General features: G+C 65.4%; 58 protein-coding genes (2 of these 58 running past the window's edge). 45 read left to right on the top strand and 13 right to left on the bottom strand.

Translation table 11 applies throughout. The features are described 5' to 3' along the window. Both NV348_RS14465 and NV348_RS14460 read right to left on the bottom strand, forming a co-directional pair. A protein-coding gene (locus NV348_RS14465) for an isochorismate synthase (protein WP_447147416.1) crosses the window boundary here: on the bottom strand, positions 1–692 show its 5' portion. 436 nt of this gene lie to the left of the window's left edge; 692 of the gene's 1,128 nt are visible here — the first part of the coding sequence; the start codon lies at positions 690–692; its stop codon lies off the left edge, out of view. Positions 693–749: 57 nt separating this feature from the next. Further along, a complete protein-coding gene (locus tag NV348_RS14460; RefSeq protein ID WP_447147415.1) occupies positions 750–1,217 on the bottom strand; it encodes a universal stress protein in 468 nt (155 codons plus the stop codon). A 112-nt stretch (positions 1,218–1,329) separates the two neighbouring features. Between NV348_RS14460 and NV348_RS14455 the strand changes: the two genes are divergently transcribed. From NV348_RS14455 to NV348_RS14445, 3 genes are all read left to right on the top strand, one after another. Next, complete coding sequence (locus tag NV348_RS14455; RefSeq protein ID WP_447147414.1) at positions 1,330–2,508, top strand: glycoside hydrolase family 3 N-terminal domain-containing protein; 1,179 nt, start codon at positions 1,330–1,332, stop codon at positions 2,506–2,508. An 85-nt stretch (positions 2,509–2,593) separates the two neighbouring features. Then, complete coding sequence (locus tag NV348_RS14450) at positions 2,594–3,193, top strand: TetR/AcrR family transcriptional regulator (RefSeq protein WP_218716025.1); 600 nt, start codon at positions 2,594–2,596, stop codon at positions 3,191–3,193. A gap of 115 nt (positions 3,194–3,308) precedes the next feature. After that, positions 3,309–4,286 carry a DUF5685 family protein gene (locus NV348_RS14445; RefSeq protein WP_447147413.1) on the top strand — a complete coding sequence of 326 codons (978 nt, stop codon included), beginning with the start codon at positions 3,309–3,311 and terminating at the stop codon, positions 4,284–4,286. A gap of 213 nt (positions 4,287–4,499) precedes the next feature. On the opposite strand, the gene NV348_RS14440 is transcribed toward NV348_RS14445, so the two are convergent. Beyond that, entirely contained in the window at positions 4,500–6,368 is a 1,869-nt protein-coding gene (locus tag NV348_RS14440; protein WP_447147412.1) for a VanW family protein, read from the bottom strand. A 336-nt stretch (positions 6,369–6,704) separates the two neighbouring features. On the opposite strand from NV348_RS14440, the gene gnd reads away from it, so the two are divergent. From gnd to NV348_RS14420, 4 genes are all read left to right on the top strand, one after another. Beyond that, positions 6,705–7,736: a phosphogluconate dehydrogenase (NAD(+)-dependent, decarboxylating) gene (gene gnd, locus NV348_RS14435; protein WP_447147411.1), complete on the top strand. Its 1,032-nt coding sequence runs from the start codon at positions 6,705–6,707 to the stop codon at positions 7,734–7,736. A gap of 282 nt (positions 7,737–8,018) precedes the next feature. Continuing rightward, positions 8,019–8,720 carry a hypothetical protein gene (locus NV348_RS14430; RefSeq protein ID WP_447147410.1) on the top strand — a complete coding sequence of 234 codons (702 nt, stop codon included), beginning with the start codon at positions 8,019–8,021 and terminating at the stop codon, positions 8,718–8,720. Between the two features lie 88 nt (positions 8,721–8,808). Then, on the top strand, positions 8,809–9,807 hold the full coding sequence (locus tag NV348_RS14425; protein WP_447147409.1) for an alpha/beta hydrolase: 999 nt from the start codon (positions 8,809–8,811) through the stop codon (positions 9,805–9,807). 117 nt (positions 9,808–9,924) lie between these two features. Next, a complete protein-coding gene (locus NV348_RS14420; RefSeq protein WP_447147408.1) occupies positions 9,925–10,152 on the top strand; it encodes a hypothetical protein in 228 nt (75 codons plus the stop codon). Between the two features lie 66 nt (positions 10,153–10,218). Here the strand turns inward: NV348_RS14420 and NV348_RS14415 are convergent, their stop codons facing one another. Beyond that, positions 10,219–11,550 carry an acetyl-CoA C-acetyltransferase gene (locus NV348_RS14415; RefSeq protein WP_447147407.1) on the bottom strand — a complete coding sequence of 444 codons (1,332 nt, stop codon included), beginning with the start codon at positions 11,548–11,550 and terminating at the stop codon, positions 10,219–10,221. A gap of 170 nt (positions 11,551–11,720) precedes the next feature. Between NV348_RS14415 and NV348_RS14410 the strand changes: the two genes are divergently transcribed. Then, entirely contained in the window at positions 11,721–13,076 is a 1,356-nt protein-coding gene (locus NV348_RS14410) for a 3-oxoacyl-ACP reductase (protein WP_447147406.1), read from the top strand. Then, complete coding sequence (locus NV348_RS14405; RefSeq protein WP_447147405.1) at positions 13,076–13,945, top strand: MaoC family dehydratase; 870 nt, start codon at positions 13,076–13,078, stop codon at positions 13,943–13,945. The genes NV348_RS14410 and NV348_RS14405 overlap by 1 nt, the downstream gene beginning before the upstream one ends. 60 nt (positions 13,946–14,005) lie before the next feature. Here the strand turns inward: NV348_RS14405 and NV348_RS14400 are convergent, their stop codons facing one another. Further along, entirely contained in the window at positions 14,006–14,350 is a 345-nt protein-coding gene (locus tag NV348_RS14400; protein WP_447147404.1) for a hypothetical protein, read from the bottom strand. Between the two features lie 743 nt (positions 14,351–15,093). Further along, complete coding sequence (locus tag NV348_RS14395) at positions 15,094–15,483, bottom strand: helix-turn-helix domain-containing protein (RefSeq protein WP_447147403.1); 390 nt, start codon at positions 15,481–15,483, stop codon at positions 15,094–15,096. Positions 15,484–15,809: 326 nt separating this feature from the next. On the opposite strand from NV348_RS14395, the gene NV348_RS14390 reads away from it, so the two are divergent. The 28 genes from NV348_RS14390 to NV348_RS14255 all read left to right on the top strand — a co-directional run bounded on the left by NV348_RS14390 (position 15,810) and on the right by NV348_RS14255 (position 45,252). Then, positions 15,810–16,559 (top strand): hypothetical protein, encoded by a 750-nt coding sequence (locus NV348_RS14390; RefSeq protein WP_447147402.1) that lies wholly within the window; start codon positions 15,810–15,812, stop codon positions 16,557–16,559. A 746-nt stretch (positions 16,560–17,305) separates the two neighbouring features. Further along, a complete protein-coding gene (locus NV348_RS14385) occupies positions 17,306–17,875 on the top strand; it encodes an ImmA/IrrE family metallo-endopeptidase (RefSeq protein WP_447147401.1) in 570 nt (189 codons plus the stop codon). Positions 17,876–18,040: 165 nt separating this feature from the next. Further along, positions 18,041–18,826 carry an alpha/beta fold hydrolase gene (locus NV348_RS14380; protein WP_447147400.1) on the top strand — a complete coding sequence of 262 codons (786 nt, stop codon included), beginning with the start codon at positions 18,041–18,043 and terminating at the stop codon, positions 18,824–18,826. Between the two features lie 30 nt (positions 18,827–18,856). Beyond that, positions 18,857–19,087 carry a hypothetical protein gene (locus NV348_RS14375; protein ID WP_447147399.1) on the top strand — a complete coding sequence of 77 codons (231 nt, stop codon included), beginning with the start codon at positions 18,857–18,859 and terminating at the stop codon, positions 19,085–19,087. Then, the gene (locus tag NV348_RS14370; RefSeq protein WP_447147398.1) at positions 19,065–19,361 is read left to right on the top strand and encodes a hypothetical protein; all 297 of its coding nucleotides are present in this window, start codon (positions 19,065–19,067) and stop codon (positions 19,359–19,361) included. Before NV348_RS14375 ends, NV348_RS14370 begins: the two co-directional genes overlap by 23 nt. Positions 19,362–19,596: 235 nt before the next feature. Next, positions 19,597–20,364 (top strand): peptidoglycan recognition protein family protein, encoded by a 768-nt coding sequence (locus tag NV348_RS14365; protein WP_447147397.1) that lies wholly within the window; start codon positions 19,597–19,599, stop codon positions 20,362–20,364. 203 nt (positions 20,365–20,567) lie between these two features. Next, entirely contained in the window at positions 20,568–21,182 is a 615-nt protein-coding gene (locus NV348_RS14360; RefSeq protein WP_447147396.1) for a hypothetical protein, read from the top strand. Next, positions 21,179–24,145 carry a hypothetical protein gene (locus NV348_RS14355; RefSeq protein ID WP_447147395.1) on the top strand — a complete coding sequence of 989 codons (2,967 nt, stop codon included), beginning with the start codon at positions 21,179–21,181 and terminating at the stop codon, positions 24,143–24,145. The genes NV348_RS14360 and NV348_RS14355 overlap by 4 nt, the downstream gene beginning before the upstream one ends. Then, complete coding sequence (locus NV348_RS14350; protein WP_447147394.1) at positions 24,142–24,513, top strand: hypothetical protein; 372 nt, start codon at positions 24,142–24,144, stop codon at positions 24,511–24,513. Before NV348_RS14355 ends, NV348_RS14350 begins: the two co-directional genes overlap by 4 nt. Next, positions 24,510–25,202, top strand: coding sequence for a hypothetical protein (locus NV348_RS14345; protein ID WP_447147393.1), 693 nt, complete (start codon positions 24,510–24,512; stop codon positions 25,200–25,202). The genes NV348_RS14350 and NV348_RS14345 overlap by 4 nt, the downstream gene beginning before the upstream one ends. A 294-nt stretch (positions 25,203–25,496) precedes the next feature. After that, on the top strand, positions 25,497–26,099 hold the full coding sequence (locus tag NV348_RS14340) for an IS5 family transposase (RefSeq protein ID WP_447151036.1): 603 nt from the start codon (positions 25,497–25,499) through the stop codon (positions 26,097–26,099). A gap of 1,418 nt (positions 26,100–27,517) precedes the next feature. Continuing rightward, on the top strand, positions 27,518–27,877 hold the full coding sequence (locus NV348_RS14335; protein WP_447147392.1) for an SMI1/KNR4 family protein: 360 nt from the start codon (positions 27,518–27,520) through the stop codon (positions 27,875–27,877). A 193-nt stretch (positions 27,878–28,070) separates the two neighbouring features. Beyond that, positions 28,071–28,508 carry a hypothetical protein gene (locus NV348_RS14330; protein WP_447147391.1) on the top strand — a complete coding sequence of 146 codons (438 nt, stop codon included), beginning with the start codon at positions 28,071–28,073 and terminating at the stop codon, positions 28,506–28,508. A 72-nt stretch (positions 28,509–28,580) separates the two neighbouring features. Further along, positions 28,581–29,168 carry a phage tail tube protein gene (locus NV348_RS14325; protein ID WP_447147390.1) on the top strand — a complete coding sequence of 196 codons (588 nt, stop codon included), beginning with the start codon at positions 28,581–28,583 and terminating at the stop codon, positions 29,166–29,168. 115 nt (positions 29,169–29,283) lie between these two features. Then, a complete protein-coding gene (locus tag NV348_RS14320) occupies positions 29,284–29,574 on the top strand; it encodes a hypothetical protein (RefSeq protein ID WP_447147389.1) in 291 nt (96 codons plus the stop codon). Then, positions 29,535–29,951: a DUF5361 domain-containing protein gene (locus NV348_RS14315; protein WP_447147388.1), complete on the top strand. Its 417-nt coding sequence runs from the start codon at positions 29,535–29,537 to the stop codon at positions 29,949–29,951. Before NV348_RS14320 ends, NV348_RS14315 begins: the two co-directional genes overlap by 40 nt. 335 nt (positions 29,952–30,286) lie before the next feature. Further along, complete coding sequence (locus tag NV348_RS14310) at positions 30,287–32,191, top strand: hypothetical protein (protein WP_447147387.1); 1,905 nt, start codon at positions 30,287–30,289, stop codon at positions 32,189–32,191. Next, positions 32,188–33,087, top strand: coding sequence for a phage tail protein (locus NV348_RS14305; RefSeq protein WP_447147386.1), 900 nt, complete (start codon positions 32,188–32,190; stop codon positions 33,085–33,087). Before NV348_RS14310 ends, NV348_RS14305 begins: the two co-directional genes overlap by 4 nt. Positions 33,088–33,744: 657 nt before the next feature. Next, entirely contained in the window at positions 33,745–36,051 is a 2,307-nt protein-coding gene (locus tag NV348_RS14300; RefSeq protein WP_447147385.1) for a hypothetical protein, read from the top strand. 58 nt (positions 36,052–36,109) lie between these two features. Beyond that, positions 36,110–36,535 carry a hypothetical protein gene (locus tag NV348_RS14295; protein WP_447147384.1) on the top strand — a complete coding sequence of 142 codons (426 nt, stop codon included), beginning with the start codon at positions 36,110–36,112 and terminating at the stop codon, positions 36,533–36,535. A gap of 147 nt (positions 36,536–36,682) precedes the next feature. Continuing rightward, the gene (locus NV348_RS14290; protein WP_447147383.1) at positions 36,683–37,198 is read left to right on the top strand and encodes a hypothetical protein; all 516 of its coding nucleotides are present in this window, start codon (positions 36,683–36,685) and stop codon (positions 37,196–37,198) included. 77 nt (positions 37,199–37,275) lie between these two features. Further along, positions 37,276–38,829: a Gp37-like protein gene (locus NV348_RS14285; protein ID WP_447147382.1), complete on the top strand. Its 1,554-nt coding sequence runs from the start codon at positions 37,276–37,278 to the stop codon at positions 38,827–38,829. Positions 38,830–38,857: 28 nt separating this feature from the next. Next, complete coding sequence (locus NV348_RS14280; RefSeq protein ID WP_447147381.1) at positions 38,858–39,913, top strand: hypothetical protein; 1,056 nt, start codon at positions 38,858–38,860, stop codon at positions 39,911–39,913. A 7-nt stretch (positions 39,914–39,920) separates the two neighbouring features. After that, on the top strand, positions 39,921–40,997 hold the full coding sequence (locus NV348_RS14275) for a hypothetical protein (protein WP_447147380.1): 1,077 nt from the start codon (positions 39,921–39,923) through the stop codon (positions 40,995–40,997). Positions 40,998–41,008: 11 nt separating this feature from the next. Continuing rightward, positions 41,009–42,034 (top strand): hypothetical protein, encoded by a 1,026-nt coding sequence (locus NV348_RS14270; protein WP_447147379.1) that lies wholly within the window; start codon positions 41,009–41,011, stop codon positions 42,032–42,034. Positions 42,035–42,071: 37 nt separating this feature from the next. Then, on the top strand, positions 42,072–43,355 hold the full coding sequence (locus NV348_RS14265) for a hypothetical protein (protein WP_447147378.1): 1,284 nt from the start codon (positions 42,072–42,074) through the stop codon (positions 43,353–43,355). A 236-nt stretch (positions 43,356–43,591) separates the two neighbouring features. Further along, the gene (locus tag NV348_RS14260) at positions 43,592–44,026 is read left to right on the top strand and encodes a hypothetical protein (protein WP_447147377.1); all 435 of its coding nucleotides are present in this window, start codon (positions 43,592–43,594) and stop codon (positions 44,024–44,026) included. 137 nt (positions 44,027–44,163) lie between these two features. Beyond that, entirely contained in the window at positions 44,164–45,252 is a 1,089-nt protein-coding gene (locus tag NV348_RS14255) for an IS630 family transposase (RefSeq protein WP_447147376.1), read from the top strand. A 20-nt stretch (positions 45,253–45,272) separates the two neighbouring features. On the opposite strand, the gene NV348_RS14250 is transcribed toward NV348_RS14255, so the two are convergent. Next, positions 45,273–45,686, bottom strand: coding sequence for a hypothetical protein (locus NV348_RS14250; RefSeq protein ID WP_447147375.1), 414 nt, complete (start codon positions 45,684–45,686; stop codon positions 45,273–45,275). 203 nt (positions 45,687–45,889) lie between these two features. Between NV348_RS14250 and NV348_RS14245 the strand changes: the two genes are divergently transcribed. The 4 genes from NV348_RS14245 (at position 45,890) to NV348_RS14230 (ending at position 48,353) form a co-directional block, all read left to right on the top strand. After that, entirely contained in the window at positions 45,890–46,081 is a 192-nt protein-coding gene (locus tag NV348_RS14245) for a hypothetical protein (protein WP_447147374.1), read from the top strand. After that, positions 45,997–46,518, top strand: coding sequence for a hypothetical protein (locus NV348_RS14240; RefSeq protein ID WP_447147373.1), 522 nt, complete (start codon positions 45,997–45,999; stop codon positions 46,516–46,518). Before NV348_RS14245 ends, NV348_RS14240 begins: the two co-directional genes overlap by 85 nt. 262 nt (positions 46,519–46,780) lie before the next feature. Beyond that, positions 46,781–47,518, top strand: coding sequence for a hypothetical protein (locus NV348_RS14235; protein WP_447147372.1), 738 nt, complete (start codon positions 46,781–46,783; stop codon positions 47,516–47,518). A 22-nt stretch (positions 47,519–47,540) separates the two neighbouring features. After that, positions 47,541–48,353 carry a hypothetical protein gene (locus NV348_RS14230; protein WP_447147371.1) on the top strand — a complete coding sequence of 271 codons (813 nt, stop codon included), beginning with the start codon at positions 47,541–47,543 and terminating at the stop codon, positions 48,351–48,353. A gap of 491 nt (positions 48,354–48,844) precedes the next feature. Here NV348_RS14230 and NV348_RS14225 read toward each other — a convergent pair whose 3' ends face one another. Continuing rightward, positions 48,845–49,258 (bottom strand): hypothetical protein, encoded by a 414-nt coding sequence (locus tag NV348_RS14225; RefSeq protein ID WP_447147370.1) that lies wholly within the window; start codon positions 49,256–49,258, stop codon positions 48,845–48,847. A 55-nt stretch (positions 49,259–49,313) separates the two neighbouring features. On the opposite strand from NV348_RS14225, the gene NV348_RS14220 reads away from it, so the two are divergent. Further along, complete coding sequence (locus tag NV348_RS14220) at positions 49,314–49,856, top strand: hypothetical protein (protein ID WP_447147369.1); 543 nt, start codon at positions 49,314–49,316, stop codon at positions 49,854–49,856. Between the two features lie 399 nt (positions 49,857–50,255). On the opposite strand, the gene NV348_RS14215 is transcribed toward NV348_RS14220, so the two are convergent. From NV348_RS14215 to NV348_RS14205, 3 genes are all read right to left on the bottom strand, one after another. Beyond that, complete coding sequence (locus NV348_RS14215; protein WP_447147368.1) at positions 50,256–50,969, bottom strand: helix-turn-helix domain-containing protein; 714 nt, start codon at positions 50,967–50,969, stop codon at positions 50,256–50,258. Between the two features lie 133 nt (positions 50,970–51,102). Continuing rightward, positions 51,103–52,446 carry an FAD-binding oxidoreductase gene (locus NV348_RS14210; protein ID WP_447147367.1) on the bottom strand — a complete coding sequence of 448 codons (1,344 nt, stop codon included), beginning with the start codon at positions 52,444–52,446 and terminating at the stop codon, positions 51,103–51,105. Beyond that, positions 52,443–52,775 carry a Rid family hydrolase gene (locus tag NV348_RS14205; protein ID WP_447147366.1) on the bottom strand — a complete coding sequence of 111 codons (333 nt, stop codon included), beginning with the start codon at positions 52,773–52,775 and terminating at the stop codon, positions 52,443–52,445. The genes NV348_RS14210 and NV348_RS14205 overlap by 4 nt, the downstream gene beginning before the upstream one ends. 113 nt (positions 52,776–52,888) lie before the next feature. On the opposite strand from NV348_RS14205, the gene NV348_RS14200 reads away from it, so the two are divergent. After that, entirely contained in the window at positions 52,889–54,022 is a 1,134-nt protein-coding gene (locus NV348_RS14200; protein ID WP_447147365.1) for a response regulator transcription factor, read from the top strand. Between the two features lie 174 nt (positions 54,023–54,196). On the opposite strand, the gene NV348_RS14195 is transcribed toward NV348_RS14200, so the two are convergent. Beyond that, positions 54,197–56,032 (bottom strand): acyl-CoA dehydrogenase, encoded by a 1,836-nt coding sequence (locus NV348_RS14195; RefSeq protein WP_447151035.1) that lies wholly within the window; start codon positions 56,030–56,032, stop codon positions 54,197–54,199. Between the two features lie 232 nt (positions 56,033–56,264). On the opposite strand from NV348_RS14195, the gene NV348_RS14190 reads away from it, so the two are divergent. Further along, positions 56,265–56,858 (top strand): alpha/beta hydrolase family protein, encoded by a 594-nt coding sequence (locus NV348_RS14190; RefSeq protein ID WP_447147364.1) that lies wholly within the window; start codon positions 56,265–56,267, stop codon positions 56,856–56,858. A gap of 41 nt (positions 56,859–56,899) precedes the next feature. Continuing rightward, complete coding sequence (locus NV348_RS14185; protein WP_447147363.1) at positions 56,900–57,364, top strand: flavodoxin family protein; 465 nt, start codon at positions 56,900–56,902, stop codon at positions 57,362–57,364. Here the strand turns inward: NV348_RS14185 and NV348_RS14180 are convergent. Further along, a protein-coding gene (locus NV348_RS14180) for a class I SAM-dependent methyltransferase (RefSeq protein WP_447147362.1) crosses the window boundary here: on the bottom strand, positions 57,344–57,671 show its 3' portion. 362 nt of this gene lie beyond the right edge of the window; 328 of the gene's 690 nt are visible here — the last part of the coding sequence; its start codon lies off the right edge, out of view — the gene reads right to left on this strand; it ends in the stop codon at positions 57,344–57,346. The two genes, NV348_RS14185 and NV348_RS14180, sit on opposite strands and share 21 nt — an antisense overlap.

Raw genomic sequence — 57,671 nt, 5'->3', positions numbered from 1 at the left:
CAGACCGGGGTCAGCCGCTGCCGGATCCACTCGATCACGTAGCCGTGCTCGTCGCGGTTCTTCGTGCTCGACAGCAGCTCTCGGGCCTGTGCCGCGTCGGCGGCCGGATCGGCGAGGCGGGGCAGGGTGCCCGCGAGCGGATGCAGGCTGACGCGGGTGCCGTGCCGCGCGACGAGCACCTCCGGCGTCGCGCCGAGCAGCGTCTCGCCCGGTCGCCCGGCGGCCGTCAGATCCACCGCGTACACGGTGGCGTTCGGATGCCGGATCAGCAGCTGACCGGCGACGACCTCCGGTTCCAGCGGCGCGTCGGCCTCGATCAGCAGCGTCCGCGCGGCGACCACCTTGCGCAGCTCGTTGCCCGGATCCCCGAGCAGTTCGACCAGTTTGGTCACCCGCGCCACGTGCTCTGCCGCGGTGGGCAGCTCGGCGACGACCCGGACCGCGGGCAGTTCCGGCAGCGCGGCGGGCCGCCACGGCCCGGCCGTGTGCAGTGCCGTCTCGGGCTGCCACAGCGCCGCGGGCTCGTCCGGATCGAACGGCAGCGCGCCGACGATCAGTCGCGGTCCGGTACCGCTGCCGGGCGCCGTCCACCGGCGCAGCGCGTCGACCGCCTGCCGCGGGTCGGGGTAGCTCGCGCGTACCCCCGCCGCGCGCAGCACCCCGTCCGGGCGGGCCAGCAGGAATCGGTTCATGGTGTCTCGACCATAGCTTCGCCGAGCGGGCCCGGGAACGGGGGAGCGATCGAACTCTCAGTGCTCCGGCGGCACCAGCAACACCGGCCGGTGCCCGTGCTTGAGCACCGCCTCGGCCACGCTGCTGTGCAGCAGCGCGCGCAGTCCGGTGGCGCCGCGGGTGCCCGCGACGATGATGTCGACGTCGAGCTCGTCGGCACAGTCCACGATCGCGTTCCAGATCGTGGTCGTGCACTCCGCGGTGCGCGGTTCGGCGTGGATGCCCGCGAGTTCGGCCAGGTGCACGCCCTCGGCGTTGATCTTGCGGGCATCGGTGTAGGCGATGTCCTCGATCTCCTCGTCGGGCACCCACTCCGGTTGCATCACCCCGGCCAGCCCGGAGATGCGGGCGGCCTGGCGCACCATCGGCTCCCATGCGGTGAGCAGGATCGCGCGCTCGGCGGTGAGGAAGCGGCCCGCGTACTCGATGGCCCGCTTGGCGTGTTCGGAACCGTCGTAGGCGATGAGCATCCGATCGCAAGCCATGACGACCTCCTGCGCTGGTACAGCGTCTGTGCTGAAAGATTACCCCCGGTGGGAGGGTTCAATCGGCAACCGGTTCCACGGGTCGTGGCGGGACGGGGCTACCGTGGAGCGCATGCGGAAATCGCCTGTGGTCGTGTTCGCAGTTTTGGCCGCCGTCGCCACCGCCTGTTCGGGAGGATCGTCGACCGAGACGACACCCGCGGCGAGCAGCACCGGCGTCCCCACCTCGGCGCAAAGTGGTGACGCGTCGTCGCCCGTGACGGGCACGCCCGCGCAATCCGCTTGCGGCGCCGACTATCTCGCGAAATTGACCCAGCGGGAGAAGCTCGCGCAGCTGCTGACCGTCGGCATCACCGGCTCGGCCGATGCCTCGAACGTGGTGAGTACCGAGCAGGTCGGCGGCATCTTCATCGGCAGCTGGACCGATCCCGGCCTGCTGAACAACACTCAGCTCGACGCGGTGAAGGCGCTGGCCAAGGCACCGCTGATGGTGACCATCGACGAGGAGGGCGGGCGGGTCTCGCGCGCCAAGAACCTCATCGGCGTGGCGCCCTCGGCCAGGGAGGTTGCGCAGAGCCAGACGTCCGAGCAGTACTACCAGAACACGCTGACCAGGTCGAAGGCATTGAAGGACCTCGGCGTCACCGTCGACTTCGCCCCCGATGTCGATGTGAGCAGCCAGCCCGCCGACAGCGTCATCGGTGACCGCTCCTACAGCGACGACCCGCAGGTCGTGACCGAGTACGCGGACGCCTACATCCGCGCCTCCACCGAGGTCGGCCTCGGCTCGGTCATCAAGCACTTCCCCGGCCACGGCTCCGGCTCGGGTGATTCGCACACCGGCGCGGTCCGCACGCCGCCGCTGTCGGAACTGCAGAACAAGGACCTGGTCCCGTTCCGCAACCTGGTGACCTCCGGCGCGGCCGTCATGGTGGGCCACCTCGACGTGCCCGGCCTGACCGAGCCCGACGTCCCGGCCAGCATCAGCCCGGCCGTGATGTCGCTGCTGCGCGAGGGCACCGGCTACGGCGCGCCGCCGTTCGACGGCCCGATCTTCACCGACGATCTCGGCGGCATGGCGGCCATCACCGCGCGCATGTCGATCGCCGACGCGGTGGAGGCGGCATTGGTCGCCGGCGCCGACAATGCCCTGTGGATCAGTACCGACGCGGTGCCGCAGGTGCTCGACCGTTTGGAACAGTCGGTCGCGAGTGGCAAACTGCCCGCCGACCGGGTCGACGCCTCCGTGCTGCGGATGGCGCGCTACAAGGGCGCACAGCTGGGCTGCTGAGGCAGCTCGGCGACTGTGCGGCAAATGGGCACGGGTGAACTTACCTTGGAGTAATATAGGGGTTCACCCTGCGGTAGGAGAGTGGATGGCGGGCGGAACGAAGCGACTTCCCAGAGCGGTTCGTGAGCAGCAGATGCTCGACGCCGCCGTCGAGGTATTCGCGCGCAAGGGCTTCCACGACACGTCGATGGACGCCATCGCCGCCGAGGCGAAAATCTCCAAGCCCATGCTCTACCTGTATTACGGCTCCAAGGACGAGTTGTTCCGGGCGTGCATCCAGCGCGAGGGCCTGCGCTTCATCGAGGCCGTCGCGCCCGCGGGCAACCCGCAACTCACCCCGCACGAGCAGGTGCGCACGGCGCTCGAGGGCTTCCTCGATTTCGTCGACCGCAACCGGCAGTCGTGGCAGGTGCTCTATCGGCAGGCAATCGGTCAGCAAGCTTTCGCGTCGGAGATCGACAATGCGCGCGAGCGGGTCATCGAGCTCACCGCCAAACTGCTCGAGTCCAGTGCCAAGCACGCCGATCCCGGGACCAATTTCGAGGTCGTCGCGGCCGCGGTGATCGGGGCCGGCGAGGCCATCGCCGACCGGGTCGCCGGTGGCCGGATCGAGGTGGCCGAGGCCGTCGACCTGCTCGACGATCTGGCCTGGCGTGGTCTGGCCGGTCGCAAGAAGGCGGAATAGCCGGCCAGCGGTTGCTCGCGCCCGCCCGACCTGCCATCGTGCTCGACAGCGGGCGCTGAGGGCGCGGCCATCGCCGGACCGGGGCGGGGCCGCGGCGCGGGCGCTCGGGAGTTCCATGACAGACGGGGTGGCAGTGTTCGGTGTATTGAAGCCGTGTGCGCACGGCGCGGCGAAGTACGGCATCGATCCGGGGCAGTGGCAGGCGCATATGTGCGGGCTGTGTCTCGGCTTGCGCGACGGGCAAGGTCAGCTGGCCCGCGCCGCCACCAATACCGACGCGATCGTGCTGAGTGTGCTCACCGAGGCCCAGTCCGGTGCCGCCGGCGCCCGGACCACCGCCGGGCCGTGCCCGCTGCGGGGGATGCGCCGCGCCTCGGTGGTCGTGGCGAACGCGCCCGGTGTCCAGCTGGCCGCCACGGCCGCACTGCTGTTGGGGGCGGCCAAGATTCGCGACCACGTCGACGACGGTGACGCCGGACGGCTCGCTCGCCGCCCGATGCGGCGGGTCGCCGGGAGCTGGTCGGCGGCCGCCCAGACGCAGGCCGACCGGATCGGCCTGGACGTCGGCCCGTTGCTCACGGCTATCGACAGTCAGTCGGCACTGGAGGCGCTGGCCGCGCCGATCACCCTCGACCAGCTGACCGGCCCGACGCAACTCTGCGCAGCCACCCTGTTCGGGCACACCGCCACCCTCGCCGGTCGCCCGGAAAACGTTGCGGCCCTCTCGGAGATCGGCCGCCACCTCGGCCGCATCGCCCACCTCGCCGACGCCATCGAGGACCTCGAACGCGATCGCCTGCGCGGCCGCTTCAACCCGCCGAGGCCACCGGCACCGATCTGCCGCGCGCCTATGATCTGCTGCGCGAGAGCGAATCCCGCATCCGCGAGGCCGCCGCCGAGGCGCGGATCGACCAACTGCCCACCGTCCGCTGGGCACTGCTCGATCCGCTGGCCGCGCTACTGCGCAGGCTGGGTCAGGGCCTCGGCCTGGCCGTCGGGCATGCCTGTCGCACTTCGCCTGTCGCGCAACAGCAGACGCCGTACCAGTTCCCGTCCCCGCCCGGGCGCCGCCCGAACCGGCCCGGCCCGCTGAAGGCGGGTGGGCTGATCCTGGGCGTCTACTGCACCGGCGTGGCCTGCTGTGTCGACCACACCAGCCCCTGCACCGGCGAGCAGAAGGACGCCTGGGCCAAACACTGCGACTGCGGCGACTGCTGCGATTGCGGTGACTGCTGTAGCAACTGCTGCGGCGAGGACTGCGGGTGCGGCGACTGCTGTAGCTGCGACTGCAACTGCTAGGAAATCCTCACTCGCACTTCACGATCGGGATCGGGTCGTACTTCACGGTCCGGGTGTGCCGCGATACCTGGGCGCCGGTCTTGCGATCGGTGATCACCCGGGTGTCGGAGATGGTGAACCCGGGCGCGCCCTCGGAGGCGATGCAGTCCTTGCCCTTGGGCAGGGTGATCTCCTGCGGCTCGGTCGGTTTCGACTTCTCGCCGGTGATCGACTCCACGTCGACGGTCTTGGTGCCCCACAGGCGCACGGTGATGTCCGAGCCCGTCGCGACCGCCTGGATGTAGATGCCGGTCGTGGTGTTGTTGCGGAACGCCAGGTCGATCGCGCCGTCGAACACGGTGGCTTCGCGCGCCGCCGGGTACCGCGAGATGTAGTAGCTGTGCTCGGTGTGGCCCGCGTCCTCCATGCCGGCGAAGTAGGCCGCGTTGTACAGCGTGGTGGCGAACTGGCTGATGCCGCCGCCGACCGCGGTGCTCGGCCTGCCCTTGTCGATGATGCCGGACTCGACGTACCCCTCCGCGGCGGTGCGCGGACCGGTGAACTCGTTGAGCGAGAAGGTATCTCCCGGCTTCACCACCGCGCCGTCGACCTTGGCGGCAACGGTGCGGATGTTCACGCCGGACGGGCCGCTGAAGCCGCCGGTGGTGAACTGGCCGACCATCTCGGTGATGCCGAGCGCGTTGGCGGCGTCGGTGGTGAGCTTCGGCTCGATCCGCTGGTACACCGCCTCGGCGGTGCGGTCGCCTGCCACGGTGAGCAGGGCGGGCAGCTTCTCCAGCGTCTTGGGCCAGTCGACCTTGTTGCCCACCACGGCGGGCACCACGGTCGGCTTGCCCGCGCCGACGGTGAAGGTTGCGTCCTTGGGCTCCACCTCCGAGGTCGCCAATTGTGGTGCGAGCAGGGCGATCGCGGCGTCGTTGTCGATCCTGGGCGCCAGGCCGCCGTTCCCGTCGGGCACGAAGGTGAGCACCCGGGCGATCTCCGCCGGCGTGAGGTCGGCGCGAATGTCCTTGCCGCTCACCGTGATCGGGGCGGAGATCGCCGGGGTGGCGATATCGCGCAGCGCGGCCTGCACGGCCTCGGTGCGCACCGCGACGGGTGCGGCCACCACCGGCAGGTCCAGTTCGCTGCTCGACGCCCAGCGCTCGGTGATCGTGGTGCGCGCGGCGGCGGTGTCGAGCACCCGGCCGGGCACCGGCGCGACCGCGACCGGCTTGCCGTTGTCGAACCGCACCGTGCCCTCGACGGTCGGGTTGTCGTGGGCCTGGAACCCGGCCACCTGCTGATCCAGCGCCGCCGCGTCGACGGTGCTGACCACCTGGACGTCGCGGGTACCGAACAGCGAGATCAGCCGGCGCACCGGATTGAGCGGTTGGTCGCCGACGGCGGCCCAGGTGCCGTCCCAGTCCACCTGCAGACCGGCCGTGGCCGGCACCATGCTGGCCTGCACGTCGCCGATCCGGACCGGCAGCGGGCGCTCGGCCTTGGGGCCGAGCTCGTCGTGGAGTAAGGCGTTCGCCTCGGCCTTGTCCATGCCGCCGATGTCGACCCCGGCGACGACGGTGCCGCGCGGCACCTCGCCGTTGCTCAGGGCCAGGTCGGCCAGGTAGGCGGCGGCGCCGACGGCGAACACGGCGCCGACGGCGATACCGATCCGCTTGGCCAGCTGCGGGGCGCCGGAGCCGGTCGGCGGCTGCGGGGCCGCCGGGGCGGGCGCGGGCGACCAGCGGTCACGTGACACGGTGGCTAGGGGCTGAGTGGGCAGGGCGGCGGTGACGTCGGCATCGAAAGTGCGATTTGCTTCGAGCAGCTTGCGTAGTCCGACCTCGCCCCTTGGTCGGTCGGCCGGTCCGCCGACATTCGACTCGCTGGGCACGGAGGTCCTTCCGTTGGGTGTTATGGCGTCGTCCTGGATCAGGTGCGCCCGGCCCCAGGTGTTTGGGGGGCCTCGGCCAAGGGTAATGGTGTTCGTCGCCCTCGGCACCCTGGCAACAATGGATGGACAGCAGGAAGGCTCCGCGTAGTTGCCGGGTCGGGGGTCTGGCAACTACACGGAGCCGATCTGTTTATCGCGGCCCGTTCCGGGGCGTTACAGCCGTTTTTCCGAGCAGTTTCGGCGGCCGCCGTGGCGCCGCTCAGCGGCTCAGCGGGTCCGCGCGAGACAATCGCACGTGAGACTCGACACCAGGTAGCGCACAACGAGGGAGAACTGATGCAGCTGGGAATGATCGGCCTCGGCCGGATGGGTGCCAACATCGTGCGCCGCATCGTGCGGGACGGGAACACCGCTGTCGGTCACGAACGCCATCAGGGTCACATCGACGAGCTGAAGGCCGAGCTCGGCGACAGCTTCGACGGCAGCACCGACCTGAAGGAATTCGTCGCCATGCTCGACGCCCCGCGCGTCGTGTGGGTGATGATCCCGGCGGGCGCGACCGGTGCCGCCATCGAGCAGCTGGCCGAGCTGCTCGAACCGGGCGACATCGTCATCGACGGCGGCAACAGTCGCTACCACGAGGACATCAAGCGCGCGAAGGCGTTGGCGCCCAAGGGCATCCACTACCTCGACATCGGCACCTCGGGCGGCGTGTTCGGCCTGAAGCGTGGCTTCTGCCTGATGATCGGCGGCGAGGCCGAGCAGGTGAAGTACCTCGAGCCGCTGTTCGAGTCGATCGCTCCCGGCGTCGAGGCCGCGCCGCGCACGCCCGGCCGCACCGGCGAGCCGACTCCGGCCGAGCAGGGCTGGCTGCATTGCGGCCCGGCCGGCGCGGGCCACTTCGTGAAGATGGTCCACAACGGCATCGAGTACGGCGCGATGGCCGCCTACGCCGAGGGCCTGAACATCCTCCAGCACGCGAACGTGGGCGCCGCGCAGGGCGACGGCGAGCACTCGGCCGAAGAGACCCCGCTGGAGCACCCCGAGTACTACCAGTACGACCTGGACATCCCGGACATCACCGAGGTGTGGCGCCGCGGCTCGGTCGTCGCCTCCTGGCTGCTCGATCTCACCGCGAGCGCCCTCTACGCCGACCCGAACCTGGACGGGTTCAGCGGTCGCGTCTCGGACTCCGGCGAGGGCCGCTGGACGGTCGACGCCGCCATCGACACCGCCGTGCCGGTCCCGGTGCTGTCCGCGGCCCTGTTCCAGCGCTTCTCCTCGCGCGGTGAGGCGCTCTACGCCGACAAGATGCTCTCGGCCATGCGCAAGGCGTTCGGCGGCCACAACGAGCTGCCCGAGCAGTAGCACGTCCAGGGGTATTGACACCCGCGCACCGGCCTTCCGTCGCCCCCGCGGGCGGCCGGTTTGCGCTTTTCGGGGTGATTCGGCGAAGCCGAAAAATCTCGGATGCTACCCCCGGCGACCCCTCCTCGAGAGTGAAACGATAATCTTCCACAAATATGAGAACACGTTCCTGTTTTCCAGGACAACCGTCCAGTCCAGCCGATATCTTCTGGCCAGAGGGGGGATAGACCACTCGATGAGGAATTCGTCCCGGCCGACTTCGCCGGGGCTTGGAGGAAAATCATGATCCGGACTTCGCGTATCGCCGCGGGCGTCGCCACCACCGCTCTGGTCGTCGCCGGTGCCGGTGTCGCTCTCGGTTCCGGCGTCGCCACCGCGGCGGGCTCCTGCTCGATCAGCAGCCACGCCGAGAAGCAGGACGCCAGCACCTGGGGCGTCACGCACGTCTACGACAAGACCGCCAGCGCCGAGCAGATCGGTGTCGGCACCTCGGTGACCTACAAGGTGGTCGTCGGCACCACCGGGATCGGCAATCCCTACGTCAACACCATCACCGACTTCCCGCCGGTCGGCTTCGGTGCCCCGACCAAGACCACCATCACCGCCTACCACGCGGTCGGCGGCCAGGTGACCGAGGACGTCACCCCCGAGCCGAACGCGGGCGGCTGGAAGGTCACCAGCACCGGCTGGTTCGTCAACTCCGGCAATCCGGTCACCCTGACCATCACCTACCCGGTGCCGGACAGCGTGACGGCCGGTCAGCAGGTCACCAGCGGTGGCGTCGGCGTCGCGGGCACCGTGGGTGTCGGCAACGAGATGCCGGGCCTCACCGCCTGCTTCACCGCGCGCGGCGCGAACGCGGGCGAGACCGTGATCGGCAGCCTCGGCGACAACGGCCTCGGCTCCTCCGACGGTCAGCTGAGCTCCACCGGCTCGCTCAGCGACATCATCTCCGACGTGCTGCGCAATCTGATCGGTAGCTGATCGCGTAGCACCTGGTCGCCGGGACGGTCTCGCGCTGCCGTCCCGGCGCTCTGGGTCTTCGCCACCGCCCCATCTGTAGTGAGGATTCATGTTCGTGTTCACCCGTTCCCGCGCGGTCGCGGTGTCGGCCATGGCACTGGTGCTGCTCTCGGTCGCCTCGATCGGCACCGCGGGCGCCGACGGCTCCCGGCTCGACCACATCGAGCGGCCGGGGCAGCGGCAGCAGACGCTGCACGTGTACTCGGCGGCCATGGACCGGGTGATCCCGCTGCAGGTCATCACCGCGAACGACACCAGCGTCCCGCGGCCCACGCTGTACCTGCTCAACGGCGCCGGCGGCGGTGAGGACCGGGCGAACTGGTACAACCAGACCGATATCGTGCAGTTCTTCGCCGACAAGAATGTCAATGTGGTCACGCCCGCCGCGGGCAAGTTCTCGTACTACACCGACTGGCAGCGCGACGATCCCAAGCTCGGCCGCAACAAGTGGCAGACCTTCCTGACCGAGGAACTGCCGCCGATCATCGACGACACACTCCACGCCAGCGGCGTCAATGCCATTGCCGGACTGTCGATGTCGGCCACCGCCGTGCTCAACCTGGCCATCGCGGCCCCCGACCGCTACCGCGCCGTCGGCGCCTACAGCGGCTGCGCCCAGGTCGCCGACCCGATCGGCCGCGCCTACGTCGACGTGGTCTTCGCCCGCGCCGGCGCCGACCCCGCCAATATGTGGGGCGCCCCCGGCGACCCCGCCTGGCAGGCCAACGACCCCTACCTCAACGCCGAACGCCTGCGCGGCAAGGCCATCTACCTCTCCAGCGCCACCGGCCTGCCCGGCGTCGCCGAGACTCTCCCGGCCGGCGCGAACCCCGGCAAGGTCATCGGCATGACCGATCAGATCCTGCTCGGCGGCGCCATCGAGGCCGCGGCCAACCTCTGCACCCAGCGCCTGGCCGCCCGCCTCCAGGAGCTGAACATCCCCGCCCAGACCGAATTCCGGGCCGCGGGCACCCACACCTGGAAGTACTGGGAACAGGACCTCCACAACTCCTGGCCGATGATCGCCGAGGCCATCGGAGCGTCCTGAACGCTTATAGCGCAACGTAATTCGCGCGGTCAAGCCCCGGAAAGTAGTGCATAACGAGCTGGTCGAGCGGCCCGATGAGTTTGTTAGTTCCGCTCAGTTCTTCTCGAAAGGCTCGTCATGCAACGTCGTATGGTCCGCATCCTGGTCGCCACCGCAGCTATCGCCGGCATCGCCGCAGGCGCATCCCCGGCCCTCGCCGCCCCCGCGACCCCGGCGGTGATCGCCGAATCCGGTTCCGCGGGTACCGGTTCCGCCGCCATCGACTTCCCCCTCGGCATCATCAAGCTCCTCATCTGCGGCCCCTGGGGCTCCACCCAGCCCCACCCCAACCCGATGTGCCGCTGACAATAAGCAACGGCGGGTGGCTTCCGATTGCGGAAACCACCCGCCGTCGTCGTTCTCAGCGCGTGACTAGCGCTCGATGATCGCCACGACGCCCTGGCCGCCCGCGGCGCAGATGGAGATCAGGGCGCGGCCGGAGCCCTTCTCCGCCAGCATCTTCGCGGTGGAGGCGACGACGCGGCCGCCGGTGGCGGCGAACGGGTGGCCCGCGGCGAGCGAGGAGCCGTTCACGTTGAGCTTGCTGCGGTCGATCGAGCCCAGCGCGCCGTCCAGGCCGAGGCGCTCCTTGCAGTAGGCGTCGGACTCCCACGCGGCCAGCGTGGCGAGGACCACGGAGGCGAAGGCCTCGTGGATCTCGTAGTAGTCGAAGTCCTGCAGGGTCAGGCCGTTGCGGGCGAGCAGGCGCGGCACCGCGTAGGTGGGCGCCATCAGCAGGCCGTCGGGGCCGTGGATGTAGTCCACCGCGGCGACCTCGGAGTCCACCAGGTGCGCGAGCACCGGCAGGTTGCGCTGCGCGGCCCACTCCTCGCTCGACAGCAACACCGCCGACGCGCCGTCGGTGAGCGGGGTCGAGTTGCCCGCGGTCATGGTGGCGTCGCCCAGCTTGGTGCCGAACACCGGCTTCAGGGTGGCCAGCTTCTCCACGGTCGAGCCGGGACGCAGGTTGTCGTCGCGGGTCAGGCCGAGGAACGGGGTGATCAGGTCGTCGAAGAAGCCGCGGTCGTAGGCGGCGGCCATGTTCTTGTGCGAGAGGTAGGCCAGCTCGTCCTGCGCCTCGCGGGCGATGCCGAACTCCTTGGCGGTGATGGCGGCGTGCTCACCCATCGACAGCCCGGTGCGCGGCTCGGCGTTGCGCGGGATCTCGATGCCGAGCATCGAGGGGCGCAGCTGGCCGACCAGCTTGACCCGGTCCTTGTTGGACTTGGCGCGGTTGGCGGTGAGCATCCACTCGCGCATGTCCTCGCTGACGCCGATCGGTGCGTCGGAGGTGGTGTCGGCGCCGCCGCCGATGCCGGACTCGATCCGGCCGAGGGCGATCGCGTCACCCACGGTGACGATCGACTGCAGGCCGGTGCCACAGGCGAGCTGCAGGTCGTGGGCGGGGGTGTAGGGCGAGAGCTTGGAGCCGAGCACGCTCTCGCGGATCAGGCTGTGCTCGCCGACCTTCTTGAGCACAGCGCCGCCGACGACCATGCCGAGGCGCTCGCCCTGCAGGCCGAAGCGGCTGACCAGCCCGTCGAGGGTGGCGGTGAACATGTCCTGGTTCGACGCCTTCGCGTAGGCCTTGTCGGAGCGAGCGAACGGGATTCGGTTACCGCCAACGATCGCGACCGGGCGCTGGGTCTTCGCGGACTTGGCGGTGTTGGCCTTGGCTGTCGCCGAGCGGGCTTTGCTTGTCACTCGAGTTCTCCATGGTCTCGTCGGTTCCGGGTACGCCGGGCGTATCGGTTTACATTAAACTTACTCTGGAGTAAGTTCGTTGTCGACACCGTACCCGCAATGTGATTCACACGGGGGACACTGGGCGAGCACGGTCACACAACACGTCGAGCACAGAGAAGGTAGGAACAGTGGCAGCCAAGAGCAAGGGTGCACCCAACCTCTACGGATCCTTCATCCACTCCGCCCCCGGCGCGTTCCTGGCGAGCAAGCTGGGTCTGCCCCAGCCGGCGCAGCTGCGCCGCTACAAAGCGGGCGAGCCCGCACTTCCCGGCCCGGTCCTGCTGGGCGGCAAGGGCCGACTCGCCGAGCCGATCCGCGCGCTGCTCTCGGACTACACCGTCGCGGACTCGCTCGACTCGGGCACCAAGTACGGCGCCCTGGTGTTCGACGCCACCGGCATCGACTCCATCGACAAGCTCTCGCAGCTGTTCGAATTCTTCCAGCCCGCGATGCGCAACCTCGCACCTTCGGGGCGTGTCGTGGTCATCGGCACCACGCCGGAACTGGTCGGCTCGGTCGACGAGCAGATCGCCCAGCGCGCGCTCGAGGGCTTCACCCGCTCGGTCGCCAAGGAACTGCTGCGCGGCGCCACCGGCCAACTCGTCTACGTGCACCCCGAGGCGGGCGCCGCCGCGACCGGCCTCGAGTCCACCCTGCGCTTCCTGCTCTCGGGCAAGTCGGCCTTCGTCGACGGCCAGGTCATCCGGGTCGGCAAGGCCGATTCCGTCGCCCCGGCCAGCTGGGACAAGCCGCTCGCCGGCAAGGTCGCCGTCGTCACCGGTGCCGCCCGCGGCATCGGCGCCACCATCGCCGAGGTCTTCGCGCGCGACGGCGCCACCGTCATCGTCGCCGACATCCCTGCCGCCGGCGAGGCCCTGTCCGAGACCGCCAACAAGGTCGGCGGCACCGCCCTGGCCCTGGACGTCACCGCTCCCGACGCCGCCGAGCGTCTCGCCGAGTTCGCCACCGAGCGTTTCGGCGGCATCGACATCGTCGTGCACAACGCCGGCATCACCCGCGACAAGCTGCTCGCCAACATGGACGAGGGCCGCTGGAACTCGGTCATCAACGTCAATCTCGCTGCCCCGCACCGCATCACCTCCGGCCTCGTCGCCAAGGGTGTGCTCAAGGAGGGCGGCCGCGTGATCGACGTGTCCTCCATCGCCGGCATCGCGGGCAACCGCGGCCAGACCAACTACGGCGCCTCCAAGGCCGGCGTCATCGGCATGGTCGACGCCGAGGCCCCGCTGCTGTCGGAGAAGGGCATCACCATCAACGCGGTGGCCCCCGGCTTCATCGAGACCGCGATGACCGCCGCCATCCCGGTCGGCACCCGTGAGGCCGGTCGCCTGATGAGCTCGCTGCTGCAGGGTGGCCAGACCGTCGACGTCGCCGAGACCATCGCCTACTTCGCCAGCCCGGCGTCGAACGCGGTGAGCGGCAACGTGGTTCGCGTCTGCGGGCAGAGCCTGATCGGCGCCTGATGACCCAGACCATCACCCTCTCCGAGGTTCCGAAGAACGGCGGCCTGTACGCGAAGGCGGCGCTGGGCGCCGTCCCGCTGCCCGCTCCGCTGTCGGGTCGCCAGCCGACCCTGCCCGACCGCCGCGTCGTCCTGGACGGTTTCCAGGTCGACCCGGATCACCTGGCGGCGTACTGCCACGCGACGGGCCTGCGCTTCAGCGACACCCTGCCGCTGACGTACCCGTTCATCCTGGCGTTCCCGCTGGCGATGCAGCTCGTCGTCGCGCGGGACTTCCCGTTCAGCGCGGTCGGCGCGGTGCATTTCGAGAACGTCATCGAGCGCACCAGGGAGATCTCGGTAGCCGAGCCGCTCGATTTCACGGCGCACATCGAGAACCTGCGGGAGCACCCGAAGGGCCTGCTGGTCGACGCGATCACCGAGATCCGCGTCGGCCGGGAGCTGGTCTGGCGCCAGGTCACCACCTTCCTGCACCAGCAGCGCACCTCCCTGTCGGGCGGCCCGAAGTCGGCGCCCCCCGCCGACGAGGTCCCCCCGCCGCCGCTGCGGGTGCAGCGCGTCGATCAGAAGATGATCAACCGCTACGCCGCCGCGTCGGGCGACCACAACCCGATCCACGTCTCCGGCCTCGGCGCCAAGGCCATGGGCTTCCCCAAGACCATCGCCCACGGCATGTGGTCGGCCGCGAACATCCTCGGCACCATCGAGGGCCGCATCCCCGAAAAGGCCACCTACACGGTCAAATTCGGCAAGCCGGTCTTCCTGCCGTCGTCGGTGAACATCTACGCCGAGCAGGTCGGTTCCGGCTGGGACCTCTCCATGCTCAACCCCAAGAAGGGCTACCCCCACCTCACCGCGACCCTGCGCTGAGCTCCGGGACCGACGGGCCGCACATCCACACCGGATGTGCGGCCCGTCTGGGTATCCAGCTCATCCGCGTTCGTCGAGCCCCGGGGATTCGAACCCGAGGACCAACAGTTCTGTCAGCAGCGCGGGAGTCAGCTCGGCACGTAGTGCTGGGTGCTCCCACAAGCACGTCAGCGCTTCACACAGTTCCACTGATCCGACGCCCCATGGGTCGACGGGTATCAGCCGAGGCTCGTTCGGTTCTCCGGCGCGTCGCCGGCGTGAGCCGAGGAAGCCTGCCTTCCGGTCCCGCCGCACGCTCGTGCTGTCGCACGCAATGGTGATGGCATCGCCGGTCGATGTCTCCGTGATCCCGATCTCGGTGATGCTGTCCCAGGCGAACTCCCACTCCTTGCCGGGCAAGCGCATGCCGAGCGAGGTAGGGGAGAGCGAGAGTGTCGTGGGCGGCGGTCTTCGTCGGCTTTTCTTTCGTAGCGATCGGTCTGGTGATCGGCGAACCGACGCTCCCGTGAGCACGTCGCGGTAGGCGCCTCGATCGAGCATTCTTGGAGGACACCGGCTTTCGTACGCTCGTGCTCGTCGGAATCGGGAGCAGGTCGATTCCGATCCTACCGAGAACAGCCGAAGTACCAGCGCCACAACACATCCCGACGCACTTCGACCACGGAAATCCCGGCTGCCCTTCGTCCGCCCAGTGCATTTCACCTGATGATCGTTTGGCTCGAAGTGGTGTGGCGGAGGCGTTGTGAGGACAGCGATGGCAATCGCGATGGCGACCTGGTCGCTGACGGTGGCGGTAGCAGGTCGGGCGGTTCGTAAATCGTCACTGTGACAGAGGAGTACAGAGGTCTCGTGGTGCTGTGCTTTGCACAGCGTTCCGTCCGATTCGACCCGGCTACATTGCAGACATCAAACAGGCAATCATCAGCGTGCTCTCGCGCAGCCTTCGGCCGTGAAGTGCGTCCCCAGCTGCCGATATCGTATTGCAGTGGTGCTCAATCGGATTAGAACCCCGCCGAGACCACCCGACCCGACCCGGGCACCGGCGGCGGCGTCGACCCCGGCACGGGCGCCGGCGCGTAGTCGCGACCACTGGAAAAGGCTACGAACCCAGCGAGTGCGTAGCCTTTCTGCTTGTCTGCCAACGCCTCTCAGCTGCGCCGGGCGGCCCGGAGTCCATTGACGTAGGCGGCGACGATCCGAAGATCACCTTCCGACAGTCCGGACAGGTCGACGATTCCCTCGGTGGACTGCGGTCGTTCCTGCTCGATCTCGACCGGCTCCAAGCCCGCTTGTGCCAGCAGTGGCTCGGCATCGATTCCGACGGCTGCCGCCATCGCCTGCAGCGTCTCGGCCGTAGTGCTCGCCTGAACCTTCTGGCCGCGCTTGTACTGCGTGCCGTTCTCGACCTGCGTCCACAGGCTAGTGCTGATTCGTGCTGCCTTCGCGGCGCGGTCCATCGACATCTCGCGCTCCTTGCGAGCAAGCCGCAGGGTGGCGCTGACCTCGGGCGGGACCACCGCGCTCCGTTGTCTCACCATGTAGTCATGGTAGCAGATTGTTTGCACTGATGCATGAAGTGTATGTAGCGAAGTGCAGCTCGAACGAGCTTCGCAACATGGCCAGCTGGCGGCCGATCCTAACACTACACAGCCATAGGCCTTGTATTGCAACCTAATTGGAGAGCAACGGATTTGGCCTCCGCTTGACATAGTCGTGATAACAACGTTGCATACAACGAGTGTTGAATTGTGGGTCTCGGCAAGGGGGGTCCACTCGACGCCGCCCCGGGCGAAACCTTCCCGGCTGAGTAGTGCCGCCGAAGCGCCCGGGGTGCAGACCCGCTAGCGACTGAAGGAGTAATTACATGGGTACGAGCGATGCCGTGACGGCGTCGAACCGCGCGCGTGAGGATTCGTGCGGTGTGACCCCGCTGGACAGGTGGTTCGACGATGACCACCTCTACCTCGATCGAGATGCCGCGCGCGAGCTCGCGCGGATGCTGGGGGACATTCCCGATCTGGCCGAAGATCTGGCGGATGCGCGGACGCGGCAGACCCGGTTCGGTGCGGTGGACTATCGGACGCGCAATGGAGCCAGGGAGCAGCGCCTGCCATTCAATCCGGCGGCCGCGAGGGTCGAAGACGAACTCGGGGCGGTACTGGTCTCTTGGGTTCGGCTGGTCTGCGAACAGCGCGATCACACCTATGACGGCGCGGCGAGCATTTCCGGAATGGCGGAGTGGCTGCAACGCAACATCATTGCCTTCGCTATGACGGAAGGTGTGGAGGGTGCGCCCGCGGAGATCGGTGCGGCGATCGAGGCGGCCGAAGCGATCGTCTGCCCGCCCGCCGATGTGTCGAACGCGGACGCGGAGCTCGTCGTCCGCGCCAGGGCTGTGCGGCTCAATGCCGCTGGAATCGGCAAGCTCGCACAGCAATTGGGTGATGGCTACCGGAACCTGAACGCGCGGCGGGTGCGCACGCTCCGTGCGGCGGGCCTGGTTCAGCCGGTGCCCGGTCCGTGGGCTCCCGACTGGCCGGAGCTGTATGTGGTCGGCGAGGTGCTCGACGCGCACCGGGCGCTCCCGGTGCGCCACCGTGTGAAAGATGCTTAGTGAATGCAGTACCCGAGCGGGCCGTCGGCCGACTGTGGCCGGCGCCCCGCCGCCGTTTCGAGGGTGGAAGGTGGTGTGGATCAGTGTCGGAACCATCCCGAATCGCTTATGCCGCGCCATATTTCGCCTCGAACGTCCCGTCGGTGGATTGGAAAACATGGCCCTGAGCAGTGATTTCGCATGGATCGGAACAGTGGGTTGACAGACGACGTCCGGTGTTGCAAGATAGTCGCAGCGGGATTTTGCATGTCCAAAACCATTAATTCCCAGCTGATTTCACGTCAAGTGATCATCGCCACCCGAGATCCTCACCGAAGCCAACGTTTGGCTCGACGGTAGAGTGGGTAGGTGCTCTCGACCGAGGGTCTGTACATTTCGGCTGCTGGGTGAGGTTCCTGTGTCAGGTGCATTCGATGCGTTCACTCCCGACGACTCGGGCAATCCGGCCGACGCACAGCAGCGCAACGAGAGCAGTCGATCCGCACGGAACATCGACAACTCGGTACCGGCTGGCAGGAACCGGGCCGGGCATGTCGACCTCGCGGACATCTGCGTAGAAGACCTCCACGCAGTGGCCGGCGCGGTCGATCGATGGCGGTCGCTACGAGCGCCGTTCATTGTGACACAACACATCTCGCGGTGAGTTGACATCGTGCGTCCGAGCCGGTCCGGACGCGGCAGATCGGTGTCATCGGCAAGTGTGAGAGTTGTGTTCCATGGGTGGTGAAGGTGAGTCGGACGCGATAATGCCTGACCGACAAGATATCGCGGTGCAGCGCAACGGCTTCAACGCTCAGGAAGTTGCGTTCAGCCAGGGGATTCGGGTCGATTCGGTCGTCGTGTTCGACTTCGTCTCGTACTGGTCCGTCGTCGATCGCGCGGTCCTGATCCAAGCCGATCTGTCGGGTCACGTCCGGAACGAGGTGATCGCGCACTCCGTCGCTCACATCGAGATGGCGGAATCACTGGAACTGGCAGCGGCTCTCGACGGCGAACTGTGGCGGGGGCGGATCGAGATGAAGGTCCACCACGTCGTCGCCCGGCGCCTGATCCCACTCGGTGACCTTCGTGATGCGTTGGAGATCGGCAACAACCTGTCCGACGTCGCGGCCGTGCTCGGCGTGACAGAATTCCTGCTCGGGTGGCGTCTGCAGCACCTGACGGACGACGAGTTCGCGATGATCCCGGTGCACCTGCTGAACCGCCTGGGGTGGCTACCGGGCATGCCCTCGGACTATCCCTATCTCTGTCTGTGGCCGACATCCAGTTCGGGTGAAATGCTGCGCCAGTTGGCCCCCGGCCGACACCACAAATAGCCACAACCAAGACTGCCGAGCCCTCGGTCCGTGAAAACGGAGCGAGGGCTTCGTCGTTGGCGGGTGCCCCTGCGGCTGCCGGTTCAGATCCTGCCGCCTGCCCGCCCTGACGCGCCCGTCTTCCGCAGCTCGCCGTCCACATCGTTTCCGAAAGAGGTACCTCCCATGTCGTTGTGGTCTCCGAAGGGATCGCCGCGTCCCAGCCGTGACCCCCGCATCATCGATGTGCTGGTGGTCGGCGGCACCTGGAACCCCGGTGGCGACGGGGTCACCGCAGCCTTCACCGAAGCACTGAACAAGTCGATGTTCCGCCCGCGTATGGTGCCGTACCCCGCCGATTACGGCACGCACGTCAGCTACGCCGACAGCGTCGCCGAGGGCAGGCGCGCGCTGCTCGCCGCGATCGACCACACACCGAATCCGGTGGTGCTGGCGGGATATTCACAGGGCGCCGCGGTGGCGGGCGATCTCGCGGCGGAGATCGGACGCGGTGAGCATCCGGGCCGAGAGGTGATCGCGTGCGCGCTGATCGCCGATCCACGCAGGCCCGCAGGCCGCTACCTCGGTGACATCGATCCCGGCGGCCACGGCGTGGTCGGAGAACGCCCGATCGACGGCATCCCCGCCTACTGGGCCGCGGCGCCCGGCGATCCGATCACCGCCTTGCCCGCAGGCAATCCCCTGCGGACCATCGCGGACCTGAGCGCGTTCTTCAGCTTCGCCAGTGCGAGCGCCGCGGTGCGCTGGGCGCAGCGAATGCTGGACACCGCGACCCGGAACCAGTTGCAGCGCTGGTGGTCGCCGGCGAACTGGCGGCACTGGGCAGGTGCTGTCGCCTACGCCCGCGGATACCTGTTCGACGGCAGACACACCGACGACTACGTCCGCCACGGCCACGCTCGCGCGCTGGCCCAGGCCCTGAACCGCGATGTCGCCGAAGGGCGAATCTGACATCCGCGATCCGTGGAAAGGAACCTCCAAATGCGAATCGGCAACGTGCCGGAGCCCGCGCTGATCCGGTCGGTACTCGTGGCCGTGACCGGCGTGGTGGCGTATCTCATCGGCCGCGAGGTCGATGCGGCCTGGGTCGAGACCCTGCTCACGCTCTACGGATTGGCGACGCCGCTGATCGCCGGGGCGGTGATCAGACCCGCGGTCACGCCGGTGTCGGGATCGGCGGGTGAATCGCGTGGCATCGTGGTTGAGCCCTGAATTCGTCCAGGCGACCGGCGTCGCGGTAGCCACGGTCATCGGTGCGGTAACCGCCTGGCAGACGAGGGAAGTCGCCAAGTTGCGTGAGCGCGTGGTCGCCCTGGAACAACAGGTCGCCGACGACAAGTTGCGATTCCGCGACGCGATCCGCCTGATCCGCGCACTGCAACGCCACATCGACGAACTTCTCAGCTTCCTGCGCCTGCACGTCCCCGGCCAGGAACCCCCGGTGGCCCAATACAAGATCCCGGCCACCCTCCAAGAAGAGATCTGACGGCACCACCACGGTGCCGTTCCTGAACCGCATGCGGCAAGCCCCCGGAGAACACTCGATACGGTGCGGGATTCGAGCCCGCCGCATGCCGCGCCCCTGATGCGCCCGTCTCCCGCAGGTGGTCTGCGGTCGAGACGCCGTCGCTGCGTCAGAGGCGCACGTCCCGCCCTCGGCAACTTCCCCTCATCCCCCCGAGGGCGGGACCACAAACCTCCACCAAGCAAGGAGTGAGTCCATGAGTTGGACAGGAGACCCAGTGTGGCTCGCCGACGTGCTGCGCGATGCCGGACTGGACGTCATCGAACACGAAGGCTGGCGCGACCGAGGCCACGGTGACTTCCGCGACCTGCGCGGAGTCCTGTGCCACCACACCGCGGGCGGCGGCAGGAACGACTGGCGCATCGTCCAGGACGGCCGCGCCGACCTCCCCGGCCCGCTGGCCCAGCTGGTCCTCGAACGCGACGGCACCTACCGCGTCGTCGCCGCGGGCGTCTGCTGGCACGCGGGCCGCGGCTCCTGGCCCGGCTGGCCCACCGACAACGCCAACTACCACGTGATCGGTATCGAGGCGGTCTCGCGTGGCGACGGAACCGACTGGACCCCAGCGCAACTCGACGCCTACAAGCGTGGCTGCGCGGCCATCCTGGCCCGCATCGGCCGCTCCGCCGAGGACTGCGTAGCCCACCGCGAGTACTCGCACGAAGGAAAAATCGACCCCGCCGGTATCGACATGGACGCATTCCGCCGTGACGTACAGGCATTCATCGACGGAGAGGACGCCCCGATGAGCGCATCCGAAGTTGCCCAGATCCAGGACTTCATCACCGCCTTCTGCGGCCCGATCGGCACCGATGTCAAAGACATTCGCGAGCAGCTGTGCGGTAGCCAGCAGCGCGACGCCGGCATGTTCGCCGGCTGGGAACAGCTCGATGGCATGACCGTCGTCGACGCCCTGGCCGATGTGCTGGACCGCCTGAAGGCCCTCGAAGCTCCCCGCACCTGACGCGCCCTGCCCGTCCCCTCGCACGACGGAAGGAGGTGAATTCCATGCTTCCTGTCCTTCTCGAACTGCTCGAGCTGGCCGTGGTCCTTGCCCCGGTGATCCTGCCGCTGCTCGGCCTGTCCTGACTCCACACCCGCAACCACACGAAGCCCGGCCAGTAGGCACGGGCTCTTTTCATGCCCAAGCTCGGGAGGCTCCACCACATGTCCGGCAAGGAAATCATCGGCTCGGTCGACTTCAGCGCCAACGAAGCATCGACACCGGAATACGTTCAGACCGAATCCGGACAGCTGGTCACTCCCGAGTTTCTGGCACTCCTCCAGCAGACCCTGTCCGGCAAGCTCGCCGAGCCGGACCACGACGACGAACTCGATCCGCAGGTTCGCGCACTCGCAGAGGAACTTTCGGTCATCCACCTCCCCGAGTGGACCAGCCCCGTCGGCCGCAAGCTCGCGGAGCCGACGGTCACCTCGATCAAGCAGGCAACCCGGGTAGCCGAATACCTGATCAAACGCGGCGTGCGCGTGCACCCCGAACTCGAAGAAATCAGGTGGGTCCCGACCCCAGCGGGCGCCCCTGGCGCGTTCGACACCGGCGCCCACATCACCCCCGACGCCGAAGGCAACTGGCCGACCCCCGACGCCGAGCAGTTTTACGACTTCGACGAGATCTCGGTGAAGCAGGTCGAGGGGAGCGCGTGGTACGCGACCCATCCCCGCGGGATCGCGTGTGAGGGGAAGACGAAGTCGGAGGCGTACGCGGCGATGGTCGCCGAGCTGCGCCGCCGGATCGATGATGCGTCGGATGGCCCGAAATGAGCGTCGCATCGGATTGGGTGACTGCCGGTGCGGCCTGGCGCGCTTCGCTGACACCACTGGGTGCCGAATCGGCGGGTGATCAGGAACGTCAGTCACGGGTGTTCAACCACTCCGGGATGACCCCGGCTGCTGCCGCGCGAGCATACAACCGGGTGCTCTCGCAGCGTGAGCTGACAGCCCAAGCGGTCCATGCCGAGAGTTCAGTCGCGAAATTCGTCAACGATCAGGGACCGTCCAGCGACTTCCCGGGTTCGACAGTCCAGGTTGCGGATCCGATCGCCGAGGAGCCCAGAATCGACTACGGGGGACATAACTACGCCGGTGGTATGCCGCCGGAAAAGAAGCCGGATCCTCCGAAACAAGACAATCAAGTTCCTGCCCCGCCGCCGACGTCCGCGCCTCCGCCTCCGGCCAATGGCGGTGCGGCTCCAGCTGCCGTCCCCCCTGCCGCAGCTACCGACACGCCCGCGCCGCAAATTCAGCCGCAACCGGGGGCTGCAGGCGGGGACGGCGGAAAAGGCGTTGACGATCCAGCCCCCTCGTGGATCGACCTCCCGAACACGTCGGGTCATGATGTGGGTGACGAGTGGGAAGGCACGTACGCAGGCCGTCCCGTGACGTTCTCGATTCCAGAGGGCAACGGCACCAACACTGTTGACATCGTCTTCGACAATGGTGATCGGTGGCGGGTTGCTTCCGATGGGGAAGGCGGTGTCCAGCGCTGGCATGACGACGCCGACGGGCGATCGTCGTATTTGTCCAGGCCGAGTGCCGAAGCTGAAGTTTATGTCGAAAGCTTCGACCATACTTCGACGTCAGGCGCGCCGACCGGAATCTCCGGTGGAAACTCCGACCTGAGTGAAACGCATTCGCCGGTGTACGACGAAAACGGCAACCTCATCGGGGTGAATGTCGGTGTCGCGAATGGGGATGGGCTATGGGACAACCAGTACAGGGATATTTTCGGAAATACCGCATTCAGCCGGACTGTAGCAACCGGTGACGGCGGCTACACGTCTGTAGATGCCGGCAAGGTTGATTACAACGGCAACGGGTATCGGATCGATAATATAGATGCGCGTTGGGATATCTACCCCGACGAGAATGGCAACCCGGTATGGCGGCGGCTCAACACCGGGACTGCGGGTTATGAATTCAAGTATCAACAGGGTATCAATTTTGTCCACGAGCTTCGTAACGATCGTGGGCAGGTAGTCGACATGACGGTAGCCGGGCCGGACGGTCAACCGGTGAAACGCCTGTTCCGGATCGCTGATGTCCTGGTCTCCGGGAATCGTCGAACCGAAGGCACATTCGGGTACGCATTCCGCGACGAGTCTGATAGTCGCCGAGGCGAATTGCAGTTCCTTCCCGACGGTGGAATGCGATTGAAATACGATGGCTACCTGGTCGAAGAATATAGCGCTGACGGCGCTCTGCGCCGGAGTTTTAATCGTCAAGGTGACCGCACCTTCAATGACTATGTCAAGGCTGAAATCTTCAGCGGTGTCACTCGCGGTGGGAAAGCAATGGTTGAAGGGGTTGGTGCGCTATCCGGTGTCAACGACATCATCAACTATTCCAACCAAGCACGCGGATCTGACTGGCGCCTGACCACACGGGAAGAAGCATTTACCGGGATGGCCACCGGTATCGAGGAGATGGTTTCGACCAATTTTCGTTCCCTCAGAACACTCGGGTATTCCACAGGCGCCGCGCTCGCCGGCGCGCAGTCCTGGAGCGAATCATGGCGGGATATCCGACGAGACTTCGGAGCCAACTGGAACGCCAACTCGAAATTCTGGCTCGGCGCCGACTGGGAGGGCGTCACGTACGACAACTTCTTCCAAACCCTCGGACAGGCGGGATTCGGCGCAGCAATGGTGGTAGCGCCGACTAAAGGCGCCACCGCACTGGTCGCCCCGGGTCGGCGAGGTCTACCCGCACCAGCGACTCAGACAGGTCTTCGCCCTGGCGGGACTAACCGGATTATTCCCACCGATACACCCAACCCAAAAATACCTCATATCCAGAATTTGTCGACGATCAAGCAAGTGCTGGCGAATCAATCGGACTCACTCAAGAAATGGGCACAGGACATAGGACAGAAATCTATTGGTGTTATCGATCAGGCTGTTGAAGTTCTTGGCGGAAACCAGCCAGCCATGGCGGGCATGCCCTCCGGAGTTTTCCGCCACAGTAATAGTACGCCAGCCGACACGTTTGCCATGAGTAGCCCGGCCGGGAAACCTGGACAGGGCGTGCTCCCGGCAAAGAAGAATGATGCGGTACATTCCGAGGGCACGCCGGGTGCGGCGGAGAGCTACGCCGGAGAAATCGACGCCGCAGGGCGTTTCACCGATGTCGCCGATTCCCTGCGCGTCCTCGAATTAGAAAGCCAAGGGCATGGACCCCAGCGGCATCTGCATCCCACGGATGGACAACTGCAGTTGCGTCTGGGCACTCCGCACATGACGGGCAACCCGCCCCGTGCGAACTTCCAGCAGGACGGATATGTAATCGCCAGGAACAAGATTGATCCGGCGAAGGGGCCAGTCGAGCTGCTCACTCGCGACCGGTACATGGACAAGTACGCAACCGACGCACACGGAAACCCGAAGAAGCATAAGGTCGGGTCGTTCTCGACGGCGTTCGGCGATGCGCGCAGCTTCGCGGCCGCCGAATCCGCTGCGCGTAGTGAGATTCCCTTGGGCAGTACTAAAAGCCGAGAAGTCGTGCTGCTTACGGCGGAGCAAGTACGTGCTGCGATCGGTGACCTCGGTGTTGCGAAACTACGTGGCTATTATATTGACCCGGTCAACCCTATGACGGGAACGCGTGTAAACTTCAAGCAGGTCGACTTCACCGATGCGGAAATCCTGGCGATATATGATCTCGGTCCCGGGGGCGAGTGGAAGTTGACCACCATGTATCCCGAACCGCTGAAGGTATTTAACTCATGACCAAATGGTGGCAGAACATTCCGAACCTTGACCGTGTGCAATGGCCGATCTTGGTCATGCATTACCCTGAGTTCGGTGATGAGATGTGGCGTTTCGCGCCGGAGCTACGTGCCGATCTCGAAAAGGACCCGGAATATCAGCGCCAGGTGCGCGAAGCACTCGACTACATCATTGCCCGGGGCACTACCCCGGACGAATGGCTCGAGCGCACCTCTACCTGGTTCTTCGACCAGCAGGAACTGGACGAGTACCTGACGGCATTCCATGACTACCTGTTCGGCGGTCGTCCGGAGCCGATCTACCCCCCTGACAATGAACGGCTCCCGCCCGAAGCCGAGATCGAAACTTATTCAGGAGAGGTTGAGTGAACGACCCGAACCAACGCGTCGGACCATGGGCGACACGTTTCGAATCGGAGCGCGCCCTCATCGTCGCCGACGATGCTGCACGCACTCAGGCCCTGCGCGACCATGACCTGACACCAGTACTGCGCTTCGAAACGGTTTATGGTGCTGGGCCTTTCGCCGACAAAGCTACGGCAGTCGGCTTCGACCAAAGCCACCCAGTAGCGCCCGACGGCAGCTACAACTATGTGCGGGGCGACTTCGGAGCGGGGCTGGTGTACGCGGTCTACCGCCCGGTCCCGCACGCCGTCATCGGACCAGGTCCCGCCGGATTACGCGACCTGGCCAATACCACCATGTGGCCGTACCCCGGCGGCAGGCTCGACCCGACAACGGTTTCGCTCTCCTCGCTTGGTCTCGACGCCGAAGGCATCGATCGGCGGTTCGTACACTTCTGTGCCGCCGGCCTGGGCGTGGAGGCCGTTGACGATCTCCACGAACTCCGCCCCACCCTGCACCTGGCGTGGCCAGACTACCTGGACACGATCCGCGCCGGCCTGACCCACCTCGTCCAACACCGACCGATCGATCCGCAGACCTGGTACGAGCTCACCTACATCCGGTTTGCCAGTCAGGATCAACTCGCGCTCTACCTGGCCCAGATCTACGCCTACTTGTTCGAGGACTTCGATGCGATGCCCGTCGCGCCGTAGTCCTGGAGTCGATTTAGACGCTCTCCCGAGTGGTGCAGCACGACAAGGGCCGTCGGCCTCGGCCGGGGTGCGATGGGAAGGGGTAATATCAATTGTCGACCATCGATCGTCCCCTGGGGGACTCGGCCATTGTCCTGCAGCAAACTCTGTGGCAGGACATTGCGGATGATTCGGTGCGCAGCGCTCAGGAAGAATGGCATCGCATTGATGCCACATTTGTTCTGGCGGCCGACCATGCTTTTTTTCGGTTAGCGAGGACCTGCCACAGGAGCTGGGGTTCGGGTCCGGGATGACCTGCTGGCGTCGCCTACGCGACTGGCAGGCCGCCGGGGTGTTCGAGGCCATGCACACCACGATGCTCGCCCACTGCCACCGCGCGGGACTGATCGATGTCGCCCGCGTCATCCTCGACGGCTCACACGTGCGGGCCAAAAAAGGGGCACCGACACCGGCCCCAGCCCGGTCGACCGCCGCAAAACCGGAGCGAAGCACCACATCCTGACCTGCGGCAACGGCCTCCCGCTCGCGGTCGTACAGTCAGCGGCCAACGTCAATGACCATCTCGTGCTGCCCGAGCTACTCGACCGAGTGCGGCCGCTACGCGGACGCCCCGGGCGACCACGCGCGAAGATCACGACCTTGATCGCGGACAAAGGCTACGACTATCCGCGGGTCTACGACGAGCTCGAGCGCCGGCGGATCACCGGGTATATCCCACGCCGCGGCACCCGCGACAAAGTGACCGCCAGCCGCTGGATTGTCGAGCAAACACTGGCCTTGCTGCACCAATACCGACGCTTGGCCGTCCGTTGGGAACGCCGGACCGACATCCATCAGGGATTTCTCGACCTCGCCGCTGCGCTGATCTGCTGGCGACGACTCAGCAATCGAACCTGAGTCGGGGAGGGTAGAGCTTGAACACGTCGAGACGATAGACAAATTGCCTCCGCTGAAGTATAGATTCGTTTCTGTCGCCCCCGACTTTGCGGCGAGTCCGGTTGAGGCAGACCGTGTCCTGATAAGAGGTGCACAGTACGTGGGAGGGCGGCGCCTGTCGCGAGCCTGGCGCGAACCATTGGACGGCGCGGCAAGGATTGGGAATTGGATCTATATCCCGGAGGTAGCGGATGGCGGGGATGAACTGCGCGTCTTCTCGGCGCTGAACTCCGACCTATCCGCAGTCCTGCAGCCTGCGTGGCCGATTGAGGTTGTGCAGGAAGGCGCACTGAGACACGCTTACCAAGCCGCGATTTCGGCAGCCGCGGTGGAAATTTGGCGCGCATGACCAGAGGTAGACGCATTGCAGACCTGTGCGGACGCACAGTATGTATCGTCGTAACTCCAACGGGGACGGGAATCTGAATACGATGTACCCTGAACCGAAGGAGATGAACTCATGACGAAGTCCAGTAAAGTGACTGGCATTATGAAGGACCTCATATCGAGCGAAGCATCGTCAAATCGGGCCATCGGCGACAAGGTCCGAATCGGAAGATGCTTTTGTAGTGGAACATAATTTTGCCTGAGCCCGAGTGATTCGCGATCGCGATCTGGCGCCGATTCTTTCTGAGGCGCGTACGGATTGGCACCTTTCAACGGCAAAGCGGCCGTTTTCGAAGGAAGTACGTGAGATTGTGAAGCGTGTAAGGAAGCAGGAGCAATGAGCGTCACTGAAAGTTCGGACGACTGCGAGGACGATCGTCACGTTGCAGCCCTGTTGGGCATAACCGAGGAGCAATCTGCGGGCAGAGCTGGATGAGGTGGGCCGTTTCCTTGCTGGTGATTACTCTGGGCTCGAAATGTTGCCAGTCGGCGAACCGATCGATTTGTCTGGGCTGAAAAAGTCAGAGTTGGTAGAACTATTCGGAAAATGTGATGCAGGCTGGCAAGCTGCGGTCTTGGAACTAGCAAGTCGACTCTCCGGTCGAGAAGACGATGAGCTGGTACCGATATTGTCCAGACTGGCTACGATGACAATGCTACGGGACGATCGAATCGACAATTACGCCTCGATGTCTTGGCATGTTGTGCACAAATTGCTGTCGACTGGGTCGGAGGCAGGACGAAGTGCGGCGCGGACTGTCTTGAAAACCTACGACGTGGATGAGCGGGCGGACATATTGCAATGGCTCCAATACAACAACGTCGAAATTTAGAGTTCATCGTCGGCCATCGGGTTGGTTGATCTACTTTGTGAGGCACGCCGGTTGGGTCGCAATGAAGAAGGGAACGTGATTCGTATGTCTGTGGGATACAGGGTAGCCGGTCGACCTGCGTTGGAGACAGAGGTCGATTGACTCGCTGCTCATTTGGGGGTGACGCTTCCCGTCGACTACCGCGCATACCTTCTAGGGTGCGATGGTGGCTGGATGGAAGATAATGATCAGGTAGTCGATGAGGTATTCGGCGTTCGTGCGGATATTGGCGAGGGTGTGAGCATATGGGACAAACTCGAGGTATACGAGGGTAGGGTTCCTCGCTGGTTCCTCCCAGTCGCACGCGATTCCTACGGCAATCTCTTCGCTCTATCCTTGAGACCGGAAGATCACGGGACGGTTTGGTTCTGGGATCATGAAGAGGGAGATGGCAATGATGATCTTCCCCCAACAGGGCGAAATATTTCAATAGTCTCTAGTTGCTGGTCGGAATTTATTGCAAATCTCACCCCTCGATAAGTCTGCAGATTTGGCCGATGGGACGGATCGCGGATCATGTTCGCGCAATTTTAATACGACGTGCGTTAATTCGCCGGTTCGGGCAGATGTTGCTTGTATCGGAATTGCCTGAGAAATCATCCCGATCGGTTGGCGGTCGGGATTCTTCATGCCCAAATTTTGGTCTCAACCACTTTCTGTTCAAGGACTTGACATGAATGAAAAGATATTGTTTCCTGATATTGAACAAACTTTGGTCGATTATCTGACGGTACAACTCGCTGCGGTATCCGATTCCGCGACTGTGGTCACCCGGGTCCCCGACCCTCGCCCCACCCGCATGGTGCGAGTAACCAGAAACGACCGAAAAGCCCGAGTCGATGTCGAGGATCGGGAGGGTCGCCGTAGCGCCCAGTTGATTCTCGATCGTCCTCGCGTCGTTCTCGAATGCACCGACGACGCCGGCGCCGCGGCAACCCTTGCCGCGCTTGTGCGTTCGATCCTGAGTGCAGCCGCTCCCGGCTACCTGGGCACCGTCTGGTGCGACCAGGTCGAGGATGCCGGCATGGAGAACGACACCGATCCGGCGACTGCCGCTCCGCGGTACACCCTCGTCGCCGACCTGATTGTGCGAGGCACCGTCCTCGCCTGACTCCCTGCGGAGTCGAACAACTGAAGTACCCATCCCGAGGGCCTGCGCAACAATCCCAAGGGAGTAAAAACAATGGCTCTGCCTTCCAGCAACTACATCGGCGCCGGTACCCCGAACCTGGCCGTTTCCGGCGGTGTCCTGGTGGCGCCTCTCGCCACCAGCCTGCCCACCACCGCGGCCGGCGTCATCGACCCCGCGTTCAAGGCTCTCGGCTACGTTTCCGAGGACGGCATCGAGTCGCTCGGTGAGCGCAAGGTCGAGACGGTCAAGGACTGGAACGCCGATATCATCGCCCAGCTGCAGACCGAGCACTCGGTGCGCTTCGGCCTCACCCTGTACGCGGTGTGGGACCAGGACGTGCTCAGCGAGATCTTCGGTGAGAACAATGTGACCGCCACCGCGGCCACCCCCACCTCGGGCAAGCTGATCAATGTCAAGGAAACCGGCATCGTGCTGCCGCGTCGCTCGTGGGTCTTCGACATGAAGACCGAGGACAAGAAGCTGCGCATCGTTCTGCCGAACGCCAAGATCTCGTCCATCACCGAGAAGAAGTTCGTGTCGAACGAACTGGCCGGCTTCACCATCAATGTCGAGGCATTCAAGGATGACTCGGGCGTCAAGGCGTACCGCTACCTCGACGACGGCATCAAGACTGCCTGATTAAAGCCCCCAACGGCGGCGGGTAAAACACCTATGCGCAGGCCCGCCCGCCGCCCGTTGGGCCCTTCTCATCTCTGAAACCACTCAACTCGAACTACGAAAGGGTCTGCTACCCATGACTTCTCCTGCTGCTCCCATCAAGGTCGCCCAGCCGGCCATCGTGAAGGACGACTTCACCTACACCGTCGACGGCGCCGATATCGTCCTGCCGTCGCTGTCCTACCTCAAGCCTGGTCTCGTGCGCCGGATCCGTCGCCTCGGTGATGTCGACGCGATGTACACCCTGCTCGAGCTGAGCCTGGCGCCCGAGGCGCTCGCGGTGCTCGACGACATGGATCCCGACGCCTACCACCAGCTGCTCGAGGCGTGGCGCGCGCACTCGGGGCTGAGCCTGGGGGAATCCTAAGCCTCGATGCTCTTCTCGAAGAGCACAGCGAGGCAATCGAATACGACCTGATCGTGCTGGGGCTCCGGCTACGGATGCTCGGCTCCGACGTACTCGGTTGGGCCGACCTGCTAGCGATCGTGAGGCATCTGCCGCTCGAGTCGGCGTTGCTGCGGGTGATGTACCCGGAGGGCAGTCGCTGGCAGACCGCTGAGCATCTGTTGGCCGATATTGCCGACAGCCTGCGGTGGTTGGCGTGGGCGCGCACCGATGACGGCCGACGTGGACGTAATCGGCCGGAGCCGATCGCTCGCCCCGGCAGGAAGTCGGATCGCGAACGTGTCGGCACAGCAACGGAACTCGATCAGATGAACGACTTCCTCGGCTGGAACGGCTAGGTGGCTGCAGCCCCGGAGCGGTCGAACGCAGAAAGTGGATACCAATTGTGAAGAAGAAACGCCCAACGGCGATGACATTGCCGGACGTTCTTGCGATGACCACGAGCGGCCAACCGGCTCCGGGAAAGCGGATCACTCTGCCGAGCGGAGCTGTCTGGGAAGGCGGCTCCAGCTCGGGCACTGCGACGATCACCCTGGCCGACGAAGACCCGATCACCCTCGGCAACGATGGTCGGATCCCGCCGAACAACCTGGTCGGCGCCGGTCTGTTCGGGGTGCTCGACAGTGTCCTCTCCGATGTACTCGGCACACAGCCGGGTGCAATCGCCGAACGGGTGGCGGGGCAGGCCATGGACCTGCTCCGCCCCGACGGCGATGAGGCCGACACCAAGACTCGTCTGATCAAATTCTCCTCGAAGACGACACTGCTCAATCCGGCGAAGGCCGATAGGGGTGTCGAGGACGTAGTAGTAGAAAGCCCTGCGGGTTACGCCGGTGGCGGTTCCGTTCGGGGACCCGGGACCGGCAGCAGCGACTCGATTCTGGCCCGGTTGTCCAACGGTGAATTCGTAGTCAATGCGGCCGCGACTTCCAACGCGCTGCCACTGCTGGAAGCCATCAATGCCGGCTGGGTTCCCTCAGCCGGTTATCTGGCCGGAATGCTGCCGGGCTTTGCCGACGGCGGTCTCGTCGGCGGGAGCCCGATGGGCGATCCGCAGCGCTGGCGTGATCTGCTCGGAACCGGGCTGATCGCGGATGTGCTCGGCGGCGTCGGTGGTGCGGCCCTCGACGCGGCAGGTGCAGTCGGGGCCGCGCTCGGCGGTGCGCTGGCGCCCGTCTTCGGAATGGGCGGGTCCCTCACCCGACGCACCAACGACCCGGTGAAAGTTGACCTGAGTCAGCAGGATTCATCGGGTCTCGGCGCCGCGCCGCCCCTGTCGGCGGAGCTGAACGTCCAGCCGCAGGGTGTCATGAACGTGGCGCCTGCCTTTGCGCAGCCGTCCACGACGGCGAACACCGGATCGGTGGCGCCGCTCGCGTCACTGTCCGAGGCGTTGACGGCGGGGATCATGTCCTCGGCGACAGAAGCCGGCGGACGTGTGGGCTTGGCGCTCGGCGAGGCGATCGCTCCCGCATTGGGACCGGCCGGACAGCTGGCACCGGAGATCGGAAAATCTCTCGGTGAGTCGATCGGATCGAGGTTCGGGGACGGGTTCGCCGCCTCCATGTCGCTGAAGACCCAGATCGAACCGATGCCGACCGATATGTCGGTCGACGGCGGGGCTGGCGGCGCGGTCGCTCCCGGTGGTGCTTCGCCGACAACGGTGACCGGCTGGGGTGGTGACGGCGGGTCGACCGGTGGCGGCAACAGTGTCGTTGTGTCCGGCGGGTCATCCGGCGGCGTGACAATCCTCAGCACCGGAGGAACAACTGCGAGTGGCGCGTCCACCACACCGCGAACCCCGAGTCTCAGTGAGGGGCTCACGGGGACGAGCCTGGCTGAACCCCAGTATCTGAGCACGTATGGCGGCGCCGACTATATCGATCGCGCTTCGATCATCGGCAGCGAGCTGGCGAGCAACTTTGGCAAATCACTCGGTCTCACCGACACCACTGCCCTGCGTGAGGCCGGTTCTACGGTAGGAGCTCTGGTCGGTGCCCTGGGTATCCCGTCCATCTCCGACGCGCTCGCGGCTGACGGCGAGCTCGCCAAGCAACTGGGCATCAATCCGGACGACGAATTCTTCCTGCCGTTCGAGCAGCAGAAGGCCTTCGATTTCAGCGAAGGCGACAATCTGTCCGCGGGCATTTCCGGATTTCTGTCCGGCGCCTCGTCGGGTGGCTTGGTCAAGGGCGTCACCGGTGCCGCCAAGGGCCTTGCTCAGGACGCGGCAGGGCAGGTCGGCAGCTTCCTCGGCGCGGGTCTGGGTACGGCGATCGCCGGGCCTGCCGGTGCCGCGATCGGTTCCGTGCTCGGTTCGCTCGCCGGCTCGGTCGTCGCGGGCAAGGCGGTCGACCTCGTCGCCAAACCCATCGAATGGGTGGCGAGCACCGCCAAGGAACTCGTCGGCACCGGCTTCGGTCTGACGGACCTGGCCGAGGGCCCCGGCGGGCACACCGCCCGCGGCGACATTTTCAATTTCAACGGTATGGACCCCAAGAGCGTCGCGATGTCGATCGCCCGCGTCCAGCGCCGTCAATCGTTTGCGCAGCAACGCGGAGGAGGGCTCGGGCGATGACCCACCAATTGCTCAGTACGCAGGACACCAAGATCGTGGTCTGGGACGTCAACGGCCGGGTCTGGCATCTGGCGGGCCCGAACGCCGGGCGCGAGGGCGTAAGGCTCTCGGCCCAAACAGGATTCATGTTCGCACCCGTTCAGCTGCTCACCACCGAAGGTGCCCGCCAGGATGGCGCCACTTTCGCCCGGTCGGTTCGCTGGAAGAAGGAGTGGGACTTCCTCGCCATCATCTCCACCGCGGCAGGCGCCCGGGAATCCAACCCGGTCCGTGAGTTCCTCGCCGTCCACGACGCGTGGTTCCGGGGCTGGTCCACCGACAAGCCGGTGACGGTCGGCTACTTCACCCGTCACCAGGGCTGGCGATTCCAGCAGTTCCAGCTCGATAGCGCTCCCGAACCTTCGGGCGATATCGATCCGGCGCGCAACGGTTTCGCCATGTACAAGATCTCGGCGACCGCCATGGACCCGCTCGAGCGCCACTTCGACGAGACGCAGGTCTGGACCAATGCCTCGGGCACCGGCGAGGGCGTCCTCCGCCTGCGCAACGCGGCCGACCAGCCGGCGTGGCCGCGCTACACCATGAACGGCCCCGGGCGCTGGTCGATCCTCGACCCGGTCCCCAGCGACACCGGCCAGCCGCGCATGGTGCAGGCCCCGCGCCTGACGGCCGGTCAAACCCTGCGCATCGACACCCATCCGCGCCATCGCACGGCCCGTCTCTACACAGCGGGCAATACCGTCGGCGTCAATGTGTGGGGCCAGCTCGCCGGCCGCCGCTGGCTCGCCTCGCTGGACCCGTGGACCAGCACCGACATCGTGGTGAAGGTCGAGGACGGGAACACCGAGTCGAGCATCATCGGGGCGGTGACACCGCGGTCGTCGCGACCGTTCTGATCCTGCCTCCCAACTGAACATCGATCGAGAGAGAGCCCAATCCCTTGTCAGGGATTGGGCTCTCGCGATTCACAAGGAGGTGTCGCGATGCCGGTACCTGCGCCGATTGTGGCGTATGACCATTCCCAATTTTCCGAATGGCTGGCGTCTTTGACTCCGGTGAGCGCCGGTGTGCAACCGAATTTGACACGAAAACCCCGAGTGCATAACCGAAATGGAATGACAGCAGCGTCGGCAGCGCGGGCGTACGCGCGGGCGCTCGGGGTTCGTGACATGGACAGGCGTTCCCAAGACCAGGTTCTGTCTGCCCAGCAGATCAACGACCCGGTAACTACCACCCCGAACCGTCCGCCCCCACAGAAAGAGACGACTCCACCGCCGACTCAGGCAGCCCCGTCCAACAGTGCTCCCCCACCACCGCCGCCCCCGCAGCCGGACAGGTCGGACGGTGACGAGAGCATCAACCACCTCAATCCGCAACCGCAGACACCAGCGCCGCTTCCCGCCGACACACCAAGCCCTCAGTCCGCACCCTCGACTCCATCCCAATCACAACCGGCTCCGAGCGGGCTGACGCCGCCGGCGAACGCTCCCGCGTCGGAAGAGCAGCGGGACCCGCTTCTGGACGCGAACGGTCCGAACCAGGACTCACTTCCTATGCCTGCTACCGAAGGGCGTGAGCAGGGTAAACCTTGGACGGAAGTGCGCCCGAACGGGCAGACCATCGAATACACGATTCCCGAGGGCAACGGCAAGAACACTGTAGATGCGGTGGTCAAAGACGCTACTGGAAAGGTGGTGTCGACGGCCAGAATCGTTGCAATCGAAGGCACGGCGAAATACGTCCGATGGCAGGACGACGTCGATGGCGGGTCGTCCTACTTCGAGTCGGGCGGGCCGAACAGACTGGGCTACGGCCAGCATTTCGAACCGGGTACATCCACCTCGGGTATCCCCACCCACGCCTTCGAGACCTCACCCGATGCGTCGAAGACGCGAACGCTGTCGCTCGACTCGGCCGGCCGCGTAGTCGGTGTCGACATCGGAGTCCGGAACTCGGAGGGTCTTTACGACAACATCCACGTAGACAATTTCGGCAATTCCACGATGTCGTCCACCAGTTTCAGTCCCGGTGGACAACTCGAGTCCAAATTCACCGGCCAGATGTTCGCGAACCGTTCCGGGTGGATGATCGACGAACTCGGTAACCATTGGGAAGGGGAGCCGGACAAGGACGGTAACCAGTCGTGGTTCCGGGTGCAGAACGGTCATACATATCGCATGAACCACCTCGGTGTGATCACCGATTTCTCCCTCGGCAAAGACGGTCGGCCCCGTCTGGACACAATGTTTCCTGATGGCTCACAGACAGTGCAATCGGGCAGGACAACCGTTCATTTCGATGCGAGTGGGAAAGAAGTCTGGAAAAACGAAATTCCCGCACCTGTGAAACCTTGGGATGTGCGCGCGTGGGATGGGACGAAGCGTGGACTATCCGGCCTTGCGTCTGTTATTTCCGACACCGTTGGTGCCCCATTTCATATGATGCAGGACGGCGTTCGAGGGATGTCGTCGATCCGTGTCGACCAATCCGGAACATTCCACGTAACTTATGACGCCCCGAACAGGTTCGCAACCGCGGGAACGGCAGTGGTCGGCCTGGCCAAGGGCGCTGCCATGTTCTACCTCGCGCTCCCCAAATACGCTGCAATGACGGGTTACGATGCGCTGCGCGGATCAGACTTCGTTCGCGGATCCACGACCTACCAGCCGCTCGGCCGCGAAGATGAGCTGGTCAAAGACCTCACCGGAATTCCGGTCAAGCAGTGGAATGGCGACACTGTCGGTTCGATTTTCGAATTCGGCACCGCGACGGTTGGTGGGCTGGTTCTCTTCAGAAGCGCAGGCATCAGACCACGTCTGGCATCTACCGGTCTCCTGGAGATTTCCTCAGGCTTGCGCAGGCAGGTAACGGGGTATATAAACACGCACTCGAAGTCGGCGCTGGTGATGGCGAGTGGACTTGCTTCCAGGGTTGCTCGATACGGGAGCGGGCAGGTCGATCGACTGCGTGACTGGGGCAACCAACCGGCAAGGTCATTGGAGATAGTTTCCGATTTCTTGGCGGAGTTCTGGAACGGCCCGCCCCCTGCTGCTCAGTTCGCTACTAGTGGGCACAATTACTTGCCTCGCACGAGCTTTGCTGATCGGGCAGTTGGTTCGCATTGGTCAGCCGGACCCTTCACGCTGTTTGCAAAACGAGGATTTGGTCGTCAATCCGTGCCTCAGCCTGGGCGGGGAATGCACACGAATCCAGGAACGCATCGCCCAGCACCTGCCGGCTCAAAGGCTGCCAGGCCAACCGGGCCACCTGGTAGGGCGGCCAGACCCGAAGCGCTCCGCGAGCCATTGAGTACGGGAAGAACTGCCGATGGGGAAACCTATCTAGTGGATGAAAATGGTGTTCCACATGTATTGACTGACAAGCCAGACAGCGACACCGCAGGACTGGGTTTGAAGCTTCTGAATGACGAGCTGAAAGATAGGGGCATATATCTGGGAGAGTCCGGAAAGACTGGAGTAAAGTACTATTTCCAAAACGATACCGCGGCTCTGTCGACTAAAGGCTTTGTTAATGGTACGGTGGCGGGTGGTACCGCGGATATTGTCCGGGTTACTTGGCGTAATGGTGCCGTGGTATCCATTAGATCGGTGGATGTTACGGGAACGGACAGGGCTCGTTCTGGTGGCCTGGGTACAAGCAGTCAAGAAATCAGTGAACACGCAGGAACGATTTACAACAAACTTCCCGGCGGTTCGAAGTTTCAAACGCAGAACGTAATGTTCTTTGCCTACAGCCGGGAACAGGCGCTGCTCTTGTCGGAGATATTCAAGTCGCGCTACGAGGTGCGTATAGTCCACCCAGGAACGAAATTCGATTCCCGGCCACATGGCTGGCCGTAATTTTCGTTTTCCGGTATCGTTGAAGCTTCAGTAGTGACTTGAGTCGAGAGGATGGATAGTGAGTCGATTCGCGGAGGTTATCGTCATCGCCCGCGACGGATGGTCGGTGATGGAGCCATTGACGCAGCCTGATCCCGATCGGGAATGGCATCAGTGTTTTACTCCGGTTGATGATTCCATTTTCGAGGGTACGCTTGAGGGCTCTGTGGACTGCTATATGTGGGTTGCGCAATTTCGTAGGCTCAACTGGTGGGGACTTCTCGGCTATCTGGAAGGTCTTGCTTGGCCGGATCCTTACTCCGTGCAGGTCCTGATCCGCGACGAAGAAGATAGTTGCTTCGGGCTGTGGATGATTCTCGGTGGAAAGATGACGGAAATTCCTCTACTCGGCACGGAGAGGATTCCGAATGATCGCCTGATCACAGGTGGTGTGCTGATCAGGCCGGAGAAATATGCCGAGCCTTCGGGAAGTGAGTCGGACTGATCTTCGCGAGCTGCTCCTGGCCTGGTGGCTGAAGGTTCCGTTCGGTATGTTGGTGCGAAATCGGTGTGAACTGTAATTGCCCTAGGAGTGGTTTCGAAGCGGTGACAAATGAGCCCAGGCGGGCCTGTCCGCGGCGGTTTACTCGCAGTGATCGACGATTTAGAGATTTCTCTCGAGATCGATCGTAGAGGCTTGGAAGCACACGATTCTCGGGTTGATGCATTCGAACGTGCCATGAACGGCGTCGTGCGGGTGGAGTGCTGTGTTCGGAGTCGTGAGCGGGAGCCGACCGCTTCGATGGTAGATCTCAGGCGCAGCATTGCCGCGCTGGTGAGTTCGAACAGCCGAACGATGGCGTACTATCTGATGAACTCTCATTACCGAGCGACATCGGTGATGGTCGAGGGATGGCGCGATGTAAGCGTCCGTAGGTCCGCGATACAGTTCCTGCTCGACAACTATCCAGGAATGCGCGAATCATTGGGCGAGGACGACGTCGAACTGGTCGCCGAGATCGATGATGTACTGCGCGATCACGCCGATGAGGCTGCGCCGCTCCCGAAGAGCGCTATTCCTGTTGGTATCCCCGAGTCGCATTGGTGGTGGTGGGCTCCGTCGGCCAGTGCTTCCTGCGCGGAGCATGTCCGGCAGATACTCGAGTAGTGCAGCTGGTCAGCTGAGAACCCAACCCGAATCGGGTTGGGTTTTTTATGCCCAAAATCAAGGAAAGGTGGTGGAGGATGGGTGTTTGGGACCCGCACGCGGAATCGCGGCGGATGGATGAGATGTTTAGGGTCGAGCAGGAGGATGCTCGGGATCAAGAGGTTCTGGTCCGGTACTGGGACAAGGACATGCAGGAGGTGGGGGAGGAGCGGAGTTACCTGTCGTTGCAGGTGAGCTTTCCGCGGAACTCGGCCGGCGGGTTGAAGATGATCTGCCCGCGGGACATGGTGCACTTCGACCACCTGTTCGGCAACCATGCCGACGCGACTCTGCCGATCACTGTGAACACCAGGGGTTTTCGGTGGGACGGGTACATCACCAAGGCGTCGATCGTCCGGGACGACAACGGGGTCGAGACGGTGGACATCGAGGCGATTCACGCCTGGAACCACATCTCGACCATCTGCTGCTGGGCGAGCCCGTTCGCGCCGGTGCTGGCTCAGTTCCCGCGCCACCACATCCTGTTCGGTCCGGTGCGGACCCTGGTGACGACCTACCTCACGATGAATCTGATGCGGCTGCAGGGGAACACGACCTTCCCGATCGCGGTCGTGCCGGTCGATCCACGCACCGATACCAGTCGGTGGAGCGCGGCCTCGGCCCGATTCGACATGGCCGACAAGCTGTTCCAGCCGATGCTCGAGGATTCGGGTGTCATGCTGACGGCCCGGTTCTTCCTGCCTGGCGAGGACGAGCAGCCGGCGCCCGAGTGGTTCTACCTCGACAAACCGACCGTCGTCCTCGAGACTGTGGACAAGTCGGGTGTCACCGGCCCCACCGGCACGTTGCTGGACGGGATCATCTCGTGGTTCGAGGAATTCGCCGACGACGGCACCACCCCCATGCGGTACCCGAAGTTCGATTCCACCACGGAGTACGAGGCGGTCTATGGGACGCCGGGCAAGTTCGGCACCGTGCGGAATCTGCCGTGGGTGTGGTACTTCGAAGGTGAGTACTCCGGGATCGGCGCCTCCGAGGTGGCGCTGCACAAGCCCACCGCGACCGACATCATCGTGGGCGGTCGCTCGCCGGGCTGGGTCAACGCCGGCATCGAGATGGCGATCAAGGCGCTGTTGTCCCTGATCGGCATGGACTGGCTGTACCGCGGCCAGCTCGACGATGTGTTCCTGGCCTGGATGGTCTACCGGGATATGGAGCGCGTCCGCAAGGCCGGACCGTACGCCTTCCGTGAGCTGTACATCACCGGCAGCGACAAGGCGTTCACCCTCGATGGTTTCGTCGCCGCGCGGCAGGGTCTGCACCTGACCCGCGGCTATACCAGCCACAAGGTGACGATCCAGGACAACGCTCCCTATCTGATCGGCCGCGATTTCGGCGTCGGTGACCAGATCGGCTTCGCCATGGGGGAGAAGGTCTTCACGGATTTCGTCACCGAACTCACCTTCACCGACGACCGCGAAACCCCGGCGTCCTGGCAGATCACCGTCGGCGACGGTTCCGACGAAGAGGACTCGGTCGTGAAGGCGTGGCAGCGATTGGGCCGCGTGGCGTCGGCGATCAAGGACCTGTCGACGGATGTGGGCGCTGACCTGGACCTGCTCATCTTCTGAGGCAGACCGATACCAAAAGGAGAATTCAATGGGAGACATCAGTTTTCCCGCGCGGCTGCGTGCCTATCGCCAGCCGGATATCGACGGGCTACCGCTGCTGACCGCAGCGGTCGAATTGGCACCCGAGGTGGCGGAGCTGCCGTTGCCCGGCGGCCCGGCCGGGGTGGCGGGCGACCGAGGGCGGCCGCGTGCCTCGTTCCGCAAAATGGGCGTGTTGGCAGACAGCGCAGCGCGACCGGCGGGGCTGGGCCCCGAGGACAGAGGCAACTGGTGGCACCGACTCGATGACAACGGGATGGACGTGTGGGTCGGCGACGGCTGGGTGCACTCGGTGGACGCCGTGGGACCGGTCGGACCCGCGGCTCCGGCCAACGTTCTCACGGTCATCGGTACCACCAACGAGCCGACATTGACCGAGCCCGCGCTGGAGGTTCTCGGCAATTCGGCTGACCAGCAGATTCGGGCCACGGTCCCGGCTGGTCTGCGGGGCCCGGTCGGCCCACCCGGTGATTCGGGGACGATCACCCAAGCCGATGACTACGAGGAGACCAACGGCCCCAGCCACGGTGGCATCTTCGCCTACGATCGCGCCTCCCGGCGCTTCCGGTCCATGCCGGCACCGTTGGGTGCGGGTCCCTGGGGTTGGTATCAGGAAGACTTCCCCGCGGAACAGATCGTCGCGGCCAGTCGAGTCGACGGCGGGACTTTCACCATCCCGGCGCAGCCGTTCCGGTGGCGCCCACTCGTGTACGGGCACATCCCCGTGCACTCGAACACGACCAGTCAGGCCGCCGAACTGACGGTTCGCCTCGGTAGTTCACAGGGCCCGATCGTCGCGACCGGCACGGCCTTCGCGGTGGGATCTCCCGGTGCGTGGATGTACATGCCTGTGTTCCCGTGCCTGCGGGACGGCACCACCGCCCGCGTTCTTTCGCCGACCTCGGACTTTGCGACCGTCCCAGCTGGTCAGCCGGGCAGCCTGGTCGTGTCGGTCGAGCGGATCGGTACGGGGCCCACTTCCGACAAGATCGGATTCACTCCGACGCGTGCCTCGCTCATCGCGTTTGCCGAGCCCACGGAATGAGATAGAAATGACCTCGGTAGGAAACTATTTCGACGCCACGGTGATTCGGGGACTGGACGAGGGGATCGGTTCGCCCGGCCTGGTGCAGGCACTCCATGGAACTCCGCGAGATGGCAGCCTCGAACTGACGACGGGCGCCGTCGGACCACAGGGCCCGCAAGGCGAGTCCGCGCGGCCCTTCCGCTGGGAAGGCGATATCGCCGACCAGGCGGCGCTGACAGCCCTGGTCGACAAGTTGGGCGGAGCCCATGCGGGCAAGGCTTGGCGGGTGTTGTCGACCGGTGCGCTCGCGTACTGGAACGGGACGGGCCTGGACACCTTCCCCGAGGCGTTCGGTGCTCTCGGGCCGGATGGTGAGTCGTGCTCCGTCACTATCGGAAGCGTGACCACCGGGCCGGTGGACTCGGAACTGCAGGTGACCGTGAGCGGCGCGGCACCGGACCTCGTGCTGGATATCGTCGTGCCGCGCGGAGTCGAAGGCCTCAAAGGCCCGGACGGCGGCCCCGGGCCGATCCGTCAGGCCGCGGACTACGCCGACGGCGCGCATCCTGACAAGGCTGTGCCCGTCTGGAACGCCGCGGCGAACAAGTGGTCGGGGCAGCCCTATCCGGGTCTGCGTGGTCCGTGGACCATCATCGAGGACCGGGCATGGGACGGCGGAGCGGGTTTCGCACCGTCGCAGTCGGGAGTATCGGCCGCCTCGATCGTGGTGGCTCAGCTACAGGTGCCCGCACAGGACACCGCGTGGCGCCCGATGATCACGGGTGGTGTGGTCGTTCGACCACACGAAGGTTCCAACGAGTTCTCCACCCGGATCGACGCCGAAGTCCGGATCGGATCGGCGTCGGGGCAAATCGTCGCCCTCGGTACCGGCTTCGTCACCGGAGCGCACACCAGGGCGCGGTTCCAACCGCATCTGGCAACCCGGAATGTGACCCCGTCCAGCACGGTGGGCGTCATTCCGTCCGGTCAGGCCACAACTCTCGTCGTGGTCGTGCGGCGCGGCGCCGGCTCGGCGAACTACGACTACCAGATGGCCGACGCACAGATCGTGTGCACGGCCCGACCCGTGGGGGTGCTGTGAGCAGCGAGGAAGTGACAACCGCGTACGACCAGGACGTCATGATCACCATGCGTGGCGTGGCCGACTCGGTCGGCCTGCCCTACACGGTCAATCCGGTCGAAGTCGTCGACCGTGAGATCCTGATCGAACTGCGCGAAGGCCCCGCCGGCGCCCCTGGTCCCGAGGGCGCCGCGGCCTGGCCGTGGTCGTGGCAAGGTGATGTCACCGATGCCGCGGCCTTGTCCGCGCTCGGGTTGACCACCGCGGATGCGCGCAAGGCTTGGCGCGTGGTGGCAGAGAACGCGATCTACTACTGGACCGGTACGGAATTCATCGCCTTCGCCGATGCGTTCCGGCGGCCGGGACGCCGGGGCCCGGTGAATATCCTGACCGGTATCGGGATCGCGGGTGCGACGGGCTCCGCGGCCTCGGCCCGGATTCTCGGCTCGGCGCCGAACCAGCAGTTGGAGATCACCTTTCCCCGTGGTCAGCAGGGCGAGCCGGGCGATCCCGGTGCTGCGGGTCGAATCGCGGATGCTTCCGATGTCTCGGTCACCGAGGAGAATCCGCTCGGTCAGGGGTATGTGCTCGGTTTCGATTCCGCTACCGAGAAGTTCCAGCCGATCCCTTCGCCGCGGCTGCGCGGTCCGTGGACCATCGGCAACAATCAGTTCCTCACCGCGCAGAACCTCAAAGAGGACTCGAAGGTGCTGGCGGCCATCACGATTCCGGCTCAGCCTACCGAGTGGCGGCCGTGGATCGAGGGCGCTGTCGGTGTCTCGTCGAACTCGCCGACGCGATGCGATGTGACCGTACGGATCGGCGCACCCGACGGTGAGGTGGTCGCCCAGGGCTGGGGTCACTGGGAGTCGCGGATGGCGCACGTCCTGATCTCTCCGGGTTTCGACTACCCCGTCGAGCCCAGCGCCCAATTCGGAATCGTTCCGGCCAATCAAACCGTCACTCTCTACGTCGTGGTGTCCCGGGCGGCGGGTAGCGGCAGCTACACGGTGAACGGCAACTACTCCCATCTGCAGGTTCGTGCGCTGCCGGCCTGATACGGCCCGCCACAATCATCTCGAAAGGTATTGAGTCATGGCTGATCTGCCTCCGCTCGCGTACGGCAAGGTCGTCGGGCGGTTCCTCGCCAATGTGATCGACGGGCCCGACCTCGGTGACTTGCCCGAGTTTCCGCCGCTGCGCGGCACCATCACCTTTATCGCCGACGCGCCCAAGATCCTGGTTCGCGACGCGCAGCCTGCGCCCGCGACCTATGTCCAGCTGCCTCAGCACTACGAATGCCAGCTCGACGAGTTCGGCTATCTGACGTGGCGTGGCAAACGCGGTGTGCGTCTGGTCGCTCCCGGTCCGGCCACCAATCCGGCCGAGTGGACCTGGCGCGTTTCTTTCGACCTGTCCTATGACGGCGAACGTATCCCGTTGGATCCGTTCAGCTTCCACGTGCCCGAGTACGTGTCGGGACCGGACCCGGACAACCCCGATACGGGATCCACCGGCCTGGTCGACCTGACACTCGCGGCACCGGTGCCGACGTCGGCGGGCAATGCCGTCGTCGTCGGGCCTGCAGGTCATGGCATTCAGATCGACGGGCAGGCCGAGTCATACGCGCAACTACCGGCGTCGCCGGCGGATGGTAGTCAGTACATCGTCAAATCCGATGGGCTGCTCTACATCTACCGGGCCACGGGGGGTTGGACGCCGAACGGGCAGGGCATCGTCGTTCGTGGTCCCGCCGGCACGACGCTCTGGAGCGGTATCTCGGGCAAACCCGCGACGTTCCCTCCGGTCATCGGTGATACGGCGACGACCGCTGTCGCCGGTGACGACCCACGGCTCTCCAATGCTCGTACGCCTACCTCGCACACCCACCCGATCGGCCAGCTGACCGGAACCAGTGCGACGGTCGGTGCCCTGCTGGCAGCCGCCGACGAGGTCGCGGTTCGCACCGCGATCCAGGCAGTGGCCGACACCGACCCACGGTTGACGAACGCGCGCACACCCACTGCGGCGGGCCAGGCGTATGACATCGCGTTCAAGTCGCACACCGGTGTCCGAGTCGTGGGAGCGGGAAACACTGTGCCGGAGGGCATTCGGATCGAGCGCGCGCTGACGGTGTCGAAGGTCACCTACCGTGGTGAGACGGCGGGCACCGGCAATCTCGTCGTCGAACTGAGGAAGAACGGTGTTGCCGTCTCCGGTACCGCAGCGACGATCGCCGCGGCCGATCACGCGGTCGACACCATCGTCACCGGGACCTGGAACTTCGCCGCCGGCGACCGGGTCGTCGTGCAGATCACCACGGCGGACAGCCCGGCCGGTCGCGGTTTGCAGGCGAGCCTGGCGGGGGTGACCGCGTAATGCCGACGATGTTCCTCGGCGGCCCCATCTTGGTGTGGGTGCCGCTCGAAGCTCAACCGGAGCCGGAGAGCCCCGACGGAACCCCCTACTGGCAGAGTGCGGCATCGGGCTACCCCGGAGCGGCTGTCGAACCGCCGGCAGATCCTGAGCCGGTTCCGGAAACGCCTACCGAGCCAGAGGCTCCGGTCGAGCCAGAACCGGTGGATACCGCTGGTTCGACCGGTGAGGAGTAGACCATGCCTCATATCTTCGCGGGCGCCGGTGCTGCGTTGCCCTCGGGAATGACCAAGAACGGCACCAGTCCGATGGGTGCGGCGAACACTTGGACCACCGTCCCGGGCTGGACGGCCGACACCACGACCTACCCGGGATCGGTCGTCTCCGGAGACGGATTGCGCCCGCAGTCGAGCCACGGGGGAGCGCAACTCTCCGCCGCGGTGGTGTTCGCCGGTGGGACGATGTCCGGCAACTACCAAGCGAGGTTGCTCGTCACCGGCACTGTGGTGGCCACCGGCGCGGTGGTGACAGGCACCAGCGGCACGATGACCGTCACCGGAGCCGCGTCGGTGAGCACCGGTGACACCGTCACGCTCGAGGTCTTCAGCAGTGTGCAGAGCACCTGGCAGGCGACGGTTTCCGGCGGTGCGGGAACTTACGTGCGGATCACCTGACTCTTTCTGTAGCAGTTGAGAGGTAGCTACCCGGCGAACTAGTGCCGCGTCCGGAAAAGTTGATGCGGTAACGGCTCGAGGTGGCGGGTTGATCCGTGGCCGGTGACCGGTGATGCTGCCTGACGGAGGTGGTGCCGGTGGCTCGCAAGCCGGATGTGTTCGTCAGAGCGGTAACCCCGGAGGAAGGCCGCAAACTCGCCCAGATCGCCCGGCGCAGCACAGTGCCGGTCCGGATGCGGCGGGCCGTGGTGGTGATGGCCTCGGCCCAGCATCAGCCGGTCGGGCTGATCGCGAAGCTGATGCAGGTGTCGGAATCCTATGTGCGGCAAGTGATCCACGACTTCAACGCCCATGGATTCGAGGCACTCGACCCAAAATGGAGCGGGGGCAGGCCGGCGAAGACCGATCGAGCGACACGTGATCGGATCACTCAGATCGCCCGGTGCTGCCCCCGTGATCTGGGCTGGCCGTTCAGTGTGTGGAGCCTGTCGAAGCTGGTGGAAGTGTTGCGGCTCAACGGGATCGCCGACGTCAGCCGGGAGACGCTGCGCGTGATCCTGAAGGCTGGCAGGGTGTCGTGGCAGTCCACCAAAACGTGGAAGTCCAGCAACGACCCGGAATTCGTCGCCAAGATGAGCCGGGTGCTCGACCTCTGCGACAATCCGCCCGAAGACGGGCGGGTGATCTGCGTGGACGAGTTCGGGCCGTTGAATCTGCTCCCACGAGCGGGCCGTGGCTGGTTCGCCGCTGGTCGGCCCAAGCGGTTGCGGGCGACCTACCACCGCGCCCAGGGTGTCCGGCACATGTTCGGTGCCCTGGACCTGGCAAGTGGCCAGTTGTACTACCGGATCCGGGACCGGAAACGATGGATGGAGTTCCTGTCGTTTCTGAAGTCGTTGCGGGCTCGCTGGCCGGGCGAGAAACTGTATCTGATCTGCGACAACTACTCGGTCCACAAGCGAGCCGAGGTCCGGGCGTGGTGCGCGGACAACGACGTCGAGTTGGTGTTCTTGCCGACGTATTCGTCGTGGCTGAACCGCATCGAGTGCGAGTTCGCCGCGCTGCGGTACTTCGCGTTGAACGGGACCGACCACCGCAGCCACGCCGAGCAGGACGCGGCGATCGGTGACTACATCCGCTGGCGTAACCAGCACGCCGGACCTATCCGCGACTTCGCGGTCGGCTCGAAGATCCGGCGGCCGGATTACCTACCCGACGTTGCTTGACGCGGCACTAGCCGATATGGTCAGTCGAGTAGGTACATGATAGCCATATAGACGACCAAGAAGAGAGTGCCCGAGACCGCCAGCACCGCTGCTGCGTGAATCTGACGTATGGCGCTGCGCCCGCGCTTCCAGCCCATGTCTGCGAGCTCGGCTGCAATCATATCTCGTACCGGCTGTTCCCGGTCGCGATCCTTTGGCCATGGGGCGCCTTCTCCATCGGGCCACCAATACTCGACGGTTTGGGCAAACTTCCGCTTTTCCTCGAGAATTAGCGTGAAGCAATACGGTGTGCGTTGCCGATTTCGGTCGTACGGGCGGGATACCCGCAGTTTGTTGTGCCCGACCTGCCGGACCTCGAATTCGGGGAAACTCCCGAGTACGAGTCGTAGCCTCTGCGTCAACTCGGTTTTCGCAGAAAGGGTTTCGTCGCTCACGCCCACATCTTACGGTGCCGGTCGATGTGGACTGAGCTGAACGCTGGTACAGGAAGAGAGGTCTAGGTGAACGATGGGTAACGACGGTTCAGGATGGATGTGGGAGGACATTCCCGGAGATCCAGCAGGAACTTTCGAGCAAGCGCCGCGGCCCGTACCAGCTCACCGCTGACATCCTCATCCAGCCGATCACGCGCAGGCAGATGCGGATGCTGCGGGAGGAGCAGGACGAGGACAAGCAGCTGGCGATCGTTCTCGGCGAGCATCACGAGGCGGTGGAGGAGCTGTTCGCCGACCGCCCCCTCGACGAATGGCTCACTTTCCAAGACGACCTGAACGCCTTCTTCTTCGGCGAGGGCGCCGCGGAGCTGCCGGGGGGATCCGAGGGCTCGTAGAGTTCTGGGACCGCTTCGGTGCCGCGCTCGAATACGACCTGTTCGAGCGCGGCATCGACATCCGGGACTGCATCGGGCCACAAGCACTGCGCACGCGCGATTGGCGCACGATCTGGCGGCTCAAGGACCGTCTCCCGCTCGGGTCGCACTACAAGACAGCCCTCTCGACGGACCGAACTCTTGCGGAGCTGTTTCTCGACGACGAGGCCGCCCATGGTAGAGACGAAAGCGACTGGAACGCACAGGGGTTCACTGCCGAGACCTACCTGCCGATGACGATCGCCGACAACCTTCAAGCTGTCCAGGCGGCCGTGATCGCTGCTGCCGGCGTCGACTTACCCCCTATCGTTCCGATCGTCCGCCCGACCACCGCCCTGGACGACCTGCGCGAGGAACGTCGTCGCAGAGCAATCGAAAGATTGGTTGCACCGTTCTGACCACCAATCGGTGAGGCGCCAGCGCGAGTAGCTTTCTAATCCAGCGCGCATCGGGACACCGAAGCGGGCAACCTAGTCGATTGAGCCGCTGCTGACCTCGGACTCTGAGTGTGTGCCAGTCCGCGATTTCCCCGCAAACTTTGGGCGTAGGCGGGTGCCATTGCGTGATCTCATGCTGGCACCCACATCCAAATACGTATCGGGCTCGGGCGGGTTGTCGCTCAGTAGAAATCTTCGTGCCGTCCCGGCTAGTCTGGCGGATGTGAACCATAAAATCGTGATCGAGTTGAGCCGTGAACTCGAATCTAAATTCTCCACGATCGAATATCACCGAATCCCGGTGGAATCGCTGGCAAGCAATTCAGATCAGGCGGCGTGCATTACGCTTTTAAATGACACTGCCGATGCCCTTGATTTGCGGCGGCAGCTTCGGATCACTGTGTTCAGGCGCAGTTCCGGAAGTTACCATATTTTCGGCAGGATTGCATTGGAATCGGCTGCAGTGGCCAGCATTGTCGACATGCTTCCCGAGGCTGCTCGACTGCATGCGAACCTCTGGTATGAGGTATCGGGAACTGTTGTAGAGACGTCACTTACCGACTTGATCGGGGTCGACAGCCATATGGCGCCGCAGATTTCGTCGCTGAGAGAGGTCTCCAACGTCGTCGACGGCCTATTTCGTGTAGTTACAGAGCGTGGAAGCGCGTGGTTCAGTAGTTGGTCGACATTTGACAGCATTCTCGACGCGGCAAAGCGCCGAGAGTGGCTGTCGTTCATGCGATGGAATATCGATCCTGTCGCTTTTCGGGCTGCGATCGTGCTCGGTGCGTGTAACGGCGAATATGGATCTATTTCTCGTGCAATGGACTGGTATCTCCGCCGGTCGATCGGAATGAACAGCAGCGACTCTCGGTGCCGGGCCAAAGCGCTGGATGAATACCTGCAAGAGCGATTCGTGGGCTATCGAAACCTCCGCGCGGCTGGAGGTGATGAAGGATAGGTCATTCGTAGAAGGTTGACTAATGTCATTGTTTGAAGCCGAAGATCTAACAGTCGGTGGCGTGGCCGCAGCGGTCGGTGGAGTGTATGCGCGCGACGCTGTCGCCGACCGGTTCGGACGGCAAGTATGGGGAAAGGCGCTCCCATTTGATGCAAGGTACATGCAGCGTGCGGGTCCAGAATATCAGAACATGCCGAACCTGGGCAATATACGTAGCAGGCCCTTCGGTACGATGGGTGAACTTCTGCAACGGCAGGTCTACAACAATTGGAGCGATCACGCGCTACCGTCCGAACCGCGTGTAAGAATACCCGGCGCGCCTGCCGGGTCGTATATTAAGCCGGATATTCCGGTAACCAGACGGGGCGGCCTGTTCGGGCTCGGCTCAGGAATGGTATTCGGCGAGTCCAAGGTCTCGGCAATTCCGTATCCCAAGCAGCTGGAGCTCGCGGAGAAGCCCCGCATGCCGCAGTGGATCAAAAATAGGCCGATAACCAAAGGTTTCACGACCAATCAGCTGGCGGCCTATCCTCAATTCACTGGCGGCGGACTGACGCTTGGATCCTCCGAGAGCAATGCCCTCGATCTCGCTCTCAATGAGGGTAAGAAGCAGGGTGTCGTCCGCCACATGCGGCTGCCTCAGTCGGTTCCCGCGGGTTCGCCCGACAACAGATGGCAGAACCTCAAAGTCCGCGGCGTCGAAACGGGGCGTTGGGGCACGCACATCGTGCCGACACTGCGACTGGCCGGTCAGGTTGCGAACCGGCTGAGCGCCGAACGGGTCGCGGTGAACGGGGAGGCATCGAAGCCTGGTGTCGTTGAAAAGCAGCTGTAAAAGATTGCCGACAAGGACACTCTGGCTGGCCGCGCCTGCAACAACGTGAAATGGGCAACCAGCAAAGTAACCGGAATTCCGTCCCGAGCGGGCGCGGCCGTAGGTTAAAAAGTCGCGAATTCGACTGTTGGGAAGGCCACTGTCGGTAAGATCTCCGCGCTCGCGGAGAAGCCTGGCGTCCGGCTGTCACAGACCGCGCCGGTGAGCGCAATCGTGAAGGCGGCTGGGTCTCCGGTGGGTCGTCTCGGTGGAAAGCTGCTCGGGCCGGTCAGGACCGGTCTCGCAATCATATCTGATATTGCCAAGGGAGATTCTGGTCCGTAGCGAAGCAAGCGATTCCGGCGAAAGCGCTCGGTGCCGTCAACTCCGGCGGAGACTCGGTCGATCAGTCGACGACGATCAATCTGCAGACGCCAGATGTGGATACGGCCTTCCAGAAGTCGAAGACGTGGGAGTCCCAGCGCGCGTTGACCTACGCGGGCACCTGGTAGTCATCGCGCCAGAAGCACGCATATCAGTATCACGATCGCCGTCAGCAGCACGGCCAAGGCAGCCTTTTTGACCACCACGATGGTCCACCCGACAACGCCGCGACCTTGTTTCCAGCCCGCTTCGCCCAGCACTGCCGTGATCAGGTCGCGGACGGGTTGTTCCTGAGCGCGGTCCCGCCGTAGCGGCATATCGCCATCCGTGGACCAGTATTCGACGGTTTCGACGTAGCCGCGCTTCACATCGACCAGCAGCGAGAACCGATACGGAGTGCGTTCTTGCTTGTAGTCGTGCGGGCGGGAAACCCGTATCTCTCGGCGGCCGACCTGCCGCACCTTGAAGTCTGGAAGGCCGGTGAGCGCAAGACGCAAGCGCTGTTCCAAATCTGCTCGCGCAGAGGCACTTCGGTCGTTCACGGTCGGATTCTACCGTCGGTCGCAGCTGTCTGGGAAGGGCTGTGTTGGTCAGCGGGTGTCGTTTCGACTACCAGAGAAGGCGGAGAAGAAGAGCTATGCCCCGACCCGCGAGCGGGAAAGCCCCTATGCGGGAACGGCATTGAAACCGTCGACGAAGATCGGCGGTGAGTTCGGAGCCAGAATCGGCGGCCATGATTTCTTCAACCGCACCTTCTACTCGAAATCGGGTGGCACTCCGGAAAGCCCCTGGACGAACAAGGCGGGTCTCGCCATCGGTGCCGGAGTGGAGGGGACCCTCGGTCAAGGCAAGCCTGGTATCGAGATCGGCGGGAAAGCTACCGCGGGCCTGCGGGTGGGCGCGCAGATCAGGCAGACCGACCACCTCGACATGATGATCAATGCGCAGGCAGGTCTGCTTGCCGAGGCCGGAGGGAAGCTCCCGATACAGAAGACCTCGGCCGACGTCGGGTTGGAGGCGTTCGCGGGTGGTAAAGCCGGTATCGACGGCACCTCCAGCAAGCGGCGGGCATCGCGGTGCTCGGCGCCGGAGCGGCGAACGCGGAGGAGCCGGCGCCCAGCACCGGGTCCGCCGATCTGACCGCCCTGCTCAGCGCGCTGACCAGCGGATCTTCGGAGACCGAGGAGGTCGTCGAGGAGGAGCCGGGCACCGGGTCGGCGGAGGGTCTCGCGGCGCTGCTTGCTCAGCTGACCAGCGGTTCGGCCGGCGAGACGCCCACGGAGTAGTTCCGATCGGACCGGGCTGTCGCACAGTGGGGCCGCGCGCCCAGTGACGATGAGTTCTTCTCACGTTCATGTGGAATATGTTTCGCGTAATTCTGCAGTGATAAGAACTCAGTATTCGTCTAGAAGGAGAGAATATGTTCGACACCCTGGCCCAGATCCTGCCCATCCTCCTCGCGTTTGCCAGTGGGTCGGCGGCCTGAGCTATCTTGGATTTTCGCGGCGCCCGTCGGATTGGACGGGTGCCGCTTTTCGTCTATCGGGCGGGAATCAGGCGGTAGAGCCACCACGGGCGAGCCGGGAAGGCCGGGTCGTAGATTCGCAGCAGCATGCGGCGTTCGACGCCGGTACTGCGTTCCCGGATCCGCAGGTGGCGGCGGGCGATGTCCTGGGGGCGGGCGTCGCTGGTCCAGATGGGGTCCCAGTCGGTGGACTGGCCGCAGGATTCGGTGATCTCGGTGATCCGCTGGGTCGGTGCCAGCGGGGCGAGCATGCGGAACGCATGCACCAGTAGTTGGGCCTCGGTGGTCCAATCGATGAATACCTTCTTGGCCGCCGGGTCGAGGAACATCCATTCGAGCACGTTCACGCCCGCGCCGAGTCCGGGGAACAGGCGCTGGTAGTCGGCATTCGCGGCGAGCATGTCCATGGTGGGGAAGCGCTGGAAGCACGCCGGATGCGTGAGACTGGCCAGATCGGTCAGATCCTCTGCCGTGGGCGCGGCGGGCGGAGTGCCGGAATCCAGTGCGGGCAGGCCGAGTACGAGGATGTGCTTGCGATACCACAGCGGCACATCGAGGGAATCGAAAAGCCGCTGCAGCATGGGGGAATTCGGGACCAGCGCACCCGACTCGATCTGGCTGATCAGCAACGGTGCCATCTGCGCCCGTGCGGCCAGCTCGGTCCGCGCGAGGCCCGCCGCCATCCGGCGCTCCCGCAAATACACACTGAGCGCGGTACTTTCACCCATCACGACCCCCGAGCCTCACCCCGACCGCCGGCAATTTCCAGGGTACGCCGGGTTGGTGGGGAGAGATCAGAAAAACAGGTCACGAGTGATGTCGCGCGAACCCCTCGTCCGCGCGACATCATCGAGGGGTCGGCTACTGCCCGACGGCGTGCGCGGCCACCCAGATCCGGGCCGGATCGTAGGTGTCGCGGATGTGCTGGAGCCGTTGCCATTCGGCGGTGCCGAAGGCGGTGGCCGGGTCGATCAAGCGGTCGGCGAAGTTCAGGAACGATGTCTCGGCGGCCCAGGGCCGCAGGGCGGCGACGACGCCGGTGGTGACGGTCTCGCCGAGCGCGGCGAGCTCCTGTGTCGGCCCGGGCGACACCGCGAACAGGGCGTACGCGCCGGCCAGGTGGGACAGTGCGGCGTCCTGGGGACGGGCGAGCGCGCCGCCGAGATGACGGAGTTCGGCGAACATGAGCGGGGTCTGCACGCCGGGGCCCGCCACCGCGAGCAGGGCCTCGACGGCCTCCTGCGGCAGGTGCGTGAGCAGTGCGTGATCGCTCACCGCGGGGGTCGGGCCGGGCGGGTCCATGTGCACGTCGAGCAGCGCGGCGGCGGGGATCCGGCCGAAGGTGTCGAGTTCGGGGGCCAGCGCGCGCAGTGGGGCGAGCAGTTCGGCGGCGCGGTCGTCGGCTTCGAGCACGGCGCCGTCGATCACCACGAGACTGCGCCCGGACAGGAACGGCGGCAGCTCGGGCCGCGGGGGAAACCGCATGAGCCGCACCGAGGTGGTGACCGATTCGGGGACCGTGGCGGTCCAGTCCCGCCACGCGGACAGCACCTCGGGCGCGCGCTCGATGTCCCACAGCAGCATGCCCGCGAAGACGTCGGCGAGCGGGAGCAGGTCGAGCTCGATCGCCACCACGACGCCGAAGCTGCCGCCGCCACCGCGCACCGCCCAGAACAGGTCGGGGTGTTCCTCGGCGGTCGCCCGCACGAGCGATCCATCGGCCGTGACCAGGTCGATCGCACGCACGGCGGAGCTGGCCAGACCGTGCTCGCGGCCGTAGAAGGACAGGCCACCGCCGAGCAGATACCCGGCGACCGCGACATCGCCCGCGCTGCCGTGCAGGGCGGTGAGCCCGTGCGGTGCCGTCGCCGCCAGGACGTCGCGCCAGAGTGTGCCGCCGACGACGCGTGCGCGACGGGCGACCGGATCGACGGTGACACCGGTGAGTTCGTGCAGCCGGAGCAGGACTGCGTCCTCGAGCCCGGCCAGGGCGGCGGCTCCGTGCCCGGTGCTCTGCGGCGCGATCCGCAGGCCGAGGGCGGTGGCGGCCCGGACGAGGTCGACGACTTCGTCGACCGAGCGCGGCACCGCGACGGCGGCGGGCCGCTGCCGGACGGCGAGGTTCCACGGGGTGCAGGCCGCGTCGTAGCCGGGGTCGCCGGGCAGAAGCGCGAGGTCGCGCAGGGCGGTCGTGGTCGGGTTCATGAACGGTCCTTCGGATCGGGAGAAGTGGGGATCACCTGTGCGCTGAGCTCGACGAGAGAGCCGGGGAGCGCGAGGTGCGCGACATCGACGAGCTCGACCGGTACCTGGGCACCTTCGAGCCATTCCGCGACGAGGTCGGTGAGATCGGCGGCGTCGGCGGGAGCGCGGGCGCGGACCCGCAGACGCACGATCGATGACGCACCGAGCCCGCGCGCGGCCAGCGCCGAGTCGAGGCGCTCGAACGCCAGGCACAGCTGTGCCGTGGCGTCCTCGGCGTGCACGAGGCGGCCCGACTCGTCGACGGAGGTCGTCTCGATGGTGATGGTCACGCGTCCAGATTCGCCCTGAATCCCCTGGACCGGCTATCCCAACCGGGAGGGGAATCGGGTATCCCAGGCGCCTGGGATATGCCGACCTATGGTGTGCCGCGCATACTGATGGCATGCGCAGTCGGCTCCTCCCCGAGCGCGTGCGGAGCGATCTCGACGTCATCTCGCGCGCCGGTCTCGACCTCGACGATTTCCTGCTGGAGTCGACCGATGCGCTGCGGCGCGCGGTTCCCGCGGTGGCCGTCTGCGTCGGCACGCATGATCCGGCGACGATGATGCTCACGAGCGCGCGCAAATACGGGGCGCTGGTGGCGCACAACGAGCACGACCTGCTGTTCGGCACCATCGAGTACGGCACCGACGACCAGACATCGTTCCGCTCGCTCGCGGTCGCCGACCAGCCGGCGATCGGCATGCACGCGACCATGGGCGACGAGGTCGAACGCTGTGAGCGGATGGCCCGGCTGATGCGCCCGATCTACGGCTTCGCCGACGAGTCACGGATGATGTTCCGGGACGGTTCGGGCGTGTGGGGATGCCTGGCGCTGTTCCGTGGCAGCGACGACCCGAAGTTCACCGATGCCGAGATCGGCTACCTCGCCTCGCTGTCCGGCTCGTTCGCTCGCGGAGTGCGGGCAGGCATGCTCACCCGGTTCGTCGGCTCCGGTGACCTGGGCGCGAAGACCGCGGGCCCAGCGGTCGTGATCGTCGGCGCGAACGACGAGGTGTTGCAGATCAGCCTCGGCGCCGAGGAGCGACTCGCGCAGCTGCGCTCCTCGGCCCACAGCGGTGACCCGCTCAGCGTGGTGATCTCGCTGGTGAGCGCGGCGCGCCGGATGCTCGGCACGCCCGGCGCCCCGCTGCCGACGGCGCGGGTGCGCACGCCGTCCGGTGTATGGCTGGTGCTGCACGCTTCACCGCTGGCGGGCCCCGACGGCGCCGTCGGCGATGTCGTCGTCACCATCGAGGAGGCGCGCCCACCCGAGATCGTCGCACTCGTCGTCGCGGCATTCGGGCTGACCCCGCGCGAACACGACGTGACCAGATTGGTCCTCCAGGGCGTCGAGACGAAGGAAATCGCCGCGGCCCTGCATGTCTCGGCCTATACGGTCCAGGACCACCTCAAGTCGATCTTCGACAAGGCCGGCGTGCGCAGCCGTCGCGAACTCATCGCCCGCGTGTACTTCGACCAGTACGTCCCCCGCATGGGCACCGAAGTCGGCCCCTCGGGCTGGTTCACCCGCTAGCGAGCCCGCGAACGACGAACGGTCCGGAGTTCGAAAACTCCGGACCGTCCAACTGGTTTCGAAAGAACATGGGTAACTCGCCGGGAACCGGCTAACTCCCCACGCGCCTTCCCGCCGGCCGCGTACCCGGCTCGAGACCCACCTGAGTCCGGCCGGAATACGCGGAGAGGCGAGCTAGAAGGCGGCTTCGTCCAGTTCCATGATGTCGTTGTCCAGGTTGGCCAGGATCGCGCGGGTGGCGGTCAGCTCCGGCAGGACGTTGCGGGCGAAGAACTGCGCCGAGGCGACCTTGCCGGTGTAGAAGGCGACGTCGGAGCCGGTGGCGCCGTTGTCCAGGGCCGCGAGGGCGATCTCGGCCTGCTGCAGCAGCTGCCAGCCGATGAACAGGTCGCCGACGGACATCAGGAAGCGGACCGAACCCAGGCCGACCTTGTAGAGCTCGGTCGGCTGCTCCTGGGCGCCCATCAGGTGGCCGGTCAGGGTGGCGGCCATGGTCTGGACGTCCTCGAGCGCGGTGGCGAGCAGCTTGCGCTCGCCCTTGATGCGCTCGTTGGCGGAGTCGGCGTCGATGAACTTCTGGATCTGGCCTGCCACGTGGGCCAGGGCCACGCCGCGGTCGCGGGCGATCTTGCGGAAGAAGAAGTCCTGCGCCTGGATGGCGGTGGTGCCCTCGTAGAGCGAGTCGATCTTGGCGTCGCGGATGTACTGCTCGATCGGGTAGTCCTGCAGGAAGCCGGAGCCACCGAAGGTCTGCAGCGAGTCGGTCAGGTACTGGTAGGCGCGCTCGGAGCCGACACCCTTGACGATCGGGAGCAGCAGGTCGTTCACGCGGAACGCGACGTCCTTATCGGCACCCGAGACCGCGGCGGCGATCTCTTCGGTCTGGTGGGCGGCGGTGTAGAGGTAGATCGCGCGCAGGCCCTCGGCGTACGCCTTCTGCATGGCCAGCGAACGACGCACGTCCGGGTGGTGGGTGATGGTCACGCGGGGCGCGGCCTTGTCGGTCATCTGGGTCAGGTCGGCGCCCTGGACGCGGGTCTTGGCGTACTCCAGCGCGTTCAGGTAACCGGTCGACAGGGTCGCGATGGCCTTGGTGCCGACCATCATGCGGGCGTTCTCGATGACGTCGAACATCTGCGCGATGCCGTTGTGGATCTCGCCGACCAGCCAGCCCTTGGCGGGCACGCCGTGGCCGCCGAAGGTGACCTCACAGGTGGCCGAGGCCTTGATGCCCATCTTGTGCTCGACGTTGGTGACGAACACGCCGTTGCGGTCACCGTAGGTCTCGGTCTCGAAGTCGAAGTGGATCTTCGGGACGTAGAACAGCGACAGACCCTTGGTGCCCGGGCCGGCGCCCTCGGGGCGAGCCAGCACCAGGTGCATGATGTTCTCGAACAGGTCGTCGGAGTCACCCGAGGTGATGAAGCGCTTGACGCCCTCGATGTGCCACGAGCCGTCTTCCTGCTTGATCGCCTTGGTGCGGCCCGCGCCGACGTCGGAGCCGGCATCGGGCTCGGTCAGCACCATGGTGGCGCCCCAGTTGCGGTCGGCGATCTTGGCGGCCCACTGCTTCTGCTCGTCGGTGCCGTTGTTGAAGAAGACCTGCGCGAAGCCCGCGCCGGCGGCGTACATCTGGACGGGCGGGTTGGCGCCGAGCACCATCTCCGACAGCGCCCAGGTGATGGCGGACGGGGCGTTCAGGCCGCCGAGCTCCTCGACGACGCCGACCTTGGCCCACTCGCCCTCTTCGAGCGCCTTGTAGGACTTCTTGAAGGACTCGGGCAGGGTGACCGCGTGGGTGTTCGGGTCGAAGGTGGGCGGGTTGCGGTCCGCGTCGGCGAACGACTCGGCCAGCGGGCCCTCGGCCAGGCGACGGACCTCGGAGAGCATTTCCTTGACGGTGTCGGTGTCGAGGTCACCGAAGGTGCCCGCATCGAGCAGCTTGTCGATCCCGAGGACCTCGAAGAGGTTGAACTCGAGGTCGCGAACGTTTGCCTTGTAGTGGCCCATGTGAGTACTCACTCTCCGTTGAGTTCTGGTGCGGTCGGTTGTGCGCCGTTCCCGCCCTGTGACGTCCACCGGGGTAGCCTTACCGGTTTTCCGCATGCTACTCGCGGGTAACTTATGCACCATATTACCGGTGGGTAATCGTCTCGGCAAAGGGGCTGGGGGCAATGTGATGTGAAAAACACGCACTGCCGCCGAAACGTTGCTCGCCGCGGCGGCGGGGCTACCGTGAGGTGTGCGCATCGAGACGAGTGCCGGACCCGCCGAAGTCGAGCTCGACGAGGTCGCCGACCCCGCTTTCCTGCTGGTGATCACGCACGGCGCCGGTGGCGGTGTCGATGCGAAAGACATTCTGGCAGTACGTGATTCGGCGATAGCGTCCGGTGGCGCGGTGGCCAGGGTGCGGCAGCCGTACCGGGTGGCCGGGCGGCGGGCGCCGGGGTCGGCGGACAAGCAGGACGAGGCCTGGCTCGAGATCGTCGCCGCGCTGCGGGCCCGGTTTGCCGGGGTCCCGGTTGTTCAGGGGGGTCGCAGCAACGGGGCGCGGGTGGCGTGTCGCACCGCCGTCGCCGTCGGCGCGCGCGGGGTGATCGCGCTGTCGTTCCCGTTGCATCCGCCGGGGAAGCCGGACAAGAGCAGGCGCGCGGAGCTGCTCGCGACCGGCGACATCGAGGTCGTGGTGATCAACGGCGGCAGCGACCCGTTCGGGGTGCCCGATCCCGCCGATGCCGCGGAGGTGAAAGTGATCCCCAAGCAGGCGCATTCGTTCCGCACCGGGTTCGACGTGATCGCCGCGACAGTCGAACCCTGGTTCGCCCGCTGGCGCTAGGCTTTCGCCGCAAGCACGCTTCGATCGAGGCAGGGGCAGTAATGAAGGCGCTCATCGTCTGCACGTCCAAGTCGCACGGCAACACCAGGAAGGTCGCCGACACCATCGGGTCGGTGCTCGACGCGCGGGTGGTCGACCCGGCGGAGATCGGCGCGGCCGACCTCGCCGGCTACGACCTCGTCGGTTTCGGGTCGGGGGTGTACTGGATGGCTCTGGACGCACGGCTGCGCGAGTTCGTCGACGCACTGCCCGCCGGGCAGGGGCGCGAGGCGTTCGTCTTCGCCACCAGCGGGCTGCCTGAGCCGCGATTCCGCCCCTACCTGCGCAATCTCGGCGACCAGCTCGCCGACAAGGGCTTCGAGGTGGTGGGTGGGTTCGCCTGCCGCGGCCTCGACACGATGGGTCCGCTGGCACTGGTCGGCGGGCTGAACAAGGGCCGCCCCAGCGCCGACGATCTGATCTCGGCGCAGGGTTTCGCCGAGCAGCTACGCGGCCGGTTCGCCTGATTCCGGCAGGTCCCGTTCGGCCAGGACCAGCGCGTCGATCGCGTCGGGCCCCTCGGTAGGGCGCAGCACGGCATCCGCGATGCGGATGGTGATGTGCTCGCCCGCGGCGCCCAGCTCGGCGCGGATGTCGTCGGGGGTGAACAGGATGGCCGGGTCCTGCGGGCCGCCGTAGCCGTCGGTCAGGTTCCTGGTGTCGTGACCGAGCACGAGCAGCACGCCGCCGGGGGAGAGCATGCCGGCGAGTTCGCGCAGCAGGGCGCCGCGCTGCTCGGCCGGTAGGTGCACGAAGACCATCAGGATCAGCTCG

Source organism: Nocardia fodinahabitans (assembly GCF_052983615.1).
Note: the sequence above shows the minus strand (reverse complement) of the source record. Positions and strands in the feature narration are given on the sequence as shown.

Coding starts and splice junctions, on each gene's coding strand:
- NV348_RS14455 (WP_447147414.1), top strand. CDS start 1,330: ATGCGGAAATCGCCTGTGGTCGTGTTCGCAGTTTTGGCCGCCGTCGCC.
- NV348_RS14280 (WP_447147381.1), top strand. CDS start 38,858: ATGGGAGACATCAGTTTTCCCGCGCGGCTGCGTGCCTATCGCCAGCCG.
- NV348_RS14420 (WP_447147408.1), top strand. CDS start 9,925: ATGCAACGTCGTATGGTCCGCATCCTGGTCGCCACCGCAGCTATCGCC.
- NV348_RS14400 (WP_447147404.1), bottom strand. CDS start 14,350: ATGCGCTTGCCCGGCAAGGAGTGGGAGTTCGCCTGGGACAGCATCACC.
- NV348_RS14230 (WP_447147371.1), top strand. CDS start 47,541: ATGTCATTGTTTGAAGCCGAAGATCTAACAGTCGGTGGCGTGGCCGCA.
- NV348_RS14430 (WP_447147410.1), top strand. CDS start 8,019: ATGATCCGGACTTCGCGTATCGCCGCGGGCGTCGCCACCACCGCTCTG.
- NV348_RS14450 (WP_218716025.1), top strand. CDS start 2,594: ATGGCGGGCGGAACGAAGCGACTTCCCAGAGCGGTTCGTGAGCAGCAG.
- NV348_RS14245 (WP_447147374.1), top strand. CDS start 45,890: ATGCGGATGCTGCGGGAGGAGCAGGACGAGGACAAGCAGCTGGCGATC.
- NV348_RS14240 (WP_447147373.1), top strand. CDS start 45,997: ATGGCTCACTTTCCAAGACGACCTGAACGCCTTCTTCTTCGGCGAGGG.
- NV348_RS14375 (WP_447147399.1), top strand. CDS start 18,857: ATGCGAATCGGCAACGTGCCGGAGCCCGCGCTGATCCGGTCGGTACTC.
- NV348_RS14425 (WP_447147409.1), top strand. CDS start 8,809: ATGTTCGTGTTCACCCGTTCCCGCGCGGTCGCGGTGTCGGCCATGGCA.
- NV348_RS14300 (WP_447147385.1), top strand. CDS start 33,745: ATGCCTGCTACCGAAGGGCGTGAGCAGGGTAAACCTTGGACGGAAGTG.
- NV348_RS14320 (WP_447147389.1), top strand. CDS start 29,284: ATGACTTCTCCTGCTGCTCCCATCAAGGTCGCCCAGCCGGCCATCGTG.
- NV348_RS14325 (WP_447147390.1), top strand. CDS start 28,581: ATGGCTCTGCCTTCCAGCAACTACATCGGCGCCGGTACCCCGAACCTG.
- NV348_RS14380 (WP_447147400.1), top strand. CDS start 18,041: ATGTCGTTGTGGTCTCCGAAGGGATCGCCGCGTCCCAGCCGTGACCCC.
- NV348_RS14390 (WP_447147402.1), top strand. CDS start 15,810: ATGGGTACGAGCGATGCCGTGACGGCGTCGAACCGCGCGCGTGAGGAT.
- NV348_RS14305 (WP_447147386.1), top strand. CDS start 32,188: ATGACCCACCAATTGCTCAGTACGCAGGACACCAAGATCGTGGTCTGG.
- NV348_RS14395 (WP_447147403.1), bottom strand. CDS start 15,483: ATGGTGAGACAACGGAGCGCGGTGGTCCCGCCCGAGGTCAGCGCCACC.
- NV348_RS14460 (WP_447147415.1), bottom strand. CDS start 1,217: ATGGCTTGCGATCGGATGCTCATCGCCTACGACGGTTCCGAACACGCC.
- NV348_RS14350 (WP_447147394.1), top strand. CDS start 24,142: ATGACCAAATGGTGGCAGAACATTCCGAACCTTGACCGTGTGCAATGG.
- NV348_RS14445 (WP_447147413.1), top strand. CDS start 3,309: ATGACAGACGGGGTGGCAGTGTTCGGTGTATTGAAGCCGTGTGCGCAC.
- NV348_RS14215 (WP_447147368.1), bottom strand. CDS start 50,969: ATGGGTGAAAGTACCGCGCTCAGTGTGTATTTGCGGGAGCGCCGGATG.
- NV348_RS14260 (WP_447147377.1), top strand. CDS start 43,592: ATGCCTCATATCTTCGCGGGCGCCGGTGCTGCGTTGCCCTCGGGAATG.
- NV348_RS14405 (WP_447147405.1), top strand. CDS start 13,076: ATGACCCAGACCATCACCCTCTCCGAGGTTCCGAAGAACGGCGGCCTG.
- NV348_RS14365 (WP_447147397.1), top strand. CDS start 19,597: ATGAGTTGGACAGGAGACCCAGTGTGGCTCGCCGACGTGCTGCGCGAT.
- NV348_RS14195 (WP_447151035.1), bottom strand. CDS start 56,032: ATGGGCCACTACAAGGCAAACGTTCGCGACCTCGAGTTCAACCTCTTC.
- NV348_RS14360 (WP_447147396.1), top strand. CDS start 20,568: ATGTCCGGCAAGGAAATCATCGGCTCGGTCGACTTCAGCGCCAACGAA.
- NV348_RS14355 (WP_447147395.1), top strand. CDS start 21,179: ATGAGCGTCGCATCGGATTGGGTGACTGCCGGTGCGGCCTGGCGCGCT.
- NV348_RS14285 (WP_447147382.1), top strand. CDS start 37,276: ATGGGTGTTTGGGACCCGCACGCGGAATCGCGGCGGATGGATGAGATG.
- NV348_RS14200 (WP_447147365.1), top strand. CDS start 52,889: ATGCGCAGTCGGCTCCTCCCCGAGCGCGTGCGGAGCGATCTCGACGTC.
- gnd (WP_447147411.1), top strand. CDS start 6,705: ATGCAGCTGGGAATGATCGGCCTCGGCCGGATGGGTGCCAACATCGTG.
- NV348_RS14265 (WP_447147378.1), top strand. CDS start 42,072: ATGGCTGATCTGCCTCCGCTCGCGTACGGCAAGGTCGTCGGGCGGTTC.
- NV348_RS14385 (WP_447147401.1), top strand. CDS start 17,306: ATGCCTGACCGACAAGATATCGCGGTGCAGCGCAACGGCTTCAACGCT.
- NV348_RS14185 (WP_447147363.1), top strand. CDS start 56,900: ATGAAGGCGCTCATCGTCTGCACGTCCAAGTCGCACGGCAACACCAGG.
- NV348_RS14330 (WP_447147391.1), top strand. CDS start 28,071: ATGAATGAAAAGATATTGTTTCCTGATATTGAACAAACTTTGGTCGAT.
- NV348_RS14210 (WP_447147367.1), bottom strand. CDS start 52,446: ATGAACCCGACCACGACCGCCCTGCGCGACCTCGCGCTTCTGCCCGGC.
- NV348_RS14275 (WP_447147380.1), top strand. CDS start 39,921: ATGACCTCGGTAGGAAACTATTTCGACGCCACGGTGATTCGGGGACTG.